Below are 57,671 nucleotides of genomic sequence, written 5' to 3' on the forward strand. Positions count from 1 at the left end.
GGCATCGGCGGTGACGGTGATGGGGTTAGTTGCTGTGATGCTGCTGGTAACTGTATCTTTCGCGGTGATGCTTTGCGCTCCGGCGGTTTGCAGCTTGAAAGCATTGGTAAACATCTTCTGTCCGTTATCTCCCGCCAGGAAAATATAGTCTCCCGGCACTATAACCCCGCCCGCGGCGTCGGTTGTCGTAAAGTGCACCGTGCCCGCGTAGTTCTTCGCCGTATTGTTGAATTGGTCCTGCGCCACAAGCCGTACCGTAAAAGGTGCTCCTACAGTCGCCGTCGGTGGTGAAGTCATGCTGTATTTGCTGGCGGCAGCGTTGCTCACATTGATTACGCTGCTGGCTCCCGTGATGCTGCCGGTGACGGTGTCGGTCGCTATGACGGTTCGCGGACCGGCTGTTTTCAGCGTAACTGAGGGGAACGTCCCCACACCGCTGGCCAGGGTGCTATTACCCGGCAGGACTGCCTGTGGGTCTCCGCTGGTGAAGCGCACTGTGCCGGCGTAACCCGTAGCCGTGTTATTGAATGAATCCTTCGCGGTCACGGTGATGCTAAAAGCATTTCCAGCAATGATGTTTGCAGGTGCGCCGGTCACGTTGAAATGAGTGGCCGCCCCTGGATTTACTGTAATTCCCGCCGAGGTTCCGGTAAGCGAGGCGGCCGCATCAGTTGCAGTCACGGTCTGGCTGCCCAGTGTTCCCAAAATGACATTATTAAAAACGTGCACTCCGTTATCGCCTGCGACAAAGGTGTAGTCAACCGGCAGCACCGCCTGCCCATCGCTGCTGGTGAAGTGCACCGTGCCGGTGTAGTCAGTTACAGTTGAATTGTTGATATCTTGCGCGGTGACAGTCACGCTGAACGCGCTGCCCGCGTTTACGCTTCCCGGAGCCGTTACAGAAAAGTGCGTGATCGTGCGGACAAGCGGATTGATCTCCCACACGCCCCGGCCATAGGTGGAAATGCGGATAAAGCTGCCATTAGGAGGCATGAAGATATCTGTCACATGAACGTTCGGCAAGCCGGCGCCGAACTTGTGCCAACTCGCGCCGCCATCGGTGGTCTGATAGACCCCTACAAAAGTACCCGCATACACTGTGTTCCCTGTGTTGTCGCTGGGATCAATCTGCAGCTTGCTGACGCTGGCGTCGGGAAGCCCGTTGCTGGCTGCCGTCCAGGTCGAGCCGCCATTGATGCTCTTGACCACGCGAATTGCGCCGGAGTTGAACGCCTCTGAACACACATAAAGGATGCTGTTATTCACCCAAGCGATATTGGTGTTGCTGCTGTTGTAACCGGGAACAGCGGTATTCAGTGGAACCTGCGTCCAACTTGCACCGCCATTGGTCGTCAGCAGAAGATTTCCACTGGTGCCGGCAACAGCAATATGGCTCGTATCAACTGGGCTTACTCCCACGACGTGCACGAGCGCACGAATCGTTTGTGCTGTTCCTGGCGCTCCAAAGGAGCCAATAGACGTCCAACTGCTTGCGCCGTTTGAGGTTTCGTAAACGTCATGAAGGCCAACCGTAAAAAAGACTGTACCTGCGGGATCGGCCGACGCCAAAGGATTGGTAATCGCCGTGGCAAAGGGTGTGTCACCGGTGTTGATGCCAGTGGTAGCGACCGACCAATGTGCCCCCAGATCCGTGCTGTTGTCCACCGCGCCATGGATGTACGTGCTCAGCGTCCAGGTGGTGTTTGCCTGGCTCGTGCCCACTCCAAAGCCATCACCGCCTCGCGTCTGGTCATATATGGTTGTGCTGCCCTCGCGAACCCGCGTGCCATTGTCTTGCAATCCGATAATGGTGGTGCTGAGCGAATTTGGATTCGTAGTCAGGGCATAGATCAGGTGGCTTACAATGCCGATGTTCTTCCTGTAATCCCAACTGGCCCCAGTATCGTTGCTCACAAATAGGCCGCCGTCAGAGCCGAAAAAAAGTTTCGCCGGGCTGGTGAGCGTGCTGATGGCTGCTGCATGGAAGTCGGCATGGGCATACGGCAAATTTGCGCCGCTACGCGGGAGCCAGTCGGTAATCAAAGTCCAGGTAGCGCCGCCGTCTGTCGTCCTCGCAGTGCACAGGTTCCCACCAATGTAGACGGTACTGCGAGTGGCATCCGTAGGATCCACCAGGATCATCTGGTTGTAAAAAGCCTGGCCGTGCATGATGTCCATGTTTGAATTGTCGGCGTTGGGGTTAGATGGTGCTTTGCTGCCAAGACCTAGTGCCGTCCAGGTCAGGCCGCCATCGGGCGAGCGGAACAGGTCAAGCTGATCGGTCCCGCCAGGGTTTCCTGCGAAGGCATAAACAACCACATCCCCAGGGAGGCCAATCCCCAGTGTCGAGCGTCCCGCTCCAGTAAATCCAGGGGTGCCGGTTTGGCTCCAGGTAGCGCCCTTATCGGTAGAAAGCCAAAGCGTGCCGTCCGCCGCCGAAACCAGCCACCCTGCGCTGGTATTCGCCAGGCTCCAAAGCACCCTTGCACCGATGGAGGGATTCGGTGAGGCGTCGTAGGTTGCTCCTCCGTCGGCCGAGCGGAAAAATCCTGCATCGGTTGCCACCATAACGATATCGTTCCCGCCGCTGATATCAACCTTGATGTCTCTTACCGAAGTAGCGTTCGCAAGATTGATGACCGGGCCCCAGGTGTCGCCTCCATTGGTGGATTTGGTCACAAATCCGCCCGCCAGAGGAAAATCATCAAAGGGGTCTCCCAGCCCAAGATAGAGAACATTCGACGTTCTGCCGAAGGCTACTGAACCGCCTCCCGTCGTAGGGAGGGCATCGGTTTTTGGCACCCAGGTTGGATTGACTTGCAGAAAGTTCGTGGTCTTCCACAATCCGCCGCCCGAAGTGAGTAAATACACAGTATTGACGTCAACCGGGTCAGGCAGAATGGTGCGCGCGCGTCCACTGTCTACTACGTTTAGAGTAACGCCGTTGGTTTCAAAAGTTGCGTTGGTTGGTCCGATGGAAACCCAGGTTGGAATAGGGGACAAGGGCACGATGCCCGGCGCCAACTGCGGATAAAGCTGGTTTTGCCGCTGCGTCTCGCGCAGCATCATGTCTTTGTAGTCCAGTGGCTCGCCACTGAAGCGCTCGCGCATCCAGATGCGCCGGCCCCAGGGATCGTCCTGGATTGGCTCGTTGTCCTCCGGCTGTAGTTGCTGCAGAGTGGGCGGCCCAGCTACCCTCTGCGCCCAAATTGGCGAAGCAGCCAGCAGCAGGATCAAAACCAGCAGCGCGCGTGAATTGCGCAAATTTGGGAAACAGCACATGCAGTCCTCCTAAGACCCAATACTTCGACTAGTGGCCATCATCAACGGAAGTGGTTTTTAAGGGAGGTAATTCTTAATTCAAATCCAGAGAGGCTGGAAAGTCAAGATTACCGCTGGGCGAGGGCCGAATTCAGATTGGGGCTTGCCTGGTACGCAGTTCCGCAGGCTGCAGATTTTTTGTCTTCCAAGCGGTGGGGGGTGGGTACTTGCTGCAAGTGTCTGGGAGACCTAAAAACAGCGCTGATCGCCGCATATTTGCTGGGGAAAATTGATTTCAGGGTGGGGACTTGCTGAGCAGTCCTCAGTCGTTAGTCCTCAGTCCTCAGGGCGCTTTTGTTCTGAGCGCTCCTCCCACTTTGCGGGATGCGCGCATGCCTTCGGCAGAGCGGAAGAGACACTTTTCACCCACCGCTGCGCGGTGGCTTACCTCTGTTCGCGCCTACGGCGCTCGCTTCGCGCTCACCCGTTCTAAGGGTTCGGCAATACCGACCGACAACGAATTTTCAAAGACCTCTAAGGGCATTACTCCAAGTAAGCCCCGCTTCCTGGGATGCTTTACGAACTCTTACTGCCCGGCTACCGCCTCGTGCCCCGGAAGCGCGCGGCCGACCTGGCTGCTGCCTTGGGAACCGTGCCGGTCACGAAGCCGGGGTTGTTGTATTGCGGTCTTCGCCACCACGGCATTTCGGGTGTGGCCAAGGCGAGATAACGAGGCCCAAGGCCGGGAGGGTACTGCACGGATTGATGTTCTTTCGGCGCAGGGGAGACGGGCTGCGCGGAAGACGGGGCCGGGCTCACGGCAGAGTCGCCGTTTGGCTGGGGTTTGTTTTGGCCGTTCTGCTGTGATTTATTTTGGTCGTTCGGTTTTGGTTCGTTTTGTTCAGTCTGTTGCTGAGCTTTTGTCTGGTTTTGGGCGCAGGCTGCGGATGCGGGGCTGAGGCTGTCTTGCATCCCTTGTTCTGGTTTATCTTCTCTTTTGTCTAGTCTTGCGGTGTCTGGTTTTGGGTTTGGGTCTGGCTGGCTGTGCGAGGAGAGGGGGTTCGGGGCCGAAGTGGCTGCGGTCTCGCGAGGATAGATCTGGGCCCCGGTGATATCCCTAAATACGAGGTTTAAGCCTTCTATGGGCTGTTTTTTGGCAGGGCGAGTGGCTTTGCCGGTAGCCTCGCGCTGGGCGCGCATTTCGAACTCAAAGCCGCGGAGCATGGCGAGGCCGAAGTTTCGGATGCAGTTGGCGGAGCGGAGATCCATCTCGCCCTGGCGGAAGTGGTTGACCGTCACTCTGAACATCTCGACAACGTCGGCGGTATCCCGAAGCGGCAGGGCGGGAAGGTTGGGAGGGAGTTTCAAAACCTCCTGGGCCTTGTAGCCGCGGATGACTCCGCCGGCGCGGCGTGCCGCCGTGCTTTTCTTTTGGGACTCGGGATCGTGAAGGAAGCAATATTGCCTGCCCTTCCGGGGATGGGCGTTGCACTCGGTTCCATCATTACGTTTGTGGCAGCAACGGGGTTGCTGGCTGGGGTTGGTTTTTACTCCAAAAAGCTGTGCGATTTTCATAGATATCCTTTCCGGTATCCCTTTTAGGGACACCTGAGGATCATGATGACGCAGAATTGGTAGAAATTAACGGTATGGGGCCAGTTTGATACCAGTTTTTGGTTCTCAGTTCTCGGTTCTCAGAATCGGGGTTTAATTCACCGCGGAGAGGCGGAGGAGCGGAGAAAAACCGAATTTCAACCACTACGCGGCTGCCCTAGTTGTCTGTGCTAGCCGCCCAACGAGGTTAAGGCAGAATCGAGAAGTTTTTTCCGACAGCTATTTACAACTGTTTGACGGCACTAGCGAGGCAGAGTAGCCTTTCTTTCACTATCTTGTGCAATCATGAAACTGGCCAGTCAATACTCGTGTCCCGTAATCATGAGCGGTAATCCGTGTGGCCGGCCAATACATAAAAGCACAGATGACCCGTTACCAGTTTGCGTGATGCATTCAATTGATCAATCCAAACCAGGTGCCCAGTTCAATAATGAAATCAAAGCAATAATTGCTGGGACTTCGAAATATGGTGTTGCCAACAATTTCTACGACTTCTCGCGGTTTGTCTTCCCGATAGTTGATTTTTCAGAAACAACGTTTCAGAAGAAACTTGAGTTCGCGGGAGCTGTTTTTACTTCACACGCCCATTTCGAACGGAGTTCTTTTGCTAAGGATGCGGATTTTACCAGGTGTGAATTTCGTGCCAGCGCCGTTTTCTCCGCTTCGACGTTCAAGGGCAAACTAACAATGAAAAGCGCAATGTTTCATGGGGAAGCGCAGTTCGATCAGGTGCTATTTAGTCAAGATGTTGATTTCACCAGTGCTGTTTTTTCTTCAAAAGCGGCTTTTTCCACGACAGCTTTCCACAAGAAAGCGGTTTTCTTTGGCACACTTTTTAAGGAAGATGCGTTCTTTGCTTTCTGCAAGTTCTATGATGAAAGCGAGTTCGGCGCCTCGCAATTTAATGGGGATGCAAACTTTCAAACTTCCAGATTCACTAAGTCAGTAACCTACTTTTCAGCAACATTTTCGCAGAGAGTAGACTTTTCCTCCATGGTTGTGGGACGGTACGTCGAACCAGGTATGCTACCTACGAGCGGTGATGCTCAAGCTGCTTTCGCAACTGTCGATCTTAGCAATGTAGTCTTTCAGCAACCTAACCACGTAAACTTCTTTGGAATAAATTCAGCGTCACTCGACGGATTATCGATCAGATTGGCGAATTGTTCCGGAATTGAGCAGGTTAGATTTGAAGAAGTCAGATGGAAGCGATTGGGCCGCAGAATCGTATTGCAAGATGAACTCGATATTACATCCGATCTGCGACAGCCCGATCGATCCCATGACTTGGTGGCCAGTACTTACAAAAAGTTAATCAGAAACTTCGATAGCTGGCGCCAATATGACCTGTCGGAAGACTGCTTCTGTGGTGCTATGGAAATGAAGAGGCTCGCGCCTAATCATTTCGCCCTGGGACGATTCCGGCGCGTTGAGGAATTTTACCGCAAACATACCTGGGCTAGAAAGTTTGGGGAATCTTTCTCTGTCGTAAATCTCTACAGAGTTCTTAATCATTACGGCTCCAGCTATTTGCGTGCAATTATGGTGTTAGTACTTTTTGTGTGTCTTTTTACTATAGCCTATCCGTTCCTTGGTCTGTGCATGAAGGATTCTAGAACGAGCGTTACCGGTACTGCGAGCACTTCTGCAATAAACACAGACGATTGCGCTACCAATGCCTTTTATTGGGGGGCAGCGGGACATAACTACCGTGATTATGTAAAAGTTGTAGGTGCCGGTCTCTGGGTGACTCTTGATGTTGCAACTTTCCAGAAGAAACCGACTGTTGAACCGGCAAGTAAATGGGGCAGGCGCCTCGCTTCACTGGAACTTGTAATAATACCGGGCCAGGCTGCTTTATTTCTGTTGGCCGTGCGTCGTCGGTTTCGTCGCTAAGGAACCAATGTTGATCCAATGACTCCAGAACAGAATACGAATTACAAAGCTTCTTCTAAGTATTCGCTGCTTCTTTTAATGCAAGCCAATATGGTGCTTTATCTTCCCGTCTTGGAAGCATATTGGGTAGCAGAGGAGATGTCGGAACAAATATCTTTTTCGCTATATCCAGAAGACGACGCCGATTTTTCTCTCTTGCAGACCATACGCCCGGGGCTGGAATTGATTGTTGCGTATAGTTACAAAGTAGCCGCATGCGAAGTGTTGCAGAATTCCTTCCACAAGCAAACATCCGAAGGTAAATTCGTGGAACATTTTAGCTTAAAGTTGAAGATTACGAGATCGGATTTTACCCCGGCGGTTGAAGTGGGATTCTCAAGTACAAGCTCTGACCGACTTGCCGAAATGCGCGCTCGGCGTCTCTTGCTGAATGAAAATCCGGCAACTGAGACAACAGACATCAATGCAATAATGCGGGAGGTCGTTCTGAGAGGTCAAGGTACCTTAGTACAGGTAGAAAAATCTACGTTCCCTCAGTTATTTCAACAATTTGGAAGTAATCCAGACAGGTTTCTTGAAATCACCTGGATAAATGCGGTAGCGCAATTGAAACTCAGCGCATGTGTTGCAGATGTGCGCAAGCTCGAACTTAGGTTGCAAGGAACAATTTTGCACGTGCTATTTGTCGGTACAAGGAAACCTCAGTTCAGTCATACCTCACCCTATGAGATGCGCATAGAGGGTACTTGTGCTCTGTCCAGTGTACCTGTGCGGAACTGACTGGTCTTTCGGTCCGATTCGTTTCTCTTCCCGCCTTCTCTCCGCGCTAGCCTTCCCTTGCAGCTCAGATGAGGGGGACTTGGCCCGGGCTCGTTCTAAATAATTCAACATGACCACAGTTGTCGCAGATGAACGTTTGAACCATCAGGTTGGCAGTATCGGATCCGGAAATCCAAAACCTGATAGCTCCGGCCGATTTACCATCAAGTAGGACTTCGGGCTTATAAAATCCTTGGCCACAAATGCGACAAGGTCTTGGGATACCGGGTGACAATACCTGCCCACCGCTCTGCATAACAGCAAGGAATGCGTCGACAACTAATAGCAAATCGTCGGCAGATGAAAGGCAATCATGCGACTCCTCGACCACACATTTATCGAGAATTTTGTTAATAACGTGCATATGCGGGTCGTTTGGAAACGTTTTTGTCAGATCAAAATCGGGGCGTTTATGATATTCCCTCGGCAGCACTGCCCGGCCATCGACCATGCACCACAACAGCTTTCCAAGCATATAGACGTCGAAACAAGGTTCTACTTTTTCATGCCGCCCCCCCAGGTTTGCCCACTGAGGCATGTAGTCGCGCGGGCCCACCCGCTCTTTTGTTAATGTGACCCTATCGCCAGCGTTTGGTAAGTAAACAATCCCAAAGTCACCTAACACGAGTTCCTCGTCACTTCGAACAAAAACATTAGCCGGCTTGATATCCCGATGTACGTAGCCCTCCCCATGCAACCCCGCCACTGTCTTTACGAGTGATCGAAAAGCCTTAAGGGCAAGAATGGCGCGGCCTTTATAGCGAGAGAGATTGTTTTCTAGCGTGCCCTCCGAAAAAAACTCTGTCACTATCCAGCGTTTTTCTACATTCGAATCCAGAAGCTTAGGAAGGCCTGGTGTATCCTTGCTGAGCGCGGAGATTTCATTTTTTAAACGCTCAATTGCTTCGTATTCGGGAGACTTTGGGATAGGAGGCATGTTGCTTGAGTCTTCTGGGGGAATCTTGAAAACCTTGAGCGCACCCAGTTCGGAAGCATTATCCGGACGCGCATATGACCACATTGCTGTGGCTAGCTCCGCTCTCTTGTCCTCGTCTAAAGCGGTGCGAATTATCTCGAGACAATGCGTACGCTCGTAGCTTCTTGCAGGGCTTCTAACTAAAAATACATCGCTCTGACCGCCGCCTCCCAGGGAGTTTATTCTTTCCCATTCTGCGTCGTTTTTCATTTGGTGTTATGCCTCCGACAAATTGACATAAATTGTAAGGTCTGTTTTCTGGTCATGGCCAGAGATAATATGAAGTTGCTGCGGGTTCTATCTATGCTCCGCTATGCTGCGCACTGGCTTTCGGCTTCGCCCAGGGCAGGAATCGAGCCGCAAGCTGAATTCTGAATAGATTCTTCAGAGAATGCCTCGCAGCAGTATGGACAACCGAGATATTCTCGGGGTCTTTCGACTCGGGCGTGCGCCCTCGCTCAGGATGACAGACCTAAAAGCAGTTGCCGATTACGAGATAAATCTTTGCTATGAAACATCAGCATTCATTCGCGTCCCCCCTCCTACCTGACAGTAATTTCATCGCTGCCACAGTTTGAGAGTTGCGGTTGCATCTGCGAAAATCAAACTTTGTCTTTAATGAGAAGGAGACTTTAAGCTGCCATCTTCTGAGAAGCTTCGCGTAGCTGTCATCGGGGTGGGCGCATTTGGGCGCAACCATGCCCGCGTGTATCACGATCTGGCCAAGGAAAATGCTGTGGAATTCGTTGGGGTTGTCGATTCCAACCCTGCGCACGCTGCCCAGATTGCCGGCGAGTTCGGCACGCAAACTTTCGGTTCGATTAATGAATTGCTGCAACGCAGCAAGCCGCAGGCGGCTTCGGTTGCCGTGCCTACGCAAGCCCATCTGCAGGTTGTGCGTGAGCTCATGCAGAACGGAGTTGACGTGCTGATTGAAAAGCCGGTGGCCGGCACGCTGGCCGATGCCGATGAGATGCTCGCTCTGGCGCAGCAGCATAGCCGCATTGCCCAGGTGGGGCAGCTTGAGCGCTTCAATCCTGCGGTGCGGGCTACGGTGCCCTTGATCACCAAGCCCATGTTCTTCGAGGTGCACCGGCTGAGCGTCTTCACGCCACGGTCGCTCGATGTGGATGTGGTGCTCGACCTGATGATCCATGATATTGACGTGGTGTTGTCGTTCGTGAAGTCACCGGTGAAAGAGATCCGCGCCGTGGGCCTGCCCATCCTGAGCGCTAAAGTAGACATCGCCAACGTACGCATGGAGTTCGAGTCGGGCTGCGTGGCCAACTTCACCGCCAGCCGGGTAAGCACCGAGCGCATACGCAAGCTGCGCTTCTTTCAGCCGCAGCAGTATATTTCACTCGACTACACCCGCCAGGACGTCGTGGCGTTCACGGTTTCTGGCGATGGCTCTCCCAGCGTGGTGTCATCGCTTTTGGCAGGCATGGATGAGGAACAAGACCATCCGTCCAGTCCGCAGATCAAGATCACCAAACCTGAAGTCGTTCGGGAAGAGCCGCTGCGCACTGAGCTATGTTCGTTTCTCGACTCGGTACGCACGCGCAGCGCGCCGGTGGTTTCGCTCGAAGATGGCCGGCGCGCCCTGGCGGTTGCGCTGGAGATCCTGGAAGTAATCCGGGAGCACTCACGCAACGTCAAATTGGATAAGCTGTTGTAAAAGCAGTCCTCAGTTGTCAGTCCTCAGTTTGGTGAAAGCCGCTGCAAGTTCGAGACTTTCTGCCGTTCTTAGGGTTAGTCGCTGGAATACCTGTTATGTAAAGTCGTATGTAAAGTTTTGTTCAGAGTGTTTTTCTGAGTGCGCGAAGTATTAAAAACAATGCGAAAATAGTAACGGGTGGCAATTATAAGCATCTAATAGACATCTAACGTCCTAGCGCCACCACCAGCAATCGCAGTTTCCAGAAGATGCCAAGCATTATCCAAATTCCGCTGCTTGAGGAGATGCGCAAGGCGCAGGGCACTTCTGCGAATGGCGAAGGCCGTGATTCCGGCGCGCAGGCATCGCTCTTTCCCCCTCCGCCAGCCTTTGATGATCGCCTGCACAAAACACCTTTTGGCTTGCTGGAAGACGATCTGGAGTTGCAACTGGAGCGCTCGAAGCTGCGCGAGGCCTTCTGGATCTCGCTGCTGGTGCATGGCATCATGCTGGCTATCGTCGTATGGTTGTTCCCCAAGCTTTTAGCGGGACACCAGCCGACACCCAGCGCTTTGGCGCAACTGCTGCAAGACCATCAAATAACGTTTCTGGAGATGCCGCCCACTCCAACCCAAAAGCCGTTAGACAACAACAAAATATCTGACCAGGACCGGCGTGCGGCGTTGCGTCACCCTGACCTGCAGCAATTGCGCGAGCTGGAGGATGCAAGACGGGCAGGCGCTCCGCAAGCCATGCAGGCGCCCGCTGCACAAAGCCCGCCAGCAGGACAGCAGGCACAACAAAACCAGCAGGCTCAGGCGCAGCAACCTCAGCAGCCCACGCAGCAGCAATCGGATAACACCATGGCGCACCTGGAGCAACCGCAAACGATTGCGCGCAACAACGCCAACAATCCGTTTGCAACGGCGGCTTCAGCGGGATCTGTAATTGAGCAGGCGGCGCGGGCTTCGGCGGAGCGGCACACCTTCAGCGGCACGACCGGTGACTACGGAATAGGTCCGTCGGCGCAACCTACAAAACTGCGTAACGATGTAGACGTGCTCAGCGACACCATGGGGGTGGATTTTGGTCCATACCTCAAGCGCGTATTAGATAGCCTCCGCCAGAATTGGTATGAACTGATCCCAGAAGAGGCGCGCCCGCCGCTGATGAAATCGGGCAAGGTCTCGATTGAATTTGCCATCACCAAAAATGGCTCGGTCGCCGGCATGCACCTGGTTTCACCCTCCGGCGATGTGGCGCTCGATCGCGCCGCCTGGGGCGGAATTACCGGCTCGAATCCATTCGAGCCTTTGCCGCAGGAATTTCACGGACAGTACCTCGCATTACGTATCCACTTCTTTTACAATCCGCAGAAGAGCGACCTTCGTTAGAAACAGTTACAAGTTCCAAGCTGCAAGCTCCAAGGAAACTCACTTATGCCCGCCGCTAAACGCCAGAACACGCTCGGATTGATTCTGATTGCACTGCTCATACTCCTGTTTACCCTGGCGCGATTCTGGAGGGCGATCCACTGGAACAATCACTGATGGCAGAGAGCGAAGCTGCGCATCAGGCTTTGCCGCAAAAGCCGCTTCCCCTGCTGGTCGTGATCCTGGGGCCGACAGCTTCGGGCAAGACCGCGCTTTCGCTCGCGCTGGCACAGCGATTTCATCGAGAAATTGTCAATTGCGATTCGGTGGCGGTCTACCGCGAATTTGAAATCGGAACTGCCAAACCTACCAAGGCAGAACGCGCACTCGTTCCCCATCATCTGCTCGACATCATCTCGCCTACGGAGCCGTTTACCGCGGGCGATTATTCACGCTGTGCACGCACAGCATTGCACCAGATCAGGCAACGCGGAAGCTTGCCCATCGTGGTGGGAGGCACCGGACTCTATTTGCGTGCGCTGCTGGAGGGGCTGTTCGCCGGCCCGCCACGCTCGGAAGAATTGCGGGAGCGGCTGCGGCGGCGCGCAGAAGAAAAAGGCGGGGCATATCTGCATCGCATTCTGCGAAGGCTTGACCCGGCTGCGGCGGCGAAGATTCATCCTAATGATGCCGCCAAGCTGGTGCGCGCGGTTGAAGTGTGCCTCGCGGCGCAGCAGCGCATGAGCGAATTGTGGCAGCGCGGACGCGATCCGCTCACCGGATTTCGCGTGCTGCGCCTGGGTCTTGATCCTGAACGCAATGCGCTCTATGAACGCATCAATGAGCGCGCCCGCCGGATGTTCGCAGCAGGGTTAATCGAAGAAACTCGCCGCTTGCACGAACAATACGGCGAGACTGCAGCACCGCTGGCCTCCCTGGGATATAAGCAAGCCATGCAATTCCTTCGCGGCGAAATAGGCGGTGAGCAGACCCTGGTGGCGGCGCAGCAGGCCCACCGCAACTACGCCAAGCGGCAGATGACCTGGTTCCGGCGCGAAGCGGAGGTCCACTGGTTCAAAAATTTTGGAGATGATGCCCAGGTGCAGGACGAAGCCGTGGCTTTTGTGGAAAAGTTTGTGGAAAAGTAGGTGAGAAATAGCCAGGTCGTAGCCCTTTCGTAATCTGAGCTTTGTGCAACCAACATGGAACAGCGGTAATCTCATATGTATGAGGTTGCCTCGATGGAACTCCCCGCCACCGCCATTTCGGACCCGACTGAACTTACCAGCCGGTTGCGACGCGTCACTGAAGAGCTGCGAGTTATTCAAGAAGATCTTTATCAAGTTTCCGCTTCCAATCCTCTAAAATCCAGCCCCATGGGAAAAGAAGAGCACTTGCAGATGGTGAACTCGCTGCTTGATCTCACATTGCTTACCGACCTGAAGGTGGTGGTGGACCATTTGCGTCAGATCTTGCGCACTTATATGGACACCTTGTCAGACCAGTTGGCCAATAATAAGGACTATCCTTTAGAGGTGTACCGGGTGCAACGCACCACCGAAGCCCTGCGCTTGCTGCACCAGGGCGCCCAGGAGCTTGCCGAAGGCGAGCTTGCCCGAGGACTCTCTTTCATTGAGCGCATTGATTCGTTGGTCGAGCGGCAATTGCATCCCGAAGAACCGCAGGCGTAAAAAACGCCGCTTATCCAGCCATGAGATGTGTGTGGGCAAGATGCCCACAACACGACAGCCGGCGAGACGCCGGCGCTACGGAACAGCCAAAAATTCCCCGATGACGAACATGCAGTAATTCTGCTATTGTCGCCATCATGTACAAGCGCCTGCTTCTCGTCGTGCTGCTGGCCATCTCCTGCCTCGCAAAAGACTTTCAAAAACCTGGGCCGATTCAAACCACGGCGGACGCCCAAAAGTGGGCCGATAAGACCTTGCGCAAGCTCAGCCTGGAAGAAAAAATCGGGCAGATGTTCCTGATGCGCGGCCGGGCGGAGTTTCTGAACGTCACCAGTCCCGACTATCTGCAGCTTCGCGACCAGATCCATCGCTACCACATTGGCGGTGTGGTGCTGACGGTGCGCACCGACGGACCTTTCCTGCTTCGCAATCAGCCCTTTGAAGCAGCTACCTTTACCAACCGTTTGCAGGGCGAGTCACGTCTGCCCCTCATCTTTGCCGCCGATTTTGAGCGCGGTCTCTGCACCCGGCTGAACGGCGCTACCGTGTTTCCCCACGCCATGGCCTTCGGTGCAACGGGAAATCCGGCTTACGTTGAAGGCTTTGCCCAGATTGTTGCCCAGGAGGCCCGCGCCATTGGGGTGCAATGGAACTTCTATCCGATTGCGGATGTGAACTCCAACCCGGCCAATCCCATTATCAACACGCGCTCCTTCGGCGAAGACCCCAAAATGGTTTCAGAGATGGTTACAGCCTATATCCGGGCAGCACGCGATGCCGGCATGATGACCACAGCCAAACATTTTCCCGGCCACGGCGATACCGAATCGGATTCGCACCTGCAACTGGCGCGGGTAGGGGGCGACCTGCAGCACCTGCAGAACATCGAGCTGCCGCCCTTCGAGCAGGCCATTGCAGCCGGAGTTGATTCGGTGATGGTGGCACATGTAACCGTGCCAACCCTGGACCCTGATCCGGGACGCGTGGCCTCGACCTCGCCCCTGGTTATCGAAACCCTGCTGAAAGGCCAGCTTGGCTTCAAAGGGCTGGTTGTGCCTGATGCCATGGATATGAACGCGCTCATGCGGCTGTTTGTTGGACACGATGCCAACCCCAGCGCCCGCGCCGCAGTCGAGGCCGTGAAGGCCGGCAACGACATGATCCTGATCCCGGCCGACTTGGACGCTGCCTATAACGGTCTTCTCAATGCCGTGCGCAGCGGAGAGATTCCTGAGACGCGCATTGACGAATCTGTCCGCAAAATCCTGGTGACCAAGGCCACGTTGGGCCTGGCCAAAGCGCGTCTTGTGAATATTGATGCCCTGCCCAGCCTGATTGCCACCCCTGAACACGTGGCCTTCGGCCAGCTTGTGGCCGACTCTGCGATTACCCTGGTGCGCGATAACGGCCAGGTGTTACCGCTCAAAAAGCCTGCTCCAGCGAACGGAACTTCCGGGCCTGCACTTTCGTATCAAGCAGAACAGGAGGCCGGAAAGCGGGTGCTGGCAGTGATATTTTCCGACGATGTGCGGACGGATTCAGGACGCACGCTGGAGCGGGAGCTGCGGGCACGCATTCCGGATGCGAACATCATTTATGTTGACCCCAGGATTGCAGCAGGTATGACACCCCAGGTGATGCAGGCCGTGAATGAGGCCCAGAGTGTTATTGCTGCCGTCTATTTGATTCCAACTGCCGGCAAAGCTGTACGAGTGCAGGGTACGGTACAGAATGCGATTGGCCTGGCGGATGCACCCGCCGATCTGTTGCGGCAAATCCTGGCAAATGCCGGGCCGCGCACAGTGGTGGTCGCTGTAGGAACACCCTACGTCGCTGCTGAATTTCCCGAGATACAAACTTATTTATGCACGTTTTCAGCCGCCAGCATCTCGGAGTTCAGCGCAGTGAAGGCGCTCTTTGGCGAGATTCCTATCCACGGCCACCTGCCGGTTACTATTCCCAACATAGCTCAGCGGGGCGCGGGTATTGAAAAACCCGCCGTGGTTGCTCCTGTGCCCCCAGTCGAAGGAGGTTTATTGCAGCATGCGCAAGGAAAATAAATTCGCTTCTCTAGCTGCGGTTTGTTCCGCGGCAACTCTGCTCTTGGTGCTCGCAGGGTGCGCTGGCATCGACGTAAAGTCCAATGATTCCGATAAGTCGGGGAAAAATGTGGAGATCAGGACTCCCGTCGGTGACCTCAAGGTGCGCAAAGAGGTTGATCTTAAGGCGCTTGGCCTAACACCCTATCCCAATGCGAAAGTGATTCCCGATGATGAAAACTCCAAGGATGACAAAGACACGGGCGCCAATGTGAACATTTCCACACCGTTCTTTGCATTGAAGGTCATCGCCGCCAAGTACGAATCGGATGACGCGCCTGACAAGATTATTGAGTTCTACAAAAAAGACATGGCCCGCTATGGGAAAGTACTTGAGTGCAAGGGATCGAGCTATAACGCAGGAGCGTCTAAGGAGAAAGACGACGACATGTCGCTGAAGCTGACCTGCGACGAGAAAGGTGGCGACGGCAAAAGCACGACGCTGAAAGCCGGCGAAGGGTCGAGCCAGCATATGGTGGCAGTCGAACCCCAGGGGAAGGGATCGCACATCGGATTGGTCTATATCCAGATGCGGGGTAAAGCAGAAACAATGTAGCTCAAAGCAGCTAGAAACAGCAAGGAGTAGGGATCGGCTCTTCGATAACTGGAGGCATAAATGATCACACTGGCCATAGCGTTCGTACTCTACTGGCTTCCATCGTTGCTGGCATACCACTGGAGGCACAGGAACCGTACCGCAATCCTAGTCACTAATTTTTTCCTGGGATGGACGATAATTGCGTGGATTGTGATCCTTATCTGGGCCTGTACGAACAATCGAGAGACCAGCGCCGCTGCGTGGGGATAAAAAGCAGTTCTAAAGTTCCAAGCTGCAAGCTCCAAGGGGAGACTGCTTACCGCAAATTGCATGGGTTACTGCTAACCAAGTACACTGGTTGGCGTCTATAATGAATTATCATTCAGTGGCCTGTTTGGCTTTGATGATTCTGCCTTAATGAGATATTTCTTTCTTCCCCGTTTAAATTCATTCAAATCCTGAGGAGTTCCACTTATGCGTCTGATGAAATTACTCGGCTTTGCGTTACTGACAGCCACACTGGCTGCGGCGCAAGAGCCTAAGTCTTCAAAAAACTTCCCCCCGGACCAGGTACCCAACCTGTCCCTGGGTTTCAGCATTCACGCCATGGACGTAACCGCCGACCCCTGTAACGATTTTTACCAGTACGCGTGCGGTACATGGATGAAGGAGAGCCCAATCCCTGCTGATAAATCCACGTGGGGCCGCTTCAACGAGCTGGATGAGCGCAATCGCGCAGTGCTGCATGACATTCTGGAAAAGACCGCTGCGAATGATCCCAAGCGCACCCCAGTGGAGCAGAAGATTGGCGATTATTACGCTTCATGCCTGAACGTGAAAGCCATTGACGAAAAAGGCCTGAAGCCCATTCAGGCAGAGCTTGACCGGATTGCCGGCTTGACCGACAAATCTCAACTGGCCGCCGAAATTGCGCACCTGCACAATATCGGTGTAGATGTGCTCTTCAATTTCGGATCGGATCCTGATTTTAAGAATGCCAGCAAGGTGATCGCCGCCACCGACCAGGGCGGAATTGGGCTTCCTGACCGTGATTATTACTTTAAAGATGATCCTACCTCCCAGAAACAGCGCGAACAATACAAGCAGCATGTGCAGAACATGTTCCAACTGCTGGGCGATAAGCCGGAAGACGCCGCCAAAGAAGCGCAGACGGTCTTCGAAATTGAAACCGACCTGGCAAATGCCTCTATGAAGCGTGTGGACCGGCGCGAGCCCAGCAACATTTACCACAAGATGACCACGGCAGAGTTAGCCAAACTGAGCCCAGGCTTTAATTGGAATGAATACATCACATCCATTGACGCTCCGGACTTCAAGGAACTGAATGTGGCTGTGCCGGATTTTGTAAAAAACATGCAGGCGCTAATTGAAAAACAGCCCCTTGCGAATTGGAAAACGTATCTGCGCTGGCACCTTGTCCATTCCAACGCCCCCCTGCTGCCCAGCAAATTTGACGATGAAAATTTCGACTTCTATGGCCGCAAGCTGCGTGGGCAGGAAGAGCAGGAAGCCCGTTGGAAGCGTTGCGTACGCTTCACCGATGGCGCCCTGGGTGAAGCCCTTGGGCAAAAGTACGTGGACGAAACTTTTGGCGCGCAGGGTAAAGAGCGTACTCTGAAGATGATCCATGCGCTGGAAAATGCCCTGCAAAACGACATCAAGGGTTCACCCTGGATGACGGACACCACCAAGCAGGCAGCGCTGGTCAAGCTGGAAGCAATCGCCAATAAGATTGGCTATCCCGACAAGTACCGTGACTACAGCCTGGTCAAAATTGTCCGTGAGGACGCTCTCGGGAACCAGCAGCGCGCTGATGCCTTTGAATTCCGGCGTCAACTCAGCAAGATCGGCAAAGACGTGGACAAGACGGAGTGGGGGATGACTCCACCCACGGTCAACGCTTACTACAATCCGCTGGAAAACAACATCAACTTCCCTGCCGGAATTCTGCAGCCTCCGTTCTACGACAACAAACTGGACGATGCTGTGAACTTCGGCGGCATCGGCGCCGTCATTGGACACGAACTTACCCATGGCTTTGACGACGAGGGCCGCCAATTCGATGCTCAGGGCAACCTGCGCGACTGGTGGACCGCGGAAGACCAGAAGGCTTTCAAGGAACGCTCGCAGTGCCTGGTGGATGAATACAGCAACTTCGTCAGCTTGAAAGATGACAAGGACCCGAAGAATGACGTTCATCTCAACGGCAAGCTCACCCTGGGCGAAAACACCGCTGACAACGGCGGCTTGCGCATTGCCTATATGGCGCTCGAAGATACGCTCGCCGGCAAATCGCTGCCCAAGATTGACGGCTTCACGCCTGAGCAACGCCTCTTCCTGGGATGGGGACAGGTCTGGTGCATGAAAATGAAACCGGAGACCGCGCGGCAACGGGCACTGACCGATCCGCACTCTCCCGGCAGGTTCCGCGTGAATGGCGTCGTAATCAATATGCCTGAGTTCCAAAAAGCTTATAACTGCAAGAAGGGTGATGCCATGGTCAGCGAGAACGCCTGCCACGTTTGGTGAGGTTGTAATTGAATTACAAAAGGCACAGCCGAAGTGGCTGTGCCTTTTTGTTTTGTAGTGAGAGCATTACCGACGGCTTCAGAGAATACAAGCCTACTCTTGTCATTCTGAACACGAACCCTGAGCGTAAAGCGAAGGGGAAGTGGAGGAACCCCTATCGTACAGACAATGCATGCTGCGTTACAGCAGAAAGCTTCGAAGCTGAAAGGGATTCCTCGTCTCTTCGCTCCTCGGAATGACCAACATGAGAAATTTTCTGTGCGCAGATACGGCGTTTACGCGATTGAACTGACCGACTCTGCCTGTTCGTGAGCGTGATAGCTGGAGCGCACCAGAGGTCCGGACTCGACGTGGCGGAAGCCCATTTTGAGAGCTTCGCTTTTCAGATAAGCAAATTCATCGGGAGTGTAGTAGCGCGTCATGGGCAGATGGTCTTTGGAAGGACGCAGATACTGGCCAATGGTCAGGATATCCACCTTGCGTGCCGCCAGGTCTTGAAAGACCGCCAGCAGCTCATCCGTTTCTTCGCCCAGGCCCACCATGACGCCGGTCTTGCTTACCGTTTCCGGCGAAAACTGCTTCACGTTGGCCAGCAGTTGCAGCGTGCGTTCGTAGCGCGCACCGGAGCGTACAGCACGATACAGCCGAGGCACCGATTCGGTGTTGTGGTTCAGGATATCGGGCTTAGCGTCGAGCACGATCTGCAAGCACTCATCAATGCCCTGAAAATCGGGGATCAGGACTTCCACGCTGCATCCTGGAACCTGCTCACGGATTTGCCGGATGGTTTCGGCAAAGACGCGGGCGCTGCCAAAATTATCGTCATCGCGATTGACGCTGGTGACGACGGCAAATTTGAGTCCCAGAGTTTTTACGGCTTCGGCCACGCGGCGGGGCTCATCGTAATCAATGGGCAGCGGCTTGCCTTTAGGCACCGCACAGAAACCGCAGCGGCGCGTGCACAGATTGCCGAGCAGCATAAAGGTCGCGGTCTTGTGGTGCCAGCACTCGCCAATATTAGGGCACTGCGCCGATTCGCAAACCGTGTGGAGATCAAGCCCGCGCGCCAGCTTCTTGAGCGCATGATAGTTGTCGCCCACCGGGGCCCGAGCCTTGAGCCACTCCGGTTTGGGGCGGGGAACGCGAGGAGAGAGGTCAATCTGGACGAGTTCGACTGCGCTGGCCATGAAACTTTATTTTACATGGATTTTTCGCCGCGGGTGGACGCGGATCAACGCTGATCCCAAGGGGTCGCTATCGGCTGAAGTGTTGCATTTAGAGGGTATGCAAATATGCCAGCAGATCGTTGAGCTGCTGGTCGTCCAAAACATTTTGCAATCCCGGCATATTGCGGCGACCAAACAGAATTGCATCACGGGCGCGGTCGTCGTTGGCCGGGGCACCGCTGGGGAGATATTGCTTGCGGAAGAGCCCCTGCAATCCCGGTCCCTGGCGCCCATTGGTGGAATAGGCATCGTGGCAGACCGCGCAGCGCGCTTCAAAGATGCGCCGGCCACGCTCTTCCTGCGGGGTCAATGGACGATTGGCAGAACCCGATGGGGAGTTGCATCCGATACTCATAAGCAATACGATTCCCCAGACAAAGACCGCACCCAGGCTGCCGAGCCACAGACGGGATTTTCGTAATCGCAACAAATATTTATTATGTTGGAGTGCGGTAGATTTGGCAAAGGCAGCTCCCAAGGCAAGTGCAAATGTCGGTCACGATCAAACGCGTTTATGAACCACCGTCAGCCGCCGATGGCGCGCGCGTTCTCGTGGACCGGTTGTGGCCGCGCGGCCTCACCAAAGCCAAGGCCCGCATTCATGTGTGGCTTAAAGAACTGGCTCCTTCTCATGAATTGCGGCGCTGGTTCCACGAACGTCCTGAATATTTCCAGGTCTTTCGCAAGCGTTACCTGAAAGAGATGGCTGATCCCACTGCCTTGCAGGCTTTGGAGCAGCTTTACAAAATGGCAGGCAAGGAAAAAATTGTGACCCTGGTTTATGCCTCGCACGACGAAGCCCACAACAACGCGGTTGTGCTGCGTGACTTGCTGCACGGGATGCGCAAACCGCCTTCCAGTTCCGGCCCGGCAAGAGCGGCAGCAGCGAGAAACCGCGCAAGGATGCCAAGAAGCTAGCTCGTCCGCAGTCCTTAGTCCTTGGTGCTGGCGCTACATGGGGGAATTAAACCGCAGAGGACGCGGAGGAGCGCTGAGGCTTGGGGAATTCGCGCGCGCAACAACGCTTTTCAAAAGCCCACCCGACGCCCTGCAAAACGGCTCAAGATGTCCACACGACACCCGGCGAGACGCCGTCTCTACTTCAAACTGACCGCTACTAGAAATTTTTCAGGAAGTGACGCCATCGGTTAGAATTCCAACCTGGAGAAAATCCCCCATGAGCACACCCGTTACATCCTCTCCTAATCCTATGCCCGGCTCGACGGCTGAGGCTGCGCCTGGGCTTTCCGAAGGCGAACGGCTTATTAATGTTTTCATCGCGCCTTCTAAGACCTTCACGGATTTAAAACGCAAGGCGAGCTGGTTTGTTCCCTGGCTTTTGCTAGTGATTGCCAGTGTGGCGTTTATCGGCGTCGTAGCACAGAAGGTTGGCTTCCGGCAGATTACAGAAAATGCCATGCGCATGAACCCCAAAGCGCAGGACCGTATAGCCCAGATGCCTGCCGAGCAGCGTCAGGCTGCTATGCAACTCAGTGTAACCATCACGAGAGCGATCACCTTTGCCGTTCCTGTAATTGCGCTGGTGATTTATGTGATCGTAGCCGCCGTTCTAATGGCGACCTTCAATTTCGGTATGGGAGGAGAGGTGCCTTTCGGCACGTCCCTTGCAATCGTCATCTATGCAAGATTGCCGGAGATTATCAAGGCTCTGTTGATCATTATTTCTCTTTTCGCAGGAGCTGACCCTGAAAGCTTTAATATTCAAAACCCGATAGCGAGTAACTTGGGTTTCTTCGTGGATGCCAGCGCTCATCCCGCTTTGTACAGTCTGGCCTCTGCGTTTGACATATTTTCTATCTGGGTCATCGTGCTCACCGGCATCGGCTTTTCGTGCGTGAGCAAGGTGAAAAAATCAACCGCGATTGGTGTGGTCTTTGGCTGGTACGCTCTGATTACCCTTGTGGGAGTGGGTTGGCTCGCATTAACACGATAAACCCTGCCGGAACCAGAAACAGAATGCGGATCTTCTCCCACACAAATAGAATGCTGTGCTGATCGCCGTGGTTAAAAAACATCATAAATGATCGCTGGAAACGCCGGGGGTGGGGGAGAACTTACGTAGCTACATTTGGGGCTGCGTCTTTGTCGCGGTCTTGCTCTTCTTTTCCCTTCATCATTTCGGGGATGGTAACAAATTCATAGCCTTGATCGTGGTAGCGGCGAATGAGGCGGTCGGTGGCTTCGACGGTGTGGCTGCGGTCGGCGCCCATGTGGTTGTGATCGCCATCGTGCATCAGGATCAAATCGCCTCCGCGAATCTGCCGTACGGCGTGCTGCTCAACCCGGTCGGCAGTCGTAGGCTTCCAGTCGTAGCAGGTCACGCTCCACTTGATGGGTTTGAATCCCATGCTGTGAATGGTGCGCATGACCGCCGGACGCTTGGCTCCAAAAGGCGGACGGAACAGCCGTGCGTGCTCGCCGATGCTTTCCGTCAGCACGCGTTCGCAAATTTCCAACTCGCGCCGCAGCTTCCGCAAAGAAGTAAAAATGAGATTGGGGTGGGAGTAGGTATGGTTCCCGATAGCGTGTCCGGCTTCGGCAATCTGGCGGGCAATATCAGGACGCGAGCGCACATGACGGCCGATGAGAAAGAAAGTGGCCTTTACACCGTACTTGGAGAGCACATCCAATAGACTCTGCGTGCAGGAGTCGTTGGGGCCATCGTCATAGGTCAGGGCGAGTTGCCGCGGATCAGCACCGCGAGCGAAGCTCGCGCCGAAAAGCTGCGACTGAGGGGCAATGGCTGCATAACTATATGCCCCCGCGCCGCCCAAAAGGGCAGCACCAGTGAGCCAACCTAACATATAAGCGTTTATTGTAAACGAATCAACGACTTCCGTGGAGGGTTCACAGAAATTTTTACGTTTACTCTTTCTGCAATTGCGTCTCTTGCCAAGGCAGGTTATTCTCCATGCATCAGTCGAACCCATGGCGAAACTTTTCGAGCCTCCCCGTTACATCGCAGTGGAAGGGCCCATCCGAGTCGGTAAGAGTACGCTTGCCCGTATTTTATCAGAACGGATGAACGCACAACGAGTCATTGAACCGGAAGATAATCCTTTTCTCACCGGTTTCTATGAGGGCGAACGCGGCGCGGCCTTCCAGACACAATTCACCTTTCTCATCCAGCGCTACGAGCAGTTGCGGGCACTCGAGGCCGGCCCCGAGGCGCGCAAGACCATCGTGGCCGATTACATCTTCGAGAAAGACAAGATCTTCGCCTGCATCAATCTCAACGATCATGAGCTGGCGATTTATAACCGCTACTATCACATTTTCCGCGAGCAGGTCCCCACGCCGGATCTGGTGATTTATTTGCAAGCTTCCCCGGAAGTGTTGAAGAAACGCCTGCGCAAAAAGAATGCTCCCGGCGAAGGCGCCATCAGCGATGATTACATCGAGGAAGTCGCCAAGGCCTACGAGCATTTTTTCTTTCACTACACGGCTTCGGACTTGCTGGTCGTGAATACTTCCGACATTGACTTTGTGGACCGCAACGAAGATTTGCAGGAGCTGTTGCGGCGGCTGAGCGAACCCATCCATGGGACGCAATATTTCCTGCCGCTGGGCTCGGAGGCGGCCAGCGCGTGAAGCAGTTGCCGGTTCCCGGTCGCCAGCTGCCCGTCATCAGGAAATTGTGGGGTATCAAGTAACTAAAATGCTTGTTTTCTTTGGAGTCGTTTTGGCTCTACAATAGTCAAATACTTGAGCAGTTGTCTGGCACCGACTACTGGCAACTGCATTTTCAGACGGTATCCGTTAAGGCGGAACTGCACTGGAGGCAATATGAGTTTCACTTCTTCGCATGAGCAGCAAGAAAGCTCTTCTCGTCCTAAAGTCACAATCCAATCCATTCAAGAGAAAAAAGGCAAGCAGCGGATTACCTGCCTGACTGCCTACGACTATCCCAGCGCACGGCTGGTGGATGAGGCCGGCATTGACATGATCTTAGTCGGCGATTCGCTCAGCATGGTGGTGCTGGGGCAAGAGAACACTCTCGCCATCACCGTGGATGAGATGTTGCACCACACCCGCGCCGTGCGCCGCGCTGTACACAGTGGGCTGGTGATTGCCGATATGCCGTATGGCTCGTATCAACTGGGCGCAGAAGAAGCGCTGCACAATGCCGCACGCTTTATCAAAGAGTCAGGAGCCGAAGCGGTGAAGATTGAAGGCGGCGAGAAGCGCGTGGGATTGATCTCGCGCCTGCGCGATGCCGAAATTCCCGTGATGGGCCACATTGGCCTGACTCCGCAGTCGTTGCTGCTCATGGGCGGCTACAAAGTGCAGGGAAAGAACCTGGCTGATGTTGAGCAGCTCATGCGCGATGCTTTGGCGCTGGAGCGGGCCGGCGTTTTTTGCATCGTCCTGGAAGGAATACCGCGTGAGGTCGCAGCCATGATCACCGCTGAAGTGCGTGTGCCCACCATCGGAATCGGCGCCGGCCCGGAGTGCGACGGCCAGGTGCTGGTGCTGCATGACATCCTGAACCTGACCTTTGCTCCACAAGCCAAATTTGTGCGGCACTATGCCGATGTTGCGGCAACCATACGCCGCGCGCTCGAGAGCTACAAAGCCGACGTGGAAGCGCGAGCATTTCCCAGCGACGGGGAATCGTATCATCTTCCTGCGGAAACACGGCTGGCGCTGGAGAGCATCTGCGAGCGGAAGCGTGCATTGCGGAAGTGACCGGGGAGCTGCCGCTCCCGGGTTTTCTTCATTCCCACAATGAAAATCGTCCACTCTATCGAGGAGATGCGCGCCCTCTGCCGTGCTGCCAAAAGCAACGGACAGCGGCTCGGATTTGTGCCCACCATGGGCGCGCTGCACGCGGGACATCTTGCCCTGGTGCGTACCTCGCTGGCACAGTGCAAGACGACGGCGGTTTCCATCTTTGTGAACCCTACTCAGTTCGGCCCCAACGAGGACTTCGCCAAGTATCCACGCACCCTGGAGCGCGATCAGAAGATGCTGGAGGCGGAGGGAGTTTCGCTATTGTTCACCCCGACGGTGGAAGAGATTTATCCCAAAGGCGCCAGCACCTTTGTAACGGTAGAAGGCTTAAGCGAGAGGCTTTGCGGAGGTACGCGCCCCGGCCACTTCCGCGGAGTTGCCACCGTGGTCTCCAAACTGTTCCACATCGTTGAACCCGACGTTGCCTACTTCGGACAAAAAGATGCTGCCCAGGTCGCCATCATCCGCAAGATGGTGCGCGATCTGGCGTTTGCGCTGGAAATTGCGGTCGTGCCCATCGTCCGCGAGCCCGATGGCCTGGCCCTGAGTTCACGCAACGCCTACTTGACTCCCAGCGAACGCAAGCAGGCGTTGGTTTTGTATCGGGCACTCTGCCGTGTGCAGACATTGGCTGACAAAGGCGAGCGCAACTCCCGCAAACTGATAGAAGCGGCCCAGGATATTTTTCGGGAAGAGCCTGGAGTGCGGCTGGACTACGTGGAAATTGTGAATCAAGAAACGCTTGATCCTGTCAGCGATGTTTCTCAAGGTGCGCTGGTGGCAGTGGCGGCGTTTGTGGGGACTACGCGGCTGATTGATAACATTGTGTTGTAAGACCCTGCTATCCTTAGGGTGCTATCTTAAGTTTGACTGCAGGATAGTAAAAACCTCGCTCCTCCATGAACCGCCCAAAGAGCAAGACAAGAAAGCCTCACGAGCTGACTGCGTTGGCAGTCAAGGGCTGCCTCATTGCGAAAGACGCTGCTTACAACATCAGCGACCTGATCACAACCCGGTCAGCGATAGCCGCACTGGCGGTCAAAGACTGCGAAAAAGAGCTGGACCAGATTGAACGGCAGATTGATGAGAGGCTGCCGCAGGCCATCACGCAGGTATCAGAAGATATGGCCCGCGAACTCTTGGCATGTCTTAAGTTCATCACCGACTTGGAACGCATCGGGGATCTTCTCTACTATGTGGCGCAGCGCGTGCAGGTGTTGCAGGGTTTACATAAGAAAGACACGCAGCCCATGGCAGAGATGGCCCTGGTCCTGCAGAAGATGCTGGAAAAGGTGCATGAAGGTTTTATGGCGCGGGACCTGGGGATGGCAAGCGATGTGCTCAGCATGGATAGCAAGCTCGACCAATTGCGGCAATCTCTGTTTCAACGTCATTTGGAACAGCAGCGCAACGGCGCCGATGTCATAAGCATTCTCCTCATCGCGCAGGCATTGGAGCGCGCAGGAGACCACACCAAGAACCTTGCCGAAGAGCTCTTCAACCTGGTGCAGCGTCATAGCCTGCGCCACCAACCCAAGAGACCCCGAAGCCAGAGCTGAAAGTGAACTTTGGCAGAAGCCGTGCCCCTTCAAAATCATTTATGAGATAGCGTCTGGTTCGTTTAACCCTAACGCAATCATCGGAGAGCTCATCAGCCAATGTCAACATCATCCGGATACGGAGTTCCTGTGCCTGTTTCGCACAACGATTTCAGGCCGAGAAGATAAGTTGCCCATTTGGTGCTGCAGAAGTGCATGAATTCCACCTGTTCTTTCCAGCCACGTTGGGCAAAGAGAACGATGGTGAGACCGCCCTCCTGTTTCAAGTCAAAGGTCAGCTCGGTGCCGATCCATTCCTTGGCGCCATTGACACACTGCCATTTGACGCGTTGGCCGGGCGCGAGTTCCACGACCTTCATGTCATTAAATCCTTTGTCGCCGAAGCGAAACTGATTGACAGCCCCCACCGCAGGAGAGGCCTTGGTATTTCTGGTCCACCAGCCAGCCAGGCCTTCCTGCTCTGTGAGCGCCTCATAGACTTTGTCAGGTGACGCCTTAATTCCAACCCGGTGCAAGATATCGGGCATTTTCGATAACTCCTTTCCTTGTCACATAGGGTTTCCCATAATGGAAACTTCTGGCAACAGTCTCCTGTTAGGACTTGCTCCTTCCGCCTGGCGGAATTGCTAGTACTTTCCCGGTCTCGAGCAGGGTCTTCAGGTTCGAGAGAACGCCAGGCCAGCCTCGTGTAATACCAATGAGCATCTCAGAGCCCGGCTCTAACTCATCGTGAGTCACGGTAAGGCGAACGCAGTCAGCAAGCGGCTCAAGCTCGAAGGTAACCCGGGAGTGCTTCGCCTCATTGGCGGCATCGGCGGGGTACGCCCACGTAAGGACTAAGCGACGTGGCGGCTTGCTCTCGACTACCTTGCCCACGATATCAACGCGAGCCGGGTCGTCGTAGTCCTGATGTTTCCACGCCGAACCCACCTTCCAGTCAGAGGCGTTCCGATGATTCCACCAATATTTCTTGGTGACCTCAGCGTCAATTAATGCGTGCCAAAGTTTTTCTGGTGTGGTGGCAATGTAAGTCACGTATACAAATTGCGGTTTATTGCTCATGATCTGCTTCCAATCCTTTCTTGAGGTCGTGCAGCGCACGCAGGCGCTGACGTTCGTATTTTCCAATCCAACGCTCATAGATCTCGTGAATCGGCATGGGATTGAGGTAGTGCAGCTTCTCGCGCCCACGCCAAACGGTGGCGACGAGATTCGCCTTTTCCAGCAGCGCCAGGTGCTTGGTGACCGCTTGGCGGGTCATGTCGAGGTGTTCACACAGCTCCCCCAAGATTTGCCCATTTTTTTCGCGAAGCTGGTCAAGTAACTGTCTGCGGCTGGGGTCAGCGAGCGCTTTGAACACCGCATCCACGGAAGGAATAATATGCAACCAAATGGTTGCATGTCAAGAGGCAGGATTATTTTTTTTCAGCGCAGAAACAAACAGGTTCCCCGCAATGTAGTAGCGCAAAGGAAGACCGGCAGATTTGGTGATGCCAATGCGCGGCGTGATGACTGTTTCTTTCACTTTGTATCCGTCATCGGCGATCCAGAGACCGGAATCGGGCGAGGTCATATCGAGATCGTTGTCGCGCTCGCGGGTGATCTCCAGCGCCTGACATAGACGCGCCGGGCCGCTGCAGAGCAGGTGAGCATCATATGCTGTTCCGGCAGCGGTCATGCCGCGAGTTCTTGCCATGGCAGCCAGGCCGGTGAGTGGCTCCAGTGCGCGGACGAGTAGGCATCCCGCTTGCCCTTCCGGCATGCAGGAAATATTCAGGCAATAATGAAGCCCATAATTCAAATAAACGTAAGCACGTCCGGGCGGACCGAAGATTACAGAAGTTCGCCGGGTAAGACCCGCGGCGGCGTGAGCAGCGCGATCACCCGTTCCCAAATAGGCTTCCAACTCAACAATACGTCCGGCACGCAGTGAGCGCCCTCTTTTCCGCAGGAGCACCTTGCCCAGCAATTGCGGTGCAATTTCTCTAGGGTCGGGTATGTAAAATTGGGCTGGAAGCGCACGCAGCCCCGCTAAGTCCAACATTTTATTGGGATAATTTGGTACATTGCGTGCTGTGTTAGTACTAGGGTTCAACATCTCAAAATTTAAAGTGATAACGCTATCGTTCCGGGTTCTAATAGCAGTTTAACGGAAACGTTTCGATACCGAGAGGAGCATTGTATGAAAGCAACTCGCATTTTACAGGTCTTAATAGTATTGCTGGCGCTCGCCGCCGTAGCCATGGCTGGCACGATTCCCGCAGGGACGTTTGTTACCGTGCGCACTTACAGCACGCTGAAATCGGGGACAAACCACAGCGGCCAGGGCTGGTCAGGCACGCTGGTCAATGACCTGGTCGTAAACGGTAACCAGACCGTGGCCCATGCTGGGGACCCGGTCAAGGGCATTATTTCCTACGCCAAAGACAGCGGACGGCTGCACAACCCAGGTATTTTGAGCCTGCGTCTGACTTCGGTTAACGGCATCTCTGTGAGCAGCAGCACGCGTTCGTTCAAAGGTAAAGGCCACACCACCAGCAACGCCACCAAGATTGGCGGAGGCGCGGGCGCAGGCGCTCTGATTGGCGCTCTGGCGGGCGGCGGTAAGGGCGCTCTTATCGGAGCCGGCGCGGGCGCAGCGGCCGGCACAGGACTCGCCCTGGCCACTGGCAAACAGCAGGTCACAGTGCCGGCGGAAAGTGTGCTCAGCTTCAAAATTATCAGCAGCCACTAGGTCAAGCCTTTAGAAGCAACACAAGTTAGAAACAGAAGTTAGAAGTTAAGACGAGCGGTAACATTAGATTTGTTACCGCTCTTTGTTTTTAAATATTGTTTGCCGCTTTTTTGTTTTACTCTGACCGCTGCATTACATCTTAAAATTGCAAATACTTCATGCGTGCCGTTATCCAACGTGTTAGCCGCGCCAGTGTCAGCGTAGATGGCAAGATTGTGGGCCAGATTGGCCAGGGATTGCTGGTGCTGCTGGGTGTCTCCCGCAGCGACACCGAATCCGGCGCTGATTATTTAGCCGAAAAGATTGCCGGGTTGCGTATTTTTGAGGACTCAGCCGGCAAGATGAACCTTTCACTTGCCGAGATAAAAGGATCGATGCTGCTGGTCTCGCAATTTACTCTCTATGGCGATGTGCGGCGAGGCAAGCGGCCATCTTTCGACGCAGCCGCGCCTCCGGAGCAGGCGCGTAAGCTTTACGAATACATGATCGAGCGCCTGCGCGCTTTGGGCATTTCCTGCCAAACTGGCGTCTTCCAGGCGATGATGCAGGTTGAACTGGTGAACGATGGTCCGGTGACTATTCTGTTGGACTCGGAGAAGGGATTTTAACCCGAGACAAGCGACAATTAACGATCAGGGAACGATCTGGGTCTGTGGATAATGCAACTCTCATCCTTTAGTAAGAAGTCACTTCCCCGCACCTTGCTTGTTCACCCACACGGAGATGATCTGAATGACCTCAGACGGAATGTTCCCCTGGCGGCCATATTCTGCGCCCGTGGAATCTCCTTCGACCGGCAGGAACAGGTGGTTGAGGTTCGGAAACCAGTGGACTTCACTCAACTCCGGGGGCTTGCTCCCGAGTGCCTGCACAGCCAGGTCGTAATCGGTCTTGCGCACCTGGATATCTTTTCCTCCCTGCAGAAGGAGTACCGGAGCCTGCAGCTTCTTCAGGTCGGCAAGCGGGTCGCGGCTGAACAAGTCGCGCCAATAGTGCACAGGTGCGTAGAAAACAATCTCCCCGTCGCCGGCCTCGCCGGAACGCACCCGCTCAAATTGTTTTTTTAACTTGTCCGTTTCGGTGGCGATCTCCTGCTCTGACTGTCCCGCCTGCTTGAGTTGAAAGGTAATCTGCTCCTCGATGATCTGGTCCAGAGGACGCTCCGCAGCAGCCATCATGATGGCGCCGGTGGCCTGTGCCCGCTGGGCGATCGCCGGCGCAAACATCGCCCCCTGGCTGTGGCCAAGCACGAACACCCGCTTTGCGTCGGCCTCGGGCAGCGTGCGTGCAAACTCGAGTGCGGCAACCGCGTCGGCGAGGGTCTCGTCTTCGATGGTCATCGTCTTGAGGTCAAGCTGGCTCTTGAAGGCAAAGGTCCGCTTGTCGTAGCGCAGTGTGGCGATGCCGGCCGCCGCCAGCCCTTGTGCCAAATCACGAAAGGGTTTGTTTGGTCCAATAGTTTCGTCGCGGTCTTGCGGTCCAGAGCCGTGCACCAGGATGACGATCGGCAACTTCTTCCCCGTAGCGTTTGCCGGCAGGCAAAGCGTTGCCGGGAACTTCAGCGAGCCGCTGGGAAACTCCAGCGTACGCTCGACGAATGCAGCGTCTTTTTTGGGCTCAGCCTTGGGTGCGAGAGCGAACCCCTCACGCACCAGTTCAACATTCTGCAATGGGACACTGACTCGCATGAGCCGGTTCGTCCCTGCTTCGGCCCACAACTCCTCCAGCACACCGGGAAGCTCGATCGTGTACTTCTTTACAACGATGGGCTTGCCCGTAAGCGTGCCCTGTTCTTCGCCTTCCATCGCAACCTTGCCGGAAGCTGTTTTAAGCACCTGCGGCACCAGGAACGTCCAGGGAGAGTTGCCAGGCGGTTTGCCGCCTATGCTGTTCAGCACCATCTGGAAGTGCGCGGTGATCAGGTTGTCGAGAACAATCACGTTCGGGTCAAATGGCACGGTGCCGGTTCTCTCCTGTCCGCCAGCGCTGGCCTTCATCTGGATCGTCTGCCCATCGCGCCAGGCCTCAACCGACTGCACTCCAGTTGCCCTGCTGACGTCCAGGCGATAGCGCAGCAGGCTCAAATCGGGCGCCAGTGTCTGCTCCTCGGTGAAGTCCATCGGCTGTCCACCCGCCTCGAGCTGTGACTTGCCCGTCAGGCGAACGCCTTCAGCGCTCTTGGTGATTGTGTATTCCTCTGTGCCGGTCAATCTGGATCCCACATGGATAAGGAATTTGTTTGTCTCGTTTGTTTCCTGGGCAGAAAGAGCCAGAAGAAATATGAAAAGAAATGAGAACAATAGGACGGTGGAGAAAACGACTGTCTTGCGCATAGGGCGTCCGAAAAGTATAACAAGCCTGCGGCAAAGCCCGGACTGCCTACTGCTTGAACTGCGGTTCTTCCCTGAACTTGCGCGCCAAGTCAGTGAGGTAGGTTTCGATTGTGCCTGCCTGGTTCATAAAACGCGAGACCAGCCGGAATACAGGGTTGTAGACCTCGCCGCGCTCGGTAATTGTTATCGTGCAACCGCCTTCGGCGGGCGTGATTTCGTAAGTCCAGGCGCCGCCAAAGGGAAGCGTAGGGTCGGCGATACGTGCGACCAGCCGCTTTGGCGGCTGCAATTCCACCATTTCCAGCGGCAGCGATTGACCATCTTTGTAAGTCTCGCGCCAGACGGCATGTCCGTTCTGATCAGCCAGCCGCTCCACCTTGACCACGTTGGGACGCCACGCCGGCATGGCTTGAGAGTCCGTGATTGCCGCCCACACAGCTTCCGGCGATTGCTTCAAACGAAGTGTGCGCGCCACGGTGTGCCCTTTGGGAAGCAGTGACCCGATCACCCAAACGGCCAGGACCAGCGCAACCAGCGAGATTACTACGATGAGAACCCATTTCATGAGCCACTTCCTTCAGGCTTGATTTGTTTCGAATGGATTTGCTGCACAGCCGCAGACGCCAGCAGTTCCAATCCCCGCAGCCCCGCTTCGCGGTCCTCGGCAGGCAAACGCGCCAGCAGGTCATGCACGCGTTCGGGATCCAGCACCTTTTCCATGGTCTTGATGCGCAGCCCGGCGGGTGTAAGCCGCAGGCAGACGCGCCTGGCGTCCCCCGGATCCTTTTCGCGCACGACGTGGCCGCTGCGAACCAGGCGGTCCACGGTCAGTGACATGGTTGAAGCCGTTACCCCCATGTGTTTGGCCAGCGTCATCAGGCTAGTTGGCTCCTTATCGTCGAGGTGATCGAGGATGCTCGCCTGATGCGCGCTCAGTTCTTTGCGAGTTTCAGGGTCGCGTACGTGGCGCACGTGACAGGCGAAAAAAATCTTCGGATAGGACTCGAGAAGCCGCCGAACTGCCTGATCTTTCACTGGAGGGAGATCATAACCAAATTACTTTGATTGGTCAAATCAAATTATTATCAATTAACCCCACATTTTTAGCCACCGGCGTTCTTGCCGCTCTCTGTGGAAATCTTTGAGGATTGCCGGCGAAAAATCTGATTCCCCTTTTCTTCGACCGGGGGTTTCCCCTATGAGAAAAAAGTAAACACTACTGCCGATTCAGTGACAATCCTGTGAAAAAATGGTTAAAATACTGTAGATTCTGGTATTTTTGAGATAACCAGAAAGTAATCTGCAAATTTTATTTTGTCTCTTCCGTGAGACCTCCCTCTGGCCGTAGGAGTTTTTTGGCAGTGTCCGCAGTATTGCCGTTGAAAGAAAGCTCGCGTGAGCTGATCGTGGAAGTAGCTCGTGCTCTAGATCCCTATTTTCCCGATATCACAGCAGCGTGGCGTGAAAAAATTACCGAAGAATTTCACTTTGAAGCGCGCGCCGTTGCCGCGCTGGAGCGCATTAAGATCGCAACCGCGTGTTCTTACCTCTGTCATGGAGATCTGCAGGGCTTCATTGAAAACCTGGTTTACACCGGCACGCGACTGGCCAAGCTCAAAGTGGATACACGCCTGGTAGCTTTCTCGCTCGATATTTATCAATCAAGATGCGAGCCCTATTTGGGAAGTTTGTTTGGCGAGCGCCGCGCCGAAGCCATTGCCGCGCTGGAGACGTTGAACTCGGCGACCTTCGTCACCGTATGCGGCGCATACTTTGACACCAAAACCAACGAATCCAGCGCGCTGCTTTCCATTCTCGATGCCGAGCTGGCAGCTCCAACCGTCACGGTTTTGCTGGAGCGCGTTTTGCGCATTTCCACCACGATATTTAAAGCACGCATGGGGGTGGTTCTGCTGCGCGAAATTGATTCTGACCTGTTGCGTGTGAAGGCTTCTGCCGGACTCGATGAAGAAGGCGAATTCCAGGAGGACTTCGCGGTCCAGACCGGCCAGGGATTTTCAGGCGCTATCGCCCAGAGCGGCGAGCCTGCACTTTCACTCGACGCCGGTCATGATGATCCCAGTTTGAATCCTGCCTGGCGCCGCAAAGCGAAAACTTTATGGGGCATGCCGCTCAAGAAAACCGATAGCACTGTGATCGGAGTCCTGCTGCTCGGCTTTGATCGTCCTTATGAATGGCTGCCTACGGAGCGCGAACTGATGCGCGCCATCGCCGACCGCTCCGCTCTGGCCATTGACCGCGCCCACATTGCCGAGACTCTGCGTGAACGCGAGGCCCGCATCGCTGAACTCAGTGGACACCTGCTGCGCGCGCAGGAAGAAGAACGCCAGCGCATCAGCCGCGAGTTGCACGACGAAACCGGGCAGGCGCTGATGGTGATCCGGCTCTACCTGGGCATGCTGGAGCAGACCGTGCCGCAGCGCACACCGCGCGCAAGAATCCGCGAGACCGTAGCCGTCGTGGACCGCACCATTGAGGGCATCCGCCGTATTATCGGCAGGCTCTCACCCCTCGTTCTGCAAGAGCTGGGGTTGGTGGCTGCGATTCGTAAAGAGGCGAAAGACCTCCTCAAAAATGCCGGGGTGCGAGTGCGGGTCAATGTGGCCGAGAATGTGGGCCGTCTGGATGCGGAGACCGAAATCGCCCTATACCGCATCGTGCAGGAGGCCCTGCATAATGTGGCCAAGCACGCCCAGGCGCACTCGGTGAATATCCAGTTGTCGCGCGAAGAGGAGACGGTGAAGCTCACGGTCGAAGACGACGGCGTGGGTATGCCGGCAAAATCCAATAATTCGCGAGGCCACTCTTTTGGCCTGGCTGGAATCAAAGAAAGAGTGAAGTCCATGAAGGGAGTGGTGCGCGTGCAATCAGCCAAGGGCAAAGGGACGCGGCTCGAGGTCAGCGTGCCATCGTTCGCGGCGACGGCGGTTGAAGCCACAGCCACCGTAGCAGTAACTCCCCTGGGTTCGCGCGTCCATTAGTTTGCAGTTAAGGTAGATTTTGAAAAATGCCAAAGATCAGATGCTTGCTTGTTGATGACCATACGCTGTTTCGCCACGGCGTGCGCCGCCTGCTGGAGAGCGAATCGGATTTTGAAGTTGTGGGCGAGTCGCCCAACGCCGGTGATGCTGTGGAGAAGGCCCGCGAACTGCGGCCCGACATCGTGCTGATGGATATCGGCATGACCGGGCTCTCTTCCTTTGAAGCCACGCGGCACATCAAGAAGAACCGGCCCGAAACCAAAGTTCTGTTCCTTACCATGTACGAAGATGAAGACTACCTGGTGCAATGCCTCGAAGTAGGGGCCTCGGGCTACGCCCTCAAAGACACACCTGCGCCGCAACTGGTGAGCGCCGTGCGTGACGTATACAAAGGCGGCAAGTATTTAAGTTCGCAGGTGCTGGGCAAGCTGGTGGAAGATTTTCGCTCCCGCGTGCGCGACCAGAAGATGCGTCCGCGCATGTCCACGTTGACCGCCCGCGAACGCGAAATTCTGAAGCTGCTGGCCGAAGGCAATTCGGTCAAGGAAATTGCCGTGCTGCTGGGGTTGAGCGTGAAGACCGTAGAAGCCCACAAGTTTAACCTCATGCGCAAGCTCGATATTCACAATAAAGCCCAGCTTGTGACCTACGCGATCCAGAAAAAAATTATCAAGATCCCCGTTAATCAGTAGCCCTAGGCTTTGAACGCAAGCTCGGCCAGCGTTTTCAAATCGGGAACCTGCAAATCAGGCATGGCACTGGCAGTCTTGGTTGCGCCCGGGCCTCGCTTGCCCACACGGCGGTTGACCCAGACGTTGGCCCATCCCAACTCCTGGGTGGGAATAATATCGTGGTACAAGCTCTGGGCCACATGCAGTATCTTTTCTTTAGGCAGACCGATTCTCTGCACCGCAGTTTCAAAATTTTTGTGGGAAGGTTTATAGCTCTTCACTTGTTGCGCGGTAATGACCCAGTCAAAAGGGACTTGTAACTTCGCGGCCGTTTGAGCAAAAAGATCATCGTCAGTATTCGAGATAACCGCTAGCTTGTATTTCTGCTTCAACCGGGCGAGCGCGGCGACTGTGTCCGCGAAGGGCGGCCAATTGGGCAGCGACTCCGGAAGGCTGTTGATCTGCTCCAGCGATGGACGAAAGTTCAGCCGGTCTCCTAAAGCTACAACCACTCCCTGCAAAACTTCGCGATACCGCCTGTAGCTGCGCCTTTCCTCGGCTACTTCAAATTCGCCGTAGAGCTCGAGCAGCTCTCCATCGCTGAGAGAGATATCATGCGCCTCCAGGACTGGCTGAAGAGCGGCCAGAATGCCGCTCTCCCAATCAATCATGGTTCCGTAGCAGTCAAAGGTCAGGCACTCAAAAGAATTCAGGTTCATAGCGGTTCTGCAACGCGTCTCATACTACAACAAAAAAGCCCGGGAACCGTCCCGGGCTTCTTGCAGCAGAAATTTTGCAAACTACATTTTCACATCTTCACTACATTTTCACATCAAGGGCTTTTAGCAAACGGAAGGTCACGGCTTGCTCGGCCCCCAGCACGATATCTTTGTTGCCGGTAAAAGCTGCGCCTGCTGTGCCCGCGGCAGCTCCGGCGCCGGCCCCAATGAGCGCGCCTTTGCCCCCGCCCGCCAGACCGCCAATCAGCGCGCCCAGCCCGGCGCCGCCGCCAATCACAACGGCCGTGCGTTTTCCCTTGCCCTTCATATAACGCGTGTCTGCGCTGGTCTCAACGTCGTAGTTGGTGTTGCGAATGGTGACCGAGTTCAGCACAATTTTGAGGAGGGCAGCGCCCTTAAAGCGTCCGCGCGCCTTGGCATCGACGACGGTACCGGTCGCGGTCGAGCCCTCGGGAATCACGACTTTGTCGCCTACCGAAACCGGCTGGGCCACAGTAGCGGTGAAAGTATCGCCGGCATGATTGGCTTTGCTGCTGATTGCCGAGTCAAGCCGTACGACAATCGAAGTGCCTTCGGGAACAGTCACGGTCGTGGAGCGGCTGAATAAGCCGCCGCTGCTACTGGAACTCTTGCTGCTGGTATCGGTGTTGCTGGTGGAATCTTCTGAGGGGGGCTTACCACAACCCACAATGATGGCCAGCACCGCCATCAGCAGCAGAAGAGCCGCATATCGCAGACGCATAGAAAATCCTCCTGTATGAAGGCGTTGTATCAAAATTAAAGCTTTGAGGCAATGCCCGAGAAGCAGATGTCAGTTGCCGGTTACCAGTTGCCAGTACAAAATGGATTTTATCGCAGATTTCACCTTCTTCGATTGCAATGAAACTGCCCACTAAACTTTTTCGGTAGCGGCTGCGGCGACCGGCTTGGGTGCTGTCTTTTGCAGGATTTTCTGTGAGTTGAGCAGCGGCCGCTGCAGGGAGCCGTTGTATCCCGTCCATTCGCTCTCCGGTTCGCGCTCAAAGTGCGCGCGCATGGATTCCATTTTGGAATCCAGATCATCCAGGTAATGCAGCATGAGCGCCTCGGGAAACATGGGCAGCTTGGGTGAACCGAACTCGTATTGCCCATGATGGCTGATGATCAGGTGCTCGAGCAAAGTCTTGAGTTCTTCGGGAAATGGCGATGACATCTGCTGGCCCACGATGGCGATTTTTGCGTGCAGCATCTCAAGCTCGATAATCATGTGCCCCAGCAACTGCCCGCGCGTGGTGTAGGCGAAAGAGCGGCCGTAGGAAATCTCGTGAATCTTGCCGATGTCGTGCAGAAACGCCCCCGTCAACAGCAGGTCGCGGTCAACGTTTGGATAGTTGCGAACCGCCAAGTCGCATACCGTAAACAGTGAGACCACGTGGTCGAGCAGCCCGCCGATAAAAGCATGATGCAGCGTTTTTGCCGCGGGTGCGTTTTTGTAAGCGGTTGCAATTTCCGCATCACCCATGAAAGCTTCGAGCAGCGCCTTCAAGAGCGGATTGCTCATGCTGGCGACAAATGCGCCCAGCGTGCGCCATAACTCTTCGACATCCTTGGTGGTTTTAGGGAGGTAATCGGTGAAGTCAATCTCCGACTCTTCCATGCGACGCAGCTTGTGAATGGTGAGCTGCCAGCGGTTGTTGTATTTGTTGAGTAGGCCTTTGACTTTAACGACATTGTCCTGATCGAAGGCATTGATCATGTCGGCGACGTTGTCCCAGGCCTTGGCTTCAAGCGATCCGCTGCGGTCAGCCAGCGAGAGCGCAAGGTAAGGCTCTCCGTTTTTCTTGGCCTTGACCTGTTTGGCAGTGACGATGAACGAAGACGTAATGTTCTGGTTCTCGTGGGCAGCGCAATCGCGAATGTAAAAATCTTTCATACGAAAACACACAAAAGGGTGATTGGAAGGAACTGTGGATGAGGGTATCACGAAAAGCAGCTCCCGGTTCCGGGTTACCCGTAACCGGAAGAGCTGCTTAGCGTTCAGTTCTTAGAAGATCCCCATTTTTTTCTTCTTCTTCGGCGCCTTTGCCGTCTCGGCAACAGGGGCGGTATAGATGGGCTTGGTTTGGTTAGGGCTGGCGCCCGAATCCACATAGCCTTGCTTGATATCAATGTAAGCCTCTTCACGCAGCTTGGTCAGATAGGCGCGCAAAGCGGGCTGGATTTTTTGCAGGTAAAGTGTCTCCTGAATATCCGGCGCCGCATCCTTGAGAGGCACCACGCCAGCCTGGGTATGCTCGGTGACTTTCAGGATGATGAAGCCCTGCTTGGTACGGATGACGTCAGTCATATCTCCGGCATTCATGGCGAAGGTCTTGTTCTCGAGCTCCGGCGCCAGCATGCCGCGCTTGAAGTAGCCCAGGTCACCGCCCTGGGCGGCAGTGGGACCGTTAGAAGATTTCTGTGCCACCTCATCAAACTTTGCTCCACCCTTGATTTGGGCCAGCAGGTCGTTGGCTTTTTGTTCGGCAGCGGTCAACTGGTCGGGGGTAGGAGGAATTTCCTCCTGCTTCTTTGTATCGTCGGCGCTCACATGGGGTGTGGGGGCAACCAGGATCTCGCTCAGGCGGACCTGCTCGGGTTGATCAAAGTCTTTCTGATGGTCGGTGTAGAACTGCTTGATTTCGGTCTCGGTGATCTGGACCCTGGAACCGACCTCGTGGCCAATCACCTGTTGGGTAACGATCTGGTTGCGCATGTTCTGCTTGAAATCTTCCCAATCCACGCCTTGCTGCTCAGCGGCCTTCTGCAGGTCTTCAATCGTTTCCAGGTGCATCTGCTTGCGCATTTCATCCAGGCGCTTGATCACATCGGTATCGGCGGTAATCCCCAGGTCTTTCCCTTTTTGCACCAGAAGGGCCTGATCAATCAGGTCGCGCAAGACGTCTTTCTCCTTCGCGGCCAGCATCTGCTCGGCCTGCGCCCCATACTTGTCTTTGAATTCATTCTGGACCTGGGTATGGCTGCGCTGGAATTCAGAGCGGGTGATGATTTCGTCGTTAACGCGGGCAACAACCTCCTGAATCACCGTATCGGCAATCAGCGGCACGGCGGCCAGTAAGGTGACAATAGAAGCAAATGCGAGAAAACGTAGTTTCATGAAAGACCCAATCATTTAGCCTGAATTTAGGCAGATATGGTTTTGGATATTGTACCGCTAAAGAGCAGTTTCCAGTTCTCAGTTGCCAGTTCGAGTGGATGGATAGATAAATCCTCTCAAAGGCGGGCCGAAAAGACACCCCATAAAAACGCGCCCCTTGCTCGCCGAACAAGTAGTACCCTCCCCCCATTACTCGGAGTAGTTCATACCATGATAAGTCTATACGATTCAATTACATACGGACGAGGCGGAGTAGTGTGTCTGATATGTACTTTGCCTTAACTCCCGGTATCCCCGATCCCTCTCAGCGCCTTTTCCAGGCACAAGAACTGGTGAAACCGAGAACTGGCACTGGGGACTGTTGTTGCGAATCTTCAAAGACCCAGAGGCCAAAGCCCCGGGCATTCTTGAATGCCAGGACTAATGATGCCCTAGAAGCCTCGGGAGTTGAAGGGTTTGATACCACCCTGGTGCCAGGGTCAGAGTGTGATCGGGTCATTGAGTCATTAAATACATTGGGTGATTCAGGTTCTTGAAGAAGAACGGTATGAAATAATCAAGGCTGAAACCGTCGACGGCATAGAAACACTCACTAGTTCATTTTTCGGGAAGTGGCGGGATTGATGGAATACCTGTGATTTGAATCGAAAAAAGACGTAGAGACGTAGCAAGCTACGTCTCTACGTGTGAACATCGTTTCCGGCTAATCGTTATCAGGCGGCTCAGGCGGTCTCTTATCATTCAGGAAGAAACTGGGCCCCAAGGGCGCCGCGATCTTATTAAAAGGCCGCGGCGTCTGGCTGAAGTTAAAAAAGCCCGAAAGATCGCCGTTGGCGCGTGAGTCGGCAAAACCCAGCGCGCCTTCGCGGATGTTGAAGACCCCCTGGATAAATTTCAGAATGCTGCCGAAGTCGTGCGGGTTAACGTTATTGATGTACCCTTTCGGTGTATAGGTTGAGACCACGATCAACGGCACGCGGAAACCGTACTGGTAATCGCCCGGATTGCCCGCCAGGATCTGAGGTTTTTGATGGTCATACCATCCGCCCCAGTCGTCCCAGGAAATCACAATGGCTGTATCGGACCAATAACCTTTTCCCTGTTCGCATGTGGTATCAGTCCCAATGGCATTGACGATAGAAGCCACCCACGAAGGGCCTCCGACCGTGTTGGGGCTTCCGGGATGATCGGAATTCTGTCCGATGGGGATGACCCAGCTCACCTGGGGAAGCTTGCAGCCGGTGATGTCGCTTAGAACATGGGCTGGTGTGAGGTCTACGTTCTTGATCCAATCTGGACCCGTACAAGTTCCTCCCGTAGGCATATTGGGTTGGCAGATGTGATTGATTGCATCGGGGGCCGTCCAAATGGAGCCTGCTCCGGGGGCGTAGTATTTCCAGGAGACTCCGGCTGTATCCAGCAGGTCTGCCATGGTCTGGTGCTCGAAACATGGATAGATTTTCTGGTTCTCGCCGCTGGGCGTGATCAGTTCGACGGTTGTGCCGGCGAGTGCTATGCATCCTGCCGGCCCTTTTGTTCCGCTCATGTTCTCTGAAGCATAGATACCGGCGGGGTCATCGGAGGCCTTCGGAGCAGAGGTCCCGCCGAAGAGAAATTGATGGGCGGGGAAGCTGGGTCCCTGGTTGGTTTGGAACATATAGTTCGCCCAACCGTATTGGGTGGCCAACTCCAGGTAAGGATTCAAAATGCCGGTCGAGTTATCAACAAACTTAAACTGCGGCTTGGCGGGGCAGGTGCCGGAGCAGGGAATATCGCCGGCGCCATCCATCTTGCCACCGTCGTACATTTTAATGAAGGCAGTGTGGGCGTGGCTGAGATCATAAGTATTTCCCAGCGCAACCGGCCCCGGCTGCGTCACACCGGTAGTTGAATGCTTGTCGAGCCAGTTGCTCGTCTCGATGTTGTATTGGGTTGCGCTTGGGGTTGTGTTGCATGAGCTGGCTGTACCAAAAGGTGGGCTGCACAAACCCTGAAAAAGATTGTCGGGCGTGCGATTCTCCTGGAATATCACGACCACGTGCTTAATCGGATTGGGGAACTGAATACTCTGGGCCTGCGCAAGCATGGTTCCAAGCCAGGTGAGTACGAGTAAGAGAAATAAACCCTGGGGGGTGCGTTTCATTTTTTCCTCCGTGGAATGTTTGTTAAACAGAGATGAAAAAGAAGCCTCTCGAAATGCGGTAGAGGTTACCGAACCTTGCTTCAGCAACTCTCCTTCGAGGAACCTAACATCTAGCTAGTGGTGTTTAACCCGGAGTTTCAGGATTTGACTCGGTGAGGGTGGGATTTTCACAATTGGCATGGACCGAAATGAAACTGCTTGGGAGTCTTACACATCCTCCGGGATCCTTCGCCTCGGCCCAGGATGACAGACTAGAAACCGATCCGCGCAAATCCGCGTTCATCCGCGGCGAAAAATCTCGGGCTACTGCTGCTTTTTCTTGCCGCCGAAGAGCCCCTGGAACAATCCTCCTACGCCTTTGGCGGGATTGGTAATCATATTCCCCAGGCTCTTTCCCATATCGGGAAGGAAAACCGGCTGCGAGGTTGTCCCCTGGACCAGGAAGGGGATTTGTCCTTTCGTGCGGAACAGGCCGCCCATGAAGCCGGACCCGTCATTGGTTTTGGCCAGCATGTGGAAGTCCAGGGCATTGTTAGGACTAATGACGCCATTGCCGGTGATGGTCCCAAACTGCGGCAGAATGAGCTGCACGTTATCAGCCTGAATTCCGTCTGGGGCTACGCGCAGATTGGAGCTGAAGGTTTGAATGATTGTGTCACGGCCACCGCTGGCTCCGTTCAGTGTGCTCGCGATGCCTGACGCCATGCTGAATCCCGCCAGGCGTGCATTGGCGATATTGAGCGGCCCGGTGGTCACCAGATGGTCCAGCGGCCCATCCATGGATAGATTTGCGCTGATCGTGCCTCCCTGCAACGACGATCCTGCCGGCAGGTTGACGCCGAAAGCGGGCAGCATGCCCTGGACCTGCGGCAGAGGCATGTTACTGCCGTTCAGCTTCATGTGCACAATCGTGCTGTCGCCCTGGGTCTGGTAGTTGCCGGCGAGTTTCATTGCGGTATTGCCCGTATGGATATCGCCGCGGGTCAGCGTACCGAATTGCCGCTTCAGGTCGTACTGGCTGGTGTAATCGAATGTGACCGGCTGGCGCGCCGGGCCGCCACTGCGCACCAAACGCAGTTTCTCTCCCCTGGCCTTGCCTTCGGTCTTGACCGTCTTCCCATCGGAGTGCACCGTACCCTGATAATCCAGAGTTCCGGCCAATCCCGAAGAGCTGCCCACGAAACCGGTTGAGGCCAGATCCATGTGGGTTACCAGTAGATTGAGCTCGAGCGGGGTCTCGGCCATGTCAATGCGGCTTAGTGGACCGGCGGTGCCATCCATCTGCAGCTTGCCGCCGCCCGGCGTGTTGGCGCTAAAGCTGAATGGAATGGTGTTGTCGTAGCCGATGTTGGAAGCCTTTAATTCCACGCTGTCGTAAACGTGCTGCCGCGACGGATTAGCGACACTGGAGACAACAACCCGCCCGTCAGAGATGCGCAGTGTAGCAATGGAAAGACTTCCTGCCGCGGCCTCTGGAGTAGGGGATTCAAACGGTGGTGCGTCTTTGCGAGCGTGCCCCCGCTGGTTACGCGACTCTGCCTTTGGCGGGCTTGCGCCCAGGCTGGAGAAATTCCATTTGCCTCCGCTGCCGCGCACCAGATGCAGTTCGGGTTCACGCAAGGTAACCGAGTTGGCGTGCAGGGAGTGCGAGAAGATCAGCGGCAAGAGTTCAACTCCTACATCCAGCGATTTGGCTTTAAGAAACGGCTGCAGGCTGTAGTTGGGGTCATCAGCAATGCTGATGTCTTTGGCGCTGATGCCGCCGGCGATCAGGGAAAGCTCCAAGTCGCCGATGACCACCCGGCGTCCTAAACTTGACTGCAAGTGTTCTTCGATGGTGGGGCGAAACTGGTTGACGTTGAATAAATAAGGAAAGATTAAGATCGGAATTACGATACCGAGAAGAACTGCCCCGGTAATCACCAGGCCCTTGTGCTTTTTCATGGCCAACACCGAATTGCGCTCGCTGCCGCAAAAGCGCTTACTTTAGAACTGGATTTGAGCCCATGCTATCACTCGAGGCAAGCGCGAGCAACGTTACCACCGTACCTGTCAATTGCTGCTACCGTTGGTTGCCGCCAGCGCTGACTCAGCCGAGCGCATGATGGAGAGGGCCGTAATGTCATTTTGCCCAGGAGTGTTTTTGGTGAACTCCTGCACGGTGTTGAGAACGCCGTTGCACAATTCGTTGGCGTTATTAAATTGCGCGGCTGCAAGACTCTGGCGGAGGCGCTCTACTCCGAACTCTTTTTGGCCGTTACGGCTCTCCACCAGCCCTTTGCTTACCACCAGCAGGGCGGCAGAAGGCTCCAGCACTGACATTTGCGCATCATGGGTGGAGTGCGAAAACAGGCCTAGCGGCAATCCGCTGGCCCCGAGCGGCGTGATGCCCTCGCGGTCTTTCAGAAGCCCAGGGGTGTGTCCTGCATTGATGTAAAAGAGAGTACCCAGGTCCTCTTCATAGCAGCCAAGAAATGCCGGCGCATAGCGTACGCCATTGGCGAGCTGTATGAGATTACGGTTCAACAGGATAGTGAGATCGCTGAGGGCGTCAGCCTCATTCAGGGGCGAACCTTCAAAGAGCTTGATGCCTTCCGTGCGAAAGATCTGCTGCAAACTGGCGGCGATATCCAGGGCCTCCTCGCGTTTACCGGCAATATCGAGCAGGAAGAAGACCACGCGTCCGTGGACGGCCTGGAAATCGAAAAAGTCTCCCCCGACCCGCGCGCCCCGATAAAGCGCGGCCACACTGGCAGTTTGCAGGGTCGGTGCCTGGGTGGCCTCTGGCCTGCGAAGAGACCTCTGCATAACAACTTGGCGAAAAGGCAGCTTCATAAATTTCGGGGGACGGGAGGAAGATCTAAAAAATAGCACAACTGGAGGGAAAATCAATCCCTAATTTTGGGACAAATCTGTGAAATTTTGTTGAATTGACTTTTACCTGTGATTGTTGGCTGAAGCGCTTTTTACCGGGGGCTGCTGGTTCCCGCTTTTTCTGCATGTTTTCAATGACTTGCGGGCTGCCGGCGGTCTGTCACCTCCCACAGCTATGGATCGCAACCTAATTTCCATAGTGCTTCTTCAGGTAGTCAGTGAGGCCTTCTTCCACATCGGAATAGCCGCCATGAATGGTGCTGCGCATGGCAGCTTCGGTGGAAGAGCCGTCGCCCAGGCGCTGCAAGATGCGCTGGATATCGCTCATCCCGTAGGTATCGCGGATGTACTCCACTGCGGCCAACCCCTCGTAATAGGCCATGTACGCCTGGCCGCTGGAGAAGTCCATCCATGAGCCTTCCAGCTCGCTGAGCGGAATCTGGCGGTGTTCCGCATAGACATGCGTGAGCTGCCCGCCCACGGAAGAAGCGCTCTTCGGCTCGAGCGCCTGGGCAATGCCTTCGTTGAGCCATTGCGGGCAGCGTCCGTGGGTAATCTGGTTGATGAAGGCGTGCGTCAGTTCGTGTTTCAGCACGCGGGAAAGCTCTGAGGTGACGCCGGTAAGTCCATCCACGGGGATACGCAGTTTGCCGTCGTACACCGCCCCCGACCAGCCGGGCGACTGGGTCACGTCAAAAAACGACTGGGTGGTATAGAGCGAAACCGAGATGGTCTGGCGGGGCGCAACTCCCAGCTCTCCTACCAGGTCTTTGTAATGGGATTCGAGCGTATCCAGAATCTCTCTGCGCAACACGTCGGTAGTTTGTTTGCCCTCGTAGTGCAGCGCGAAGTGGCCGCTATCGGCTTCAGAAAAATCACTTTCTGCATTTTTCTCGCGCTGCGCCTTATCCAACATGGCCTGCACGTTGGGATCGGGCCGCAGCTTCAATGAGCGCTGCCAGGCGCGAATGGCTTCTTCAGTGTGGTCGGTCTTGAAATAAGCCGCTCCCAGCAGGTTCCAGGCATCGGCAGAGTTGGGCTCAAGCCGTGTGGCGCGCTCGGCATACTGAATGGCCTCCTGCCCGCGGTTCAGGGAAAGCAGTGTAGCCACATAAAGATGCAGCATGGCCGGGTTATCAGGAGCGTAATGCAAGCCGCGCAGCAGATAACCGAGCGCCAAGTCGCGATTGCCGTTATTGTATTCAAAGCGGCCAGCCACATAGAAAGCGGCAGCGACCAGCTCGACATTTCCATTGGATTCGATCTCGTTGAGGGCCACCGGATCAATATGGCCGTCGCGAAAAAGCTTGGTTTGGACTTCACCGGAGCGGCTGATATCTTCAACCGGGGCCGCGATCGTAATGTCCTCTTTCGTCGAGTGGCTTGAGTGTATGGGGGCGCCGCCAGAATCAATGCGGGCTACCCAGGTTTTGGGGATAGCATAGGTATCGTCGCCGACCTGGTATTCCACCTTGCCGTTTTTTTCGTGGGTGCTATCGGCAAAAATGGAACGTCCATTCTTAAGGTGGATGGTATCGGCCTGCGCGCTCATCCACGCGACGCAGCAAAAGGCGGTTACAATGACTTTCTTATTGAGCACGCATACAAATTTTAGCAAAATACACTCCTCGGGGCCTATAACCAATGGTCATGACCAGGGTTGGTACTATCGCTAGATTCGGCTGGGCGGCTGTGCTTATGGCGGCCATGGCAGCCGCACAGACAGCGTCTGTGCCCCAGATTGCATTCGAAACCACATCCCAAGCCGTGCCCCAGCCGGCCAATACTACTTCTACTTCGCCCGAGATGGCCCTCTACCGCCAGTTGCGTAGTGTCGCCCTAGATGGCAAAAAAGTCTTTCATATTCGCGATGCTGACCTGGACCGTGAAGATATTCATATCTCCCTGACCGAAGGCACTATTGCCTTCACCCAGGAGGTGGATGGCCACGTGACCGGGGCGTTTTTTGAGGGCGAGGGCGAGATGCTGCTGGTTCCACCTAGCCAGGCAGAGCGCGCCTCGCTCGCCTTGTTTACCCATGCCGCTGTTCTGGAAGAAAAATTTTCTACTGCGTATTTCCGCTTCAACGATGCTACTTATGACGAATTGCGCAGCGGCCTGCGCCCTATTCCGGCCGAGGAGATGCAGGACTTCCTCACCCGATGGGATTCCCTGGCGCAAAGCATGGCTGATGCCGACGCCTTGCGCTTGCTCCTGGCGATGACGAATACCAAGTCTGCCCGGATCTTTCATGCTCGGGTGGCGGGCTTGAGGATGGGCACGTTTGATGTGAACCTGGATACCAGCTTTATCGAGCAGATTAATGTGGCCCAGACCAGCGATTCGGAAGACGGGACCCGCTATTACGATTTGTGGACCGCGTTCCCCATGCGTTCGGCCCGTAAAGAAGCTGAAGAAGGGCACAAAGAAGACCTGCATGGGTTCTTTGACACTCCCCACTATAAGATCAAGACGCATATTCTGCCTACGCATGAGCTCGAGTCCGAGGCCAGCTTGCAATTGCATTCCAACCGCGAGGGATTGCGCGCACTTCCCTTTGAACTCTCGCGATTCTTGCAGCTCAAGTCGGTAGAGCTGAATGGAGCCGCCGCTGAATTTATCCAAAATGAAGCCGTTCCCGGGTCGCAGCTTGCGCGCCGGGGCAACGATATATTTGTGGTCCTGCTGCCCCACGCCTTGCACGCGGGCGAAGATGCCGAACTGAAGTTTGTTTACAGCGGTTCGGTGCTCTCTGAGGCCGGCGGCGGATTGATGTATCTGGGGGCGCGCGGCATCTGGTATCCCAATCAGGGGCCGGCCATGGCTACTTACGATATGGAGTTCCGCTATCCAACTTCCTGGACCCTGGTTGCCAGCGGCCATCGCACATCGCAGCAGAACGTCGGCGGCGAGCAGGTATCGCAATGGGTATCGGACCGGCCTGTGCCCCTCGCGGGCTTCAATCTTGGCCAGTTTGTGAGCAGCTCAACTCACGTGGGGGCAACTCTGGTGGAAACCTATGCGGCCCGTGGCGTGGAGGAGCGTCTGCAGCACGCGCTTACCACGCACCAGGATGTGGAGCACGTAGATCCCCGCACCAAAAAAATTGTCGTCGAATCTTTGACTTCAATTCCAATTCTCAACCCTTCGGAGCAGGTCAAACCCCTGACCGAGCGTGCCGCCGAGACCATCAATTTCATCTCTTCGCGCCTTGGTCCCTTTCCATTCCCATCCCTCGCGCTGACCCAGGTGCCGGGGAGCAGCAGCCAGGGCTGGCCGGGATTGGTTTATCTTTCCAGCTATGCATTTCTGGGTCCTGCCGTGTGGGACCAATCTCTGGCGCGCTCCAGCGAATTCAATCACATCATGTACGACAAATTAATGCCCGCCCATGAAATCGCGCATCAATGGTGGGGCGACAAAGTTCTCTGGGAAACCTACCGCGATGAATGGATGATGGAAGCCCTCGCCAACTATTTCGCCCTGCTGGAGCTGCAGTCAACCAGTCCGGAAAAATTTAAAGTCGCGATGGAAGCCTACCGCCGTATGCTGCTGGAAAAAAACAAAGAAGGAATGGAATACAAAGATGCCGGAGCGGTAACTCTGGGCGTTCGGCTGGCGTCGTCCAAATTTCCCGATGGCTACGATAAAGTGCTCTACGGACGCGGCACCTGGCTCATTCACATGTTGCGCATGATGCTGCGCGAGTCTGCCGCGCGCCAGCCCGGACGGACCAAAGCAGGCGCAGCCTCTTCTGCTGCCACCGGCGATGAACTCTTCTTCCAGGTTATGCGCAATCTTCAACAGCAATATGCCAGCTCCAGGTTTTCCACCCAGGACCTTCAGAGCGGCTTTGAAAAAGTAATGCCCGACAATCTCTCTTACGAGAACAAAAAATCGCTCGACTGGTTCTTTTCCAACTGGGTCAACGGTACAGCCATTCCCAAATTAGAGGCGACAGAGGTCCGCATAACGCGCAAAGCCAATGGCAGCGGCGTTGTGGTGACCGGAACGCTGTTGCAGAGCGAGACCCCGAAGGACTTCGTGACCTCGGTGCCGATCTATGGCGCCTTCGCCGCCGCCAATCAGGAGCCGGTTTTCCTGGGACGCGTCTTCGCCGATGGCGAGGAAAGCAACTTCCGCTTCGAAGCCCCGGCGGATGTCACCCACGTGCTGGTTGATCCATACCAGAGCGTGCTGCGGCGGCCGTAAACCTAAGCCGCTCGGTTTTCTTGTCATTCCGACGCGGAGCGGAGGAATCCCTATTGCGCCGAAAACCTTTAAGCTCTGCTCTCTTAAACTCTTGAAGACTATAGGGATTCCTCGTCGCTGCGCTCCTCGGAATGACAATTGAATCATCAAGACAAAAACTAACCGCTCTAACCCCGAAATGAAGCCTGACCGCCTATGAATAACCAACCCTCGCAGGCACTCCGGCATCTAATTTCTCACTTCAAAAATCAGGGCAGGAGGCGGACTATGCGCAAGATGGCGATCACCTCGGTCATCGTGGCATTGGCATTAGCCAACCCCAGCTTGCCTGGGGCAGCTTCTCCCCAGAGCGATAACACCCAAGACAAAGACACCACCCTTCACAGTCAGGTTGACCTGGTTTCCGTTTACTTCACGGTTCGCGATGAGAAGAAGCATCTGGCCGGCGAGCTTGGGCAAGATCACTTCCGCGTGTTTGAAGACGGCCGGGAGCAGCCCATCAAGTTCTTTGCCAACCACAGCGATGTCGTGCTCAACGTCGGCATGCTGCTCGATACCGGAACCAACATGGCATGGATGCTGAACGAAGAAGCCGACGCTTCTACCATGTTCCTGAAGCGTGTGGTCAGGCCGAATGACCTGGGATTCGTGGTGAGCTACCACGCGCGGGTAGATACCATCCAGTTGCCAACCTCCGACACTGCGTTACTGCAGGAAAAAATTAACGACATCCGCCGCGAGGGCAGCGCGGTCGGAATCCCCGATGAAACGCCGCCTCCGTCGATGCCGTTGCCCAATCCTACCGGCCCCCTGGGACAGCGCTACGATGAGCGCCGCGAAGCCCACCTCTACGATGCCATCTATGCCTCGACCAACCGCTTCCTGGCGAGAGAAGTTGGACGCAAGGCCGTAGTCATCGTGGCGCTCTCCGATGATTCCAAGAGCGAAACCACGCTCGAAGAAGCACTGGAAAGATTGCTGCAAAACGACGTGATTGCCTACGTGCTGCAGATTTATGATCCGCCGCGCGAATCCAGCCGCTTTGATCACTGCGACGTGCGCCATACCTACGAGAAAGACAAGTACGGAGATTACATGCTGAAGAAGCTGGCCGAAGCCACCGGCGGACGCATGCTCGAAGTGCACGGCATTGATAAGTTGGAAACCGCGCTCGACGAAATCGCGCAAGAGCTGCACCAGCAATACAGCCTGGGCTACTACCCGGCCAACCCCACCAAGGACGGGAAATTCCGCAAGATACAGATCACCGCCCAGGACCACGGCTATCGCGTCTTCGCCCGCAAAGGCTATTACGCGCATCAGCCGGAGCACTGAGGTCTGCAAAAAAAACTCGCGGTGGTGTAAGACGATCAGGACACGATGATCCCCGCCTTATGAGTGTCATCCTGAGCGGAGTCCGAGCGACGTAGGAGCGAGGAAGGAGTCGAAGGACCCCGAGAATCTATCACTCACCATGTGGTGTCAAGGCATTCTTACGAGTGCGCTCACATCTTCATTTCCGCAACCTCCCAAAGCGTGCTCTCCACGGTACTCCGACCTAACATTGTCACTCCGAAGCTCATTCCACCTGTGATACGATAATCTTCCTCTGGAGCCCAAAATGGAAAACCGATGCGAATGTTACCGCGCCATGGGGGACGCAACCGGGGAAAAAGCAATCGTGTGTAATGCGCCGGGAGAGTATTGTCCGACGTGCGGCATGACCGTCTGTGCCGAATGCCACCCTGACATAGCCACCAGTGATTGCGTGACTGCCGCCAAGAAATCGCCGGCCCGCGCAGGCAACACCTTGAAGCAACCAGCCAAACGCTGGCAGGCTTAGGAAACAACAACCGGGGCGGCTGCGATCCATATGGCTGGGAAACTTTACGCAGGCACCTCAGGATGGACGTACCCTAGCTGGAAGCCGAAGTTCTATCCCGCCAAACTGGCCGCCGCAAAATTTCTTCAGTACTACGCAACCCGCCTCAACACCGTCGAAGTCAATTACACCTTCCGTCACTATGCCAGTGAAAAGACCCAGAACAACTGGCTCAGTGTCATCCCGCCAGAATTCAAGTTTTCCATCAAAGCCCACCAGAACATAACCCACCTCAAACGCCTGCGTGACGCCACCGAACTCGCACAGGGCTTTTTAAACTCGTTGCAACCGCTGACCGAAGCCGGCAGAGTGGGTATGGTCCTGTTTCAGCTCCCGCCGTTTCTGAAAGCCGACGCCGGACTGCTGGAAGAGTTTCTGACCGGCCTGCCCAAATCGGGACGCCTCAGCTTCGAGTTCCGCCACGCTTCCTGGTTCGCCGACCCGATCTACACCTTGCTGCAAAAATTTAACGCCGCCCTGTGCATAGCAGAAAGCGAAAAACTCGAAACCCCCGACGTTGCCACCGCCGATTTCTGCTATTACCGCCTGCGCAAGGGCGAATACTCCAAAAAAGAACGCGAGAAGCAGTCCGAGCAATTCAGCCGGCACCTGGGAAAAAACCGCGACGTCTTCGTGTACTTCAAACATGAAGAGACCCCCGACGGCGCGCTCTACGCTGAAGAGCTGCTGGCGCAGTATAAGAGCTAAGACCTGCTGTCATTTCTTTTTTAGCGTGTCGTCTTTAGGGCTCGTCCATCCTCTTTAGGCGTGTCATCCTGAGCGGAGCCGCGCTTCGCGGCGAAGTCGAAGGACCCCGAGGGTATGTGGGTCGCCCATGCAGCCGAAAGGCATTCTCTCGAAGCGCTCCGCTGGCGCTGCGCGTTGGCCTGCGGCAGCAAGGAATTGGTTTTCGATTGATCTGTATCTCACGTAGGGGGTACTTGCTGAGTAGTCCCGTTTCAATGTTAAGCCATTGAAAGTAAATGAAATGCAACGAAATACAATCACACTAGCAGGTAGTTCAATAGTCAATTGCCAGAAAAAGCAGTGCGAAATCAGTCGGTTTCATCCGCAAGTGCATCCACCGGGCAACGAATTTTCAAAGAACGGATTTGTTCTAAGGGCTTCGCGGTAACCGCTCTGCTCTTCGCGCGCCTCAGCGCTTACCTATGATAGCCGTCAATTCCTCGAAAACGAACGGTTTGATACCCCTTTGATATCACTTCTCAGCAAGGCAGCAGTAAGCCATGTGAAATCAAAACCCATACACGCGCCTGGAGCTGTCCCGACCCGGCTTGCCGTGGAGAACTTGGAGCTGCGCCGATGGTACCACTGTGATATCAAACTCTCGATTTCCCTGGAGTTGTGGCCTATCATTCTCCTGGCATTCAAGAATGCTGGGGGAGACCCCTGTCTTTGAAAACTGAATATTCCGCCCGAGAATGACGCAGATATCCCTTGTTCTCGCTGCCAAACCATTAACTAATGAGTACCTATTTTGGACTACTGAGCACATTATTGCTAGTGGTGGTCAGTGGCAGTTTATGTCGTTTGCTTGCAATGACTTAACACGGCATGGACTACTCTAAGTAGTGGGGGAGGGGGGCACGAATTACAACGCGGGCCAAATATTACCAGAAAGGCAACAAGGCCAAACCAAATCTAACTTCTTCCCTGCGTCCGCAGCACAGGTTCGAGCTTAGCCAGCGCATCTTCGAGTCCTTGCTTCAGGGTGAGCACCGGGGCAAAGAGGTCGCCTACCCGCGAAAAACGCTCGATGGCGTTTCCGATATGGAATTGAGCGGGCGTGAGGTCTCTGGTGAGTTCCGTCCAGGCCAGCGGCGTGGCTACTGGAGCGCCGGGATAGGCGCGCAGCACATAGGGTGCCGCGATGTTCTTCCACGATGAGATCTGAAGATAGTCAAAGTACACCTTGCCTCTCTCGCGCTTGGAGACCGTCCTTGGCGTGGTGAACAGGTCTGTCCTCTCATGCGCCACCAGGCGGGCGAGGATCTCGGCGAAGGTCCGCACCTGGTCGTAGGTATAGCGCGGCTCAAGCGGGACGTAGATGTGCAGACCGTCTCCGCCGGTGGTCTTGGGGAAACCTTGCAGGCCAAAAATATCGAGCTTCTGCCGTACCAGGAGCGCGGCTTCAACGATGCGGTCGAAGCCGCAATGGACGGGGTCAAGATCAATCAGCATGAAATCGGGGTTGTCGAGTGAAGTAATCCGGCTCATGAATGGGTTCTGGTCGATGCAGCCCAGATTGGCGAGGTAGAGCAGGCTTCGCCGGTCGTTGGCGACTACATAGTTTATGGGGTCAGAATCAGGCTCTGACGATATGGGCACGGTCAGCAGCCAGGAAGGAAAGCTGGGGGGAGCGTCTTTCTGGAAGAAATATTTTCCCTCGATCCCATTGGGATAGCGCTTCAATGAGAGCGCCCGGTCGTGCAGATGCGGAAGAATAAGGTCTGCGACGGCGTCGTAGTAATTAATCACGTCGCGCTTGGTGTATCCCTCTTTGGGATAGAAGACTTTGTTCAGGTTGGTGAACTTGAGGCTCTTGCCTTCGATGTTAAGCATGACTTCGGCGACCTTGGGCGGCAAGAGCCTGCGCTGCACTGGAGCTGTAACGGAGTCGTCACCAGCAATGGCTTGGGGTTCCTGCTCGCGAACGCAGTCGCGAGGATCAATATCGTTGCGCAGGCCGACAAAAACCGGCGCGCGCAGCCGGCCGTCGTTGGTCCATGAGCCGAAGCGCACGGCGCAGACCAGTTCGGGCGAGACCCACGTGGTTTCGCCGATGATCTTCGGTTCTTCCCCAAATGGGCATGATTTGATGATGAGCGGCTGCAGCAGCTCATAGGTCTGCTTGAGAAGCTGCTGGTCAAACCCGGAGCCGGCATTGCCCACGTAAACCAGCTTGTTTTTGTCATAGACTCCGAGCGCGAGCGAGCCAAAGTACTCGCGCTCTCCGCTGGTCATGCCGCAGATGACAAAATCCTGTTGGGTGACGAGTTTGATTTTGAGCCAGGTGTTGCTGCGTTTGGATTCATAGCGGCTGGCGGCGTGCTTGGCGACAATACCTTCCAGCTCATGCTCCCGGGCGAATTGCAACAGAGGTTTGCCGTTGCCGGCATAGTGCTCGGAGTAGCGCACGGTCGCGTTGGGACGAATGATGGTCTGCAGGATGCGCTTGCGTTCGGCGAGCGGCGAGTTGCGCAGGTCGTATCCGTTGAAATAGAGCAGGTCGAAGACAAAGTAATTGACCGGCCGGCTCTTGGCCAGTTGAGCGACCGCGCTGGCGACCGAGCCGATGCGCGGCTGCAGCAGGGCAAAGCTGGGATGCCCCTGGCTATCGAGCGCGACGACTTCGCCATCGAGAATCGCGGTCTGGGCGGCAACGTGCTTCTGCATTCCCGCGAGTTCAGGATATTGCCTTTCGATGCTGGTACTTTTTCGCGAGGTCATTCGAACGGCGTCAGGGGTGAGAAAAGCTACGGCGCGGACCCCATCCCACTTAAGCTCAAAAAGCCAGTCTGGCCCCTGCGGCAAATGGGTCTCTGGGGTAGCCAGCATAGGAATAATTTCATCCGGCATTTCGGAGCTCGCCGCTCCGGGGATCGCCGCCGGGTCTATGGTTGCGGCTACCACGCTGCTGATGTCGTCTTCGGCGTTCCATCCGGGTTTGGCGGCAAAGTCTTTTTTCTTGAGCAGCAGCCATTCGTTGCCCTTGCCCCGGTTTTTCATGCGGACAAGCCCAAACAAGCCCATAAGCTTGTGGCCGTGGAGCTGGAACTTAAGGTCTCCGCGATCCATTTGCTGCTCGAAAGATTCGTCGCCGACCAGCTCGTAAGTCCCACAGTCCCAGACAGTTACGCTGCCCGCGCCATAGTTGCCCTCGGGGATTGTGCCCTCAAAGTTGCCGTAGTCTATGGGGTGGTCTTCCACCAGCACAGCCAGGCGCTTTTCACCGGGGTCGAGCGTAGGCCCTTTCGGCACCGCCCAGGACTTCAGCGCTCCACCGGCTTCGAGGCGCAAGTCATAGTGGAGCCGCCGGGCGCTGTGGCGCTGAATAAAGAACCGCGCCCCCTGGGATGCGGCTGGTTTAGGCGGGGGCTCCGGGGTCTTTTCAAAGGACCGTTTTCGACGGTATTCATCTAGTGTCATGCGATTGAAATGCATCTATTAACTGATGTAGCCTATTTATCCCCCGCCCTGAAGGCCCTGATTTAGGAGGTTTTACAACATGGCATCCACGGTATGGAAAGGACACCTTACCTTCGGGCTGGTGTCGCTTCCCGTAAAATTGTACAGCGCTGCCCGCAGTGAAACCGTAAGTTTTAACCAGCTCCACAAAAGCGACCACTCCCGCGTCAAACAGGTCCTGTATTGCCAGGTGGAAGACAAGCCTGTACCGCGCACCGAATTGGTGAAGGGCTACGAGTACGAGAAAGACAAGTACGTGGTCATTGACGAAGAAGATATCAAGAAGGTTGCTCCGAAGACCGCCAAGACCATGGAGATCCTGGAATTCGTCAAAGAACAAGAGGTCGATCCTGTCTTCTTCGAGAGCTCTTATTACCTCGCGCCCGATGAAGCCGGCGAGAAGCCTTACGCCCTGTTGTTTGAAGCGCTGCGCCGCTCCGGTTACATAGCCCTGGCCAAGATTGCCATGCACAACCGCGAGCACATCGTCATGCTGAGACCGGGAAAATACGGGATCCTGATGCACACCATGTATTACAAAGATGAAGTGCGGCAGACGGAAGAGTTCCGCACCGACATTTCGCTGGTGAAAGACAAAGAGCTCGAACTGGCTACTTCGCTCATTGATTCACTCACCGCAAGTTTTGAGCCGGAGAAATACAAGGACACCTACCGCGAAAATCTGAAAGGCCTGATTGCCGCCAAGGTCGCCGGCAAGGAAACCGTTGAAGCTCCCGCCCCGCAACACCTGGCGCCGGTGGTGGATATTTTAGAGGCACTCAAGATGAGCATTGCCGAAGCCAAGAAACCAGTGCGATCGGCAAGCGGACGGACGGCGCCGGTGGAGATGCCTCAAGCCGAGGCTGGTTCCAAAAAAGGAAAGAAGACGCCGGCAGTCGGCTGATCGAATTTGATAGACTGCTGCATGCATTTTTTTACCCTGGCCCTGTTGCATTCACCGCGAATCGTTTTGCCTGAAGGTTTCACTCCCAGCCTGCAGATCTTGCTGCGCTGGATCCATCTGATCGCCGGCATCACCTGGGTGGGATTGCTCTACTTCTTCAACCTGGTCAACATTCCATTCATGAAAGAGATTGACGGCCCGACCCGATCCAAGGTCGTGCCTACGTTGATGCCGCGGGCGCTGTGGTGGTTCCGCTGGGCTTCGGTGGTGACCGTTCTCGCCGGGATCTGGTATTGGATGATGATCGTCGGCGCCGATGCGCGTAATGCCCACACCAGCGGCGGGCCGGCCATTGGAACATTCTTCACAATCTGGACTGTAGCCTTCGCCATTGAAATGGGGGTACTCATGGCCCCGGTCGAGGCCCTGAAGAAAGGCCCGGTGTTGGGCACAATCGTTGGCGTTACGGTGACGGCAGCAGCGTATCTTTATCTGGCGCTGAACTCTCATGGGTGGGAGAGTAACCATCTGCTCTCCATCGGAATCGGCGGCGGAATTGGCTGGTTCATGTTGCTCAACGTCTGGGGGCTGCTGTGGCGGGCCCAGAAGAAGATCATCCGCTGGACCAACGAGAGCATTGCCAATCAAACCGCCATGCCGGCCGAAGCCGCGAAGCTGGCACGCCTCAGCTTTTTGGTCTCGCGGACCAATTTTGTTCTCACTTTTCCGATGTTGTTTTTCATGGCGGCGGCAAGTCATTATCCAATCTTCGGAGCATGACGAATGTTCCTATTCCCGGATTCCGAGGCTCCCACCACGCGTGCAGCGCGCGTAAAAAGCTTTAAAACCGAATGCACCTGAAGCACCTCAAGCCCGTAATCACTCTCATGCTGATCACTCCGTTCCTAACGGAGGTGCTCACGACCAACGTGAGCATTACCACCATGCTGCACCCGAAGGTGCTGCTGGCGATGTTGACCATTGGTTATGGTTTCGCAGTATTGGTGTTGCGCGAACTCGCGATCAGGATGAAAGCAGGCGCGGCCAGCATGGTTCTGCTGGGGTTGATTTATGGGATGTATAACGAAGGGCTCATCGCGAAGACTTTTCTGCGCGTGCACGGAGTACCCATCAACAAGTTCGATGGCTATGGGCTGTACGGCGGAGTAGAGACGGCCTGGGCCATCTCCATCACTACGTGGCATGCCTTCTTCGCATTCCTGTTTCCGATTGTGATTGTGTACAGTCTTTATCCGCGCGAAAGAGAAGAGCGCTGGCTGAATGGAACAGTGCTCGCAGTACTGGCTGCCATCACGCTATTGATCAGCGGCCTTGTGTTTTTCGGCAAAGGCGACCATGGAGCAGGAATTGCAGGAACGCCCGGGCAATATCTTGCAATGGCTGCAGTCTCGGCGATGCTGTACCTGCTTGCAAGACGATGCTCCAAAATGGGAAACATAGTTCCTGAGGAACCTCACTCGCTCACACCAGCCATCGGGGGTTTTTGCTTGTGGCTGGCCGTGATCCTGGTTCCGACCTTGCTGGCTGCAGCCAAGATACCGATGGTGCTCTATGTTGCGTACTTTGGCGTGCTGGCATGGTATTTCTTTCGGCGCGTTGCCAAAAGCGGTGATATCGCACTCGGTAGCCTGCGCACCTTCGCTTTCGGAGGGCAGATTGCAGTAGCACTCTTCGCGCTGGTGGGGGCTTACAAGCACCACAGCGTGGAGTCGGTTGTTTCCAGCTCCATCTTCATTATCGGCCTGGGCTATCTTCTTTTTCGACAAAGGCGTGGGGTTTCAGACAAAGCCCCCTGTTCGTAAACAAACTGGCCACGCCAGCAAACCTCCGCGGCAGTCCGGCATCTAACTGTACACCTCGATTCAAAGTGCCCGAAGAGGTGGGATAAGCACAACACGCCGATTGTGTTGGGAATCCCTACCCACGGGGGCCGTTCTGACTTGGCCGCGAATTGTTTCTTCCCTGTTGAGGGCGGCCATGACCACGGTTATCACGTCTTTGCAACGCAAAGATGATTAGGCTATTTCACTAATCCGTTGAGGAGTTGCGGCGATGTTGGTACGTGTGTGTTGGTCTTAAATTACCGTCCAAGGAGGACATATGAACTGGAAGCTGTTGAGTTTCATGGGCTCACTCGTGATCGCAATTGTCGTACTCGCTCTGGCCTTCTCCACGCGGTCGAAGGCACAAACGGTTACTCATGCTCCTGTCGCGTATGCGTACAAGGTCGAGCACATGAACAAGAACGCCAAAGATATGGATCGTATACTTAGCGACGATGGGAAAGAGGGATGGCGGGTTTGGCGTGTCGAGGCTGTCGGTACCTACCATAACGATCTTGTCTTCTTAATGGAGAGACCGGTAAACTCATCCACCAACTGAGTTAAAAACTGAGTGTAACGCCGCCCGGTACGGCAGCATTCCGCTATAATGAAGGCTCAGCTTGTCCCGCCAGATTGCGGAGAGGTGGCCGAGTGGCTGAAGGCGGCGGTTTGCTAAACCGTTATACGGTCAAAAGCTGTATCGGGGGTTCGAATCCCCCCCTCTCCGCCAGATTCCCTTACAAGTCTTTGTTGTGAGAGGTCCCTCGCTTGCGCTCGGGATTTCGCCTGCAGGCTCCCGCTCCGCTCACGCTTGCAAGCGGCTCAAGTTTGAATCCCCCCATGAAATGATGTAGAGTCACCACTTCTATTCAGAAAGGCAGCTTGCTAAGTTCCAACTCTGCTTTCATGCAGAGCCGGCCCAGAGCCCACATATGAAGAAGACCAAAAAGAACCGCCTTGCAAATGGAGTGGT

At 55.1% G+C, this 57,671-nt stretch carries 51 protein-coding genes and 1 tRNA gene (1 of these 52 running past the window's edge); 30 read left to right on the forward strand and 22 right to left on the reverse strand.

Annotated elements, in window-relative coordinates; translation table 11 throughout:
• Both VK738_19380 and VK738_19385 read right to left on the reverse strand, forming a co-directional pair.
• A partial coding sequence (locus tag VK738_19380; GenBank protein ID HTD24824.1) for a hypothetical protein occupies nt 1-3,282 on the reverse strand: 3,282 nt, incomplete at its 3' end.
• Between the two features lie 576 nt (nt 3,283-3,858).
• Nucleotides 3,859-4,836 (reverse strand): hypothetical protein, encoded by a 978-nt coding sequence (locus tag VK738_19385; protein ID HTD24825.1) that lies wholly within the window; start codon nt 4,834-4,836, stop codon nt 3,859-3,861.
• Between the two features lie 426 nt (nt 4,837-5,262).
• Here VK738_19385 and VK738_19390 point away from each other — a divergent pair, with 426 nt between their 5' ends.
• Both VK738_19390 and VK738_19395 read left to right on the forward strand, forming a co-directional pair.
• Entirely contained in the window at nt 5,263-6,771 is a 1,509-nt protein-coding gene (locus VK738_19390; GenBank protein HTD24826.1) for a pentapeptide repeat-containing protein, read from the forward strand.
• An 18-nt stretch (nt 6,772-6,789) separates the two neighbouring features.
• On the forward strand, nt 6,790-7,551 hold the full coding sequence (locus VK738_19395) for a hypothetical protein (protein ID HTD24827.1): 762 nt from the start codon (nt 6,790-6,792) through the stop codon (nt 7,549-7,551).
• Between the two features lie 64 nt (nt 7,552-7,615).
• On the opposite strand, the gene VK738_19400 is transcribed toward VK738_19395, so the two are convergent.
• Nucleotides 7,616-8,776 (reverse strand): protein kinase family protein, encoded by a 1,161-nt coding sequence (locus VK738_19400; GenBank protein HTD24828.1) that lies wholly within the window; start codon nt 8,774-8,776, stop codon nt 7,616-7,618.
• Between the two features lie 427 nt (nt 8,777-9,203).
• Between VK738_19400 and VK738_19405 the strand changes: the two genes are divergently transcribed.
• The 8 genes from VK738_19405 to VK738_19440 all read left to right on the forward strand — a co-directional run bounded on the left by VK738_19405 (nt 9,204) and on the right by VK738_19440 (nt 18,474).
• Complete coding sequence (locus VK738_19405; protein ID HTD24829.1) at nt 9,204-10,244, forward strand: Gfo/Idh/MocA family oxidoreductase; 1,041 nt, start codon at nt 9,204-9,206, stop codon at nt 10,242-10,244.
• A gap of 248 nt (nt 10,245-10,492) precedes the next feature.
• Nucleotides 10,493-11,617 (forward strand): TonB family protein, encoded by a 1,125-nt coding sequence (locus tag VK738_19410; GenBank protein HTD24830.1) that lies wholly within the window; start codon nt 10,493-10,495, stop codon nt 11,615-11,617.
• A 155-nt stretch (nt 11,618-11,772) separates the two neighbouring features.
• On the forward strand, nt 11,773-12,744 hold the full coding sequence (gene miaA / locus VK738_19415) for a tRNA (adenosine(37)-N6)-dimethylallyltransferase MiaA (GenBank protein HTD24831.1): 972 nt from the start codon (nt 11,773-11,775) through the stop codon (nt 12,742-12,744).
• Nucleotides 12,745-12,837: 93 nt separating this feature from the next.
• Nucleotides 12,838-13,287, forward strand: a complete 450-nt coding sequence (locus tag VK738_19420; protein ID HTD24832.1) for a hypothetical protein — start codon at nt 12,838-12,840, stop codon at nt 13,285-13,287.
• Between the two features lie 137 nt (nt 13,288-13,424).
• A complete protein-coding gene (locus VK738_19425; GenBank protein HTD24833.1) occupies nt 13,425-15,347 on the forward strand; it encodes a glycoside hydrolase family 3 N-terminal domain-containing protein in 1,923 nt (640 codons plus the stop codon).
• Entirely contained in the window at nt 15,331-15,942 is a 612-nt protein-coding gene (locus VK738_19430) for a hypothetical protein (GenBank protein ID HTD24834.1), read from the forward strand. The genes VK738_19425 and VK738_19430 overlap by 17 nt, the downstream gene beginning before the upstream one ends.
• A 60-nt stretch (nt 15,943-16,002) precedes the next feature.
• A complete protein-coding gene (locus VK738_19435; GenBank protein ID HTD24835.1) occupies nt 16,003-16,194 on the forward strand; it encodes a superinfection immunity protein in 192 nt (63 codons plus the stop codon).
• 204 nt (nt 16,195-16,398) lie between these two features.
• Nucleotides 16,399-18,474, forward strand: a complete 2,076-nt coding sequence (locus tag VK738_19440; GenBank protein ID HTD24836.1) for a M13 family metallopeptidase — start codon at nt 16,399-16,401, stop codon at nt 18,472-18,474.
• A 275-nt stretch (nt 18,475-18,749) separates the two neighbouring features.
• Here the strand turns inward: VK738_19440 and lipA are convergent, their stop codons facing one another.
• Both lipA and VK738_19450 read right to left on the reverse strand, forming a co-directional pair.
• On the reverse strand, nt 18,750-19,661 hold the full coding sequence (gene lipA, locus VK738_19445; GenBank protein ID HTD24837.1) for a lipoyl synthase: 912 nt from the start codon (nt 19,659-19,661) through the stop codon (nt 18,750-18,752).
• Between the two features lie 88 nt (nt 19,662-19,749).
• Nucleotides 19,750-20,130: a cytochrome c gene (locus VK738_19450; protein HTD24838.1), complete on the reverse strand. Its 381-nt coding sequence runs from the start codon at nt 20,128-20,130 to the stop codon at nt 19,750-19,752.
• 59 nt (nt 20,131-20,189) lie between these two features.
• Between VK738_19450 and VK738_19455 the strand changes: the two genes are divergently transcribed.
• Together VK738_19455 and VK738_19460 are read left to right on the forward strand one after the other, a co-directional pair.
• Nucleotides 20,190-20,618, forward strand: a complete 429-nt coding sequence (locus VK738_19455) for a DUF488 family protein (GenBank protein HTD24839.1) — start codon at nt 20,190-20,192, stop codon at nt 20,616-20,618.
• 259 nt (nt 20,619-20,877) lie between these two features.
• Entirely contained in the window at nt 20,878-21,654 is a 777-nt protein-coding gene (locus tag VK738_19460) for a YIP1 family protein (GenBank protein ID HTD24840.1), read from the forward strand.
• A 121-nt stretch (nt 21,655-21,775) separates the two neighbouring features.
• Here the strand turns inward: VK738_19460 and VK738_19465 are convergent, their stop codons facing one another.
• Entirely contained in the window at nt 21,776-22,525 is a 750-nt protein-coding gene (locus VK738_19465) for a polysaccharide deacetylase family protein (GenBank protein HTD24841.1), read from the reverse strand.
• Between the two features lie 124 nt (nt 22,526-22,649).
• Here VK738_19465 and VK738_19470 point away from each other — a divergent pair, with 124 nt between their 5' ends.
• The 4 genes from VK738_19470 (at nt 22,650) to VK738_19485 (ending at nt 26,014) form a co-directional block, all read left to right on the forward strand.
• Nucleotides 22,650-23,312 carry a deoxynucleoside kinase gene (locus tag VK738_19470; protein ID HTD24842.1) on the forward strand — a complete coding sequence of 221 codons (663 nt, stop codon included), beginning with the start codon at nt 22,650-22,652 and terminating at the stop codon, nt 23,310-23,312.
• 195 nt (nt 23,313-23,507) lie between these two features.
• Nucleotides 23,508-24,410: a 3-methyl-2-oxobutanoate hydroxymethyltransferase gene (panB, locus tag VK738_19475; GenBank protein HTD24843.1), complete on the forward strand. Its 903-nt coding sequence runs from the start codon at nt 23,508-23,510 to the stop codon at nt 24,408-24,410.
• Between the two features lie 39 nt (nt 24,411-24,449).
• On the forward strand, nt 24,450-25,289 hold the full coding sequence (panC, locus tag VK738_19480; GenBank protein ID HTD24844.1) for a pantoate--beta-alanine ligase: 840 nt from the start codon (nt 24,450-24,452) through the stop codon (nt 25,287-25,289).
• Between the two features lie 65 nt (nt 25,290-25,354).
• On the forward strand, nt 25,355-26,014 hold the full coding sequence (locus VK738_19485; GenBank protein ID HTD24845.1) for a PhoU domain-containing protein: 660 nt from the start codon (nt 25,355-25,357) through the stop codon (nt 26,012-26,014).
• A gap of 92 nt (nt 26,015-26,106) precedes the next feature.
• Here the strand turns inward: VK738_19485 and VK738_19490 are convergent, their stop codons facing one another.
• From VK738_19490 to VK738_19505, 4 genes are all read right to left on the reverse strand, one after another.
• Nucleotides 26,107-26,541 (reverse strand): SRPBCC domain-containing protein, encoded by a 435-nt coding sequence (locus VK738_19490; GenBank protein HTD24846.1) that lies wholly within the window; start codon nt 26,539-26,541, stop codon nt 26,107-26,109.
• A gap of 67 nt (nt 26,542-26,608) precedes the next feature.
• The gene (locus VK738_19495; protein ID HTD24847.1) at nt 26,609-27,076 is read right to left on the reverse strand and encodes an SRPBCC family protein; all 468 of its coding nucleotides are present in this window, start codon (nt 27,074-27,076) and stop codon (nt 26,609-26,611) included.
• Nucleotides 27,066-27,383, reverse strand: coding sequence for a metalloregulator ArsR/SmtB family transcription factor (locus VK738_19500; GenBank protein HTD24848.1), 318 nt, complete (start codon nt 27,381-27,383; stop codon nt 27,066-27,068). Before VK738_19500 ends, VK738_19495 begins: the two co-directional genes overlap by 11 nt.
• A gap of 33 nt (nt 27,384-27,416) precedes the next feature.
• Nucleotides 27,417-28,058, reverse strand: a complete 642-nt coding sequence (locus tag VK738_19505; GenBank protein ID HTD24849.1) for a DNA-3-methyladenine glycosylase — start codon at nt 28,056-28,058, stop codon at nt 27,417-27,419.
• 138 nt (nt 28,059-28,196) lie between these two features.
• Between VK738_19505 and VK738_19510 the strand changes: the two genes are divergently transcribed.
• A complete protein-coding gene (locus VK738_19510; protein ID HTD24850.1) occupies nt 28,197-28,748 on the forward strand; it encodes a hypothetical protein in 552 nt (183 codons plus the stop codon).
• A 158-nt stretch (nt 28,749-28,906) separates the two neighbouring features.
• Nucleotides 28,907-29,356 (forward strand): D-aminoacyl-tRNA deacylase, encoded by a 450-nt coding sequence (dtd, locus tag VK738_19515; GenBank protein HTD24851.1) that lies wholly within the window; start codon nt 28,907-28,909, stop codon nt 29,354-29,356.
• A 78-nt stretch (nt 29,357-29,434) separates the two neighbouring features.
• On the opposite strand, the gene VK738_19520 is transcribed toward dtd, so the two are convergent.
• The 3 genes from VK738_19520 to VK738_19530 all read right to left on the reverse strand — a co-directional run bounded on the left by VK738_19520 (nt 29,435) and on the right by VK738_19530 (nt 32,116).
• Nucleotides 29,435-30,958 carry an alpha/beta fold hydrolase gene (locus tag VK738_19520; GenBank protein ID HTD24852.1) on the reverse strand — a complete coding sequence of 508 codons (1,524 nt, stop codon included), beginning with the start codon at nt 30,956-30,958 and terminating at the stop codon, nt 29,435-29,437.
• A gap of 169 nt (nt 30,959-31,127) precedes the next feature.
• Nucleotides 31,128-31,646 carry an SRPBCC family protein gene (locus VK738_19525; GenBank protein ID HTD24853.1) on the reverse strand — a complete coding sequence of 173 codons (519 nt, stop codon included), beginning with the start codon at nt 31,644-31,646 and terminating at the stop codon, nt 31,128-31,130.
• Entirely contained in the window at nt 31,643-32,116 is a 474-nt protein-coding gene (locus tag VK738_19530; GenBank protein HTD24854.1) for a MarR family transcriptional regulator, read from the reverse strand. The genes VK738_19525 and VK738_19530 overlap by 4 nt, the downstream gene beginning before the upstream one ends.
• A gap of 326 nt (nt 32,117-32,442) precedes the next feature.
• Here VK738_19530 and VK738_19535 point away from each other — a divergent pair, with 326 nt between their 5' ends.
• Together VK738_19535 and VK738_19540 are read left to right on the forward strand one after the other, a co-directional pair.
• On the forward strand, nt 32,443-34,083 hold the full coding sequence (locus tag VK738_19535; GenBank protein ID HTD24855.1) for a GAF domain-containing sensor histidine kinase: 1,641 nt from the start codon (nt 32,443-32,445) through the stop codon (nt 34,081-34,083).
• Between the two features lie 26 nt (nt 34,084-34,109).
• Nucleotides 34,110-34,775 (forward strand): response regulator transcription factor, encoded by a 666-nt coding sequence (locus VK738_19540; protein ID HTD24856.1) that lies wholly within the window; start codon nt 34,110-34,112, stop codon nt 34,773-34,775.
• Nucleotides 34,776-34,777: 2 nt separating this feature from the next.
• Here the strand turns inward: VK738_19540 and VK738_19545 are convergent, their stop codons facing one another.
• From VK738_19545 to VK738_19580, 8 genes are all read right to left on the reverse strand, one after another.
• On the reverse strand, nt 34,778-35,473 hold the full coding sequence (locus tag VK738_19545; GenBank protein ID HTD24857.1) for a haloacid dehalogenase type II: 696 nt from the start codon (nt 35,471-35,473) through the stop codon (nt 34,778-34,780).
• A 100-nt stretch (nt 35,474-35,573) separates the two neighbouring features.
• Entirely contained in the window at nt 35,574-36,236 is a 663-nt protein-coding gene (locus tag VK738_19550; protein HTD24858.1) for a hypothetical protein, read from the reverse strand.
• Nucleotides 36,237-36,386: 150 nt separating this feature from the next.
• A complete protein-coding gene (locus VK738_19555) occupies nt 36,387-37,406 on the reverse strand; it encodes an OB-fold nucleic acid binding domain-containing protein (GenBank protein ID HTD24859.1) in 1,020 nt (339 codons plus the stop codon).
• 111 nt (nt 37,407-37,517) lie between these two features.
• Nucleotides 37,518-38,630, reverse strand: a complete 1,113-nt coding sequence (locus VK738_19560) for a peptidylprolyl isomerase (protein ID HTD24860.1) — start codon at nt 38,628-38,630, stop codon at nt 37,518-37,520.
• 703 nt (nt 38,631-39,333) lie between these two features.
• Nucleotides 39,334-40,773 carry an alkaline phosphatase family protein gene (locus VK738_19565; GenBank protein HTD24861.1) on the reverse strand — a complete coding sequence of 480 codons (1,440 nt, stop codon included), beginning with the start codon at nt 40,771-40,773 and terminating at the stop codon, nt 39,334-39,336.
• 303 nt (nt 40,774-41,076) lie between these two features.
• Complete coding sequence (locus VK738_19570) at nt 41,077-42,717, reverse strand: AsmA family protein (GenBank protein ID HTD24862.1); 1,641 nt, start codon at nt 42,715-42,717, stop codon at nt 41,077-41,079.
• Nucleotides 42,718-42,825: 108 nt separating this feature from the next.
• The gene (locus tag VK738_19575) at nt 42,826-43,581 is read right to left on the reverse strand and encodes a PP2C family protein-serine/threonine phosphatase (GenBank protein ID HTD24863.1); all 756 of its coding nucleotides are present in this window, start codon (nt 43,579-43,581) and stop codon (nt 42,826-42,828) included.
• A gap of 253 nt (nt 43,582-43,834) precedes the next feature.
• Nucleotides 43,835-45,265 carry a tetratricopeptide repeat protein gene (locus VK738_19580; protein HTD24864.1) on the reverse strand — a complete coding sequence of 477 codons (1,431 nt, stop codon included), beginning with the start codon at nt 45,263-45,265 and terminating at the stop codon, nt 43,835-43,837.
• Nucleotides 45,266-45,345: 80 nt separating this feature from the next.
• Here VK738_19580 and VK738_19585 point away from each other — a divergent pair, with 80 nt between their 5' ends.
• The 4 genes from VK738_19585 (at nt 45,346) to VK738_19600 (ending at nt 50,449) form a co-directional block, all read left to right on the forward strand.
• Entirely contained in the window at nt 45,346-47,859 is a 2,514-nt protein-coding gene (locus VK738_19585; protein ID HTD24865.1) for a M1 family aminopeptidase, read from the forward strand.
• Between the two features lie 267 nt (nt 47,860-48,126).
• Nucleotides 48,127-49,194 carry a VWA domain-containing protein gene (locus tag VK738_19590; protein HTD24866.1) on the forward strand — a complete coding sequence of 356 codons (1,068 nt, stop codon included), beginning with the start codon at nt 48,127-48,129 and terminating at the stop codon, nt 49,192-49,194.
• A gap of 286 nt (nt 49,195-49,480) precedes the next feature.
• Nucleotides 49,481-49,702, forward strand: coding sequence for a hypothetical protein (locus VK738_19595; GenBank protein HTD24867.1), 222 nt, complete (start codon nt 49,481-49,483; stop codon nt 49,700-49,702).
• 30 nt (nt 49,703-49,732) lie between these two features.
• Complete coding sequence (locus tag VK738_19600) at nt 49,733-50,449, forward strand: DUF72 domain-containing protein (GenBank protein HTD24868.1); 717 nt, start codon at nt 49,733-49,735, stop codon at nt 50,447-50,449.
• Between the two features lie 954 nt (nt 50,450-51,403).
• Here the strand turns inward: VK738_19600 and ligD are convergent.
• Nucleotides 51,404-53,911 (reverse strand): DNA ligase D, encoded by a 2,508-nt coding sequence (gene ligD / locus VK738_19605; protein ID HTD24869.1) that lies wholly within the window; start codon nt 53,909-53,911, stop codon nt 51,404-51,406.
• A gap of 79 nt (nt 53,912-53,990) precedes the next feature.
• Here ligD and VK738_19610 point away from each other — a divergent pair, with 79 nt between their 5' ends.
• The 6 genes from VK738_19610 to VK738_19635 all read left to right on the forward strand — a co-directional run.
• Nucleotides 53,991-54,854 carry a Ku protein gene (locus tag VK738_19610; protein HTD24870.1) on the forward strand — a complete coding sequence of 288 codons (864 nt, stop codon included), beginning with the start codon at nt 53,991-53,993 and terminating at the stop codon, nt 54,852-54,854.
• Between the two features lie 21 nt (nt 54,855-54,875).
• Entirely contained in the window at nt 54,876-55,634 is a 759-nt protein-coding gene (locus VK738_19615; protein ID HTD24871.1) for a urate hydroxylase PuuD, read from the forward strand.
• Nucleotides 55,635-55,705: 71 nt separating this feature from the next.
• On the forward strand, nt 55,706-56,677 hold the full coding sequence (locus VK738_19620; GenBank protein HTD24872.1) for a hypothetical protein: 972 nt from the start codon (nt 55,706-55,708) through the stop codon (nt 56,675-56,677).
• 298 nt (nt 56,678-56,975) lie between these two features.
• The gene (locus tag VK738_19625) at nt 56,976-57,257 is read left to right on the forward strand and encodes a hypothetical protein (GenBank protein HTD24873.1); all 282 of its coding nucleotides are present in this window, start codon (nt 56,976-56,978) and stop codon (nt 57,255-57,257) included.
• Nucleotides 57,258-57,335: 78 nt separating this feature from the next.
• Nucleotides 57,336-57,428, forward strand: a tRNA-Ser gene (locus tag VK738_19630).
• Nucleotides 57,429-57,630: 202 nt separating this feature from the next.
• On the forward strand, nt 57,631-57,671 hold the beginning of the coding sequence (locus VK738_19635; GenBank protein HTD24874.1) for a LacI family DNA-binding transcriptional regulator. 1,006 nt of this gene lie beyond the right edge of the window; only the first 41 of its 1,047 coding nucleotides appear in the window; it begins with the start codon at nt 57,631-57,633; the stop codon falls past the right edge of the window.

The sequence above is a fragment of the Terriglobales bacterium genome (assembly GCA_035487355.1).
In the GTDB taxonomy this organism is placed as follows: Bacteria; Acidobacteriota; Terriglobia; order Terriglobales; family Acidobacteriaceae; genus QIAW01.

Excerpts from the sequence above, each read along its gene's own strand:
- VK738_19385 (HTD24825.1), bottom strand. The coding sequence starts at position 4,836 with ATGAAAATCGCACAGCTTTTTGGAGTAAAAACCAACCCCAGCCAGCAA.
- VK738_19390 (HTD24826.1), top strand. The coding sequence starts at position 5,263 with ATGCATTCAATTGATCAATCCAAACCAGGTGCCCAGTTCAATAATGAA.
- VK738_19395 (HTD24827.1), top strand. The coding sequence starts at position 6,790 with ATGACTCCAGAACAGAATACGAATTACAAAGCTTCTTCTAAGTATTCG.
- VK738_19400 (HTD24828.1), bottom strand. The coding sequence starts at position 8,776 with ATGAAAAACGACGCAGAATGGGAAAGAATAAACTCCCTGGGAGGCGGC.
- VK738_19410 (HTD24830.1), top strand. The coding sequence starts at position 10,493 with ATGCCAAGCATTATCCAAATTCCGCTGCTTGAGGAGATGCGCAAGGCG.
- miaA (HTD24831.1), top strand. The coding sequence starts at position 11,773 with ATGGCAGAGAGCGAAGCTGCGCATCAGGCTTTGCCGCAAAAGCCGCTT.
- VK738_19420 (HTD24832.1), top strand. The coding sequence starts at position 12,838 with ATGGAACTCCCCGCCACCGCCATTTCGGACCCGACTGAACTTACCAGC.
- VK738_19425 (HTD24833.1), top strand. The coding sequence starts at position 13,425 with ATGTACAAGCGCCTGCTTCTCGTCGTGCTGCTGGCCATCTCCTGCCTC.
- VK738_19430 (HTD24834.1), top strand. The coding sequence starts at position 15,331 with ATGCGCAAGGAAAATAAATTCGCTTCTCTAGCTGCGGTTTGTTCCGCG.
- VK738_19435 (HTD24835.1), top strand. The coding sequence starts at position 16,003 with ATGATCACACTGGCCATAGCGTTCGTACTCTACTGGCTTCCATCGTTG.
- VK738_19440 (HTD24836.1), top strand. The coding sequence starts at position 16,399 with ATGCGTCTGATGAAATTACTCGGCTTTGCGTTACTGACAGCCACACTG.
- lipA (HTD24837.1), bottom strand. The coding sequence starts at position 19,661 with ATGGCCAGCGCAGTCGAACTCGTCCAGATTGACCTCTCTCCTCGCGTT.
- VK738_19455 (HTD24839.1), top strand. The coding sequence starts at position 20,190 with ATGTCGGTCACGATCAAACGCGTTTATGAACCACCGTCAGCCGCCGAT.
- VK738_19460 (HTD24840.1), top strand. The coding sequence starts at position 20,878 with ATGAGCACACCCGTTACATCCTCTCCTAATCCTATGCCCGGCTCGACG.
- VK738_19465 (HTD24841.1), bottom strand. The coding sequence starts at position 22,525 with ATGTTAGGTTGGCTCACTGGTGCTGCCCTTTTGGGCGGCGCGGGGGCA.
- VK738_19470 (HTD24842.1), top strand. The coding sequence starts at position 22,650 with ATGGCGAAACTTTTCGAGCCTCCCCGTTACATCGCAGTGGAAGGGCCC.
- panB (HTD24843.1), top strand. The coding sequence starts at position 23,508 with ATGAGTTTCACTTCTTCGCATGAGCAGCAAGAAAGCTCTTCTCGTCCT.
- panC (HTD24844.1), top strand. The coding sequence starts at position 24,450 with ATGAAAATCGTCCACTCTATCGAGGAGATGCGCGCCCTCTGCCGTGCT.
- VK738_19485 (HTD24845.1), top strand. The coding sequence starts at position 25,355 with ATGAACCGCCCAAAGAGCAAGACAAGAAAGCCTCACGAGCTGACTGCG.
- VK738_19490 (HTD24846.1), bottom strand. The coding sequence starts at position 26,541 with ATGCCCGATATCTTGCACCGGGTTGGAATTAAGGCGTCACCTGACAAA.
- VK738_19495 (HTD24847.1), bottom strand. The coding sequence starts at position 27,076 with ATGAGCAATAAACCGCAATTTGTATACGTGACTTACATTGCCACCACA.
- VK738_19505 (HTD24849.1), bottom strand. The coding sequence starts at position 28,058 with ATGTTGGACTTAGCGGGGCTGCGTGCGCTTCCAGCCCAATTTTACATA.
- VK738_19510 (HTD24850.1), top strand. The coding sequence starts at position 28,197 with ATGAAAGCAACTCGCATTTTACAGGTCTTAATAGTATTGCTGGCGCTC.
- dtd (HTD24851.1), top strand. The coding sequence starts at position 28,907 with ATGCGTGCCGTTATCCAACGTGTTAGCCGCGCCAGTGTCAGCGTAGAT.
- VK738_19525 (HTD24853.1), bottom strand. The coding sequence starts at position 31,646 with ATGAAATGGGTTCTCATCGTAGTAATCTCGCTGGTTGCGCTGGTCCTG.
- VK738_19540 (HTD24856.1), top strand. The coding sequence starts at position 34,110 with ATGCCAAAGATCAGATGCTTGCTTGTTGATGACCATACGCTGTTTCGC.
- VK738_19545 (HTD24857.1), bottom strand. The coding sequence starts at position 35,473 with ATGAACCTGAATTCTTTTGAGTGCCTGACCTTTGACTGCTACGGAACC.
- VK738_19550 (HTD24858.1), bottom strand. The coding sequence starts at position 36,236 with ATGCGTCTGCGATATGCGGCTCTTCTGCTGCTGATGGCGGTGCTGGCC.
- VK738_19555 (HTD24859.1), bottom strand. The coding sequence starts at position 37,406 with ATGAAAGATTTTTACATTCGCGATTGCGCTGCCCACGAGAACCAGAAC.
- VK738_19560 (HTD24860.1), bottom strand. The coding sequence starts at position 38,630 with ATGAAACTACGTTTTCTCGCATTTGCTTCTATTGTCACCTTACTGGCC.
- VK738_19565 (HTD24861.1), bottom strand. The coding sequence starts at position 40,773 with ATGAAACGCACCCCCCAGGGTTTATTTCTCTTACTCGTACTCACCTGG.
- VK738_19570 (HTD24862.1), bottom strand. The coding sequence starts at position 42,717 with ATGAAAAAGCACAAGGGCCTGGTGATTACCGGGGCAGTTCTTCTCGGT.
- VK738_19575 (HTD24863.1), bottom strand. The coding sequence starts at position 43,581 with ATGCAGAGGTCTCTTCGCAGGCCAGAGGCCACCCAGGCACCGACCCTG.
- VK738_19585 (HTD24865.1), top strand. The coding sequence starts at position 45,346 with ATGGCGGCCATGGCAGCCGCACAGACAGCGTCTGTGCCCCAGATTGCA.
- VK738_19590 (HTD24866.1), top strand. The coding sequence starts at position 48,127 with ATGCGCAAGATGGCGATCACCTCGGTCATCGTGGCATTGGCATTAGCC.
- VK738_19595 (HTD24867.1), top strand. The coding sequence starts at position 49,481 with ATGGAAAACCGATGCGAATGTTACCGCGCCATGGGGGACGCAACCGGG.
- VK738_19600 (HTD24868.1), top strand. The coding sequence starts at position 49,733 with ATGGCTGGGAAACTTTACGCAGGCACCTCAGGATGGACGTACCCTAGC.
- ligD (HTD24869.1), bottom strand. The coding sequence starts at position 53,911 with ATGACACTAGATGAATACCGTCGAAAACGGTCCTTTGAAAAGACCCCG.
- VK738_19610 (HTD24870.1), top strand. The coding sequence starts at position 53,991 with ATGGCATCCACGGTATGGAAAGGACACCTTACCTTCGGGCTGGTGTCG.
- VK738_19615 (HTD24871.1), top strand. The coding sequence starts at position 54,876 with ATGCATTTTTTTACCCTGGCCCTGTTGCATTCACCGCGAATCGTTTTG.
- VK738_19620 (HTD24872.1), top strand. The coding sequence starts at position 55,706 with ATGCACCTGAAGCACCTCAAGCCCGTAATCACTCTCATGCTGATCACT.
- VK738_19625 (HTD24873.1), top strand. The coding sequence starts at position 56,976 with ATGAACTGGAAGCTGTTGAGTTTCATGGGCTCACTCGTGATCGCAATT.